This window comes from Vibrio sp. S17_S38 (assembly GCF_014694375.1).
Lineage (GTDB): Bacteria > Pseudomonadota > Gammaproteobacteria > Enterobacterales > Vibrionaceae > Vibrio.
The window spans coordinates 57,672-115,342 of record NZ_JAAUWW010000012.1; the positions used below are offsets into that span (position 1 = coordinate 57,672).

The window sequence follows — 57,671 nt, forward strand, 5'->3', positions numbered from 1 at the left end:
CAAGTGTAGTTTACCCGTTGCTGAAATTCGAAGGCGGTTACAGGTTTCACAAAAGCCTTTCTCATACGGCATGATGAGACCTATTTCACCAAGGTAATCAGGATGAACAAATACTTGCGCAGGACCGTCATTGGCTTCTTTAATTTTTAGTAACCAACCATTCGCAATCAAGTGATTACGGATACTAACACCAGATTGATGTTGCTCTTTAAACAAGGTATCCATCTCACCGGTTTGCATCAATTCTATGAAACGTAATTGAATCGGCCTTGTTTTAATCCAATGAAGAAAACTCGGTAATGACTGGCCATTAAGTTGTTTAAGCAAAACCACATTAACCTTGACTTGCTGGTAACCGATTTCAAATGCTCGTTCAATACCATTCATCACATCATGGAATTTGTTTTCACCCGTAATTTGATGGAATAACTTAGGATCAAGACTATCGACACTCACATTAATATGAGTAAGACCAGCATCTTTCCATGCGTCAACTTGCTTTGCCATACGATAACCATTAGTGGTTGTCGCGACTTTATCAATGCCTTGAGTTTGAGCAACACTGCCAATAATATCGGTAAAATCTTTGCGTAGGCTCGGCTCACCACCAGTTAAACGGACTTTTGTAGTCCCACAATCAGCAAACGCTTTAACAACACGTTTGATCTCAGATTGATTTAAAAAAGATGAATTTTTACGGCCAGTTGGATGATACCCATCCGGTAAGCAATAGGTACATTTGAAATTACAGACGTCAGTAATCGACAGACGCAAGTAATAAAACTTACGCTGAAAATTATCGACAAATTCCGCAGAACCTGAAGTCGGAGAGTCCCAAAAACCCTCCTTTTCTTGAGGAGTATATAGATTCACTAATTGGGTCACGAAACACCTTTCCAAATACGGGAGGAATGCTCATTTCTAAACAAACCCTGGTGACAATTATTGTCACTGGCTTTAAAAACCTATCCAGCTTTCATTATTCGGATGACGTTAACGACATTGATCAAATAAAGAATGAACTTAGTGATTAAAGCTCGGAGTTATGACATAACAATCGAAGCTTCATTACTGAATAATCGATTGGTAAGAATATTAATAAAGTCTACGCAAGAAACGTGATTTTTTCCATACCCATTTCAGGCTAAGACCGTTATATTTAGTAATCCAAATCAAAGAAACGCGAATAAATAGTAAGTTCATACTTAAAGCTGTTGAGATAAGTGGACATAGTCAACAAATCTGCGGCTTCAAGTAAGATAAGTATAATTTACGTTATTGTTTTAATTAGGTACTACTTCACATAAGAACTTTTCTATGACTATTCATAAAAAAAACAAAGTTGTCGCTATTGGTGGTGGGCATGGCTTAGGCCGAATACTAGCCGCCTTAAAAGATTTTGGGGCCAACGCTACGGGTATTGTTGCCACAACCGATAATGGCGGCTCAACTGGTCGCATCCGACAATGCCAAGGCGGAATAGCTTGGGGCGATACACGTAACTGCATTAATCAGTTAATCACAGAGCCGACAACAAGCTCAATGATGTTTGAATATCGCTTTCGTGGAGCGGGAGAACTCAATGGGCATAATTTAGGCAACCTGATGCTAACAGCCCTAGATAACCTGTCTATTCGACCTCTTGAAGCGATTAATTTGATCCGAGACATGTTGCAAGTTGAAGTTAATATCGTACCAATGTCGGAACACCCAGCCGATCTCACTGCTCTTTCAATCTCAGGTAAATGGGTTCGAGGTGAAACTAACGTCGATGATATGTCGGAACCTTTGCAACGATTGTATGTAGAGCCTGAAGTCCCTGCGACAGATGAGGGCATTCAGGCAATCCAAGAAGCCGATTGCATTATTCTTGGCCCTGGAAGTTTTCTAACTAGTATAATGCCTCCATTATTACTGCCAGAATTAGGCAAAGCGATTGCTGAACGAACCCAAGCCAAAGTGGTCTTTATCGATAATCTCGATAATGAATATGGGCCTGCGGGTATGATGACTCTCGAAAAAAGACTCCAATGGTGTCAAAGAGCTTGCGGTGGACGAAAGGTGGATATTCTACTAGGTGAAAACTTTAGCGATGAACTCAAAGCGAATTATCAATGTATTGAAGTGAATTTAGCATCACCAAATCACGAATGGCGGCACGATCGTAAGAAATTACAGCAGGAAATTGAGAAAATCATTTTGCAATAAACGAACTTCCGGACACAGTATAAACATCGTGACTCACATCCATGTGAACACGATGTTTACGGTCATTAACTATTAGCAATGAACTGAGCTCTTAATTTTTCAATATCATCACGTTTATGTGCTGCTTGTTCAAACTCTAAGTTCTGAGCATGCTGGTACATTTCATTTTCAAGCTTGCTAATTTGCTTCTCTAATTGTTGCGGTGACAAGGCTTTATATTCAGCGGCTTGTTCCGCCACTTTCGACAATGAAATAACGTTACTGGCTTTTTTGCCTTTACGCGTCCCTACATGACTTAGCTCCATAATATCTTGGATGCTTTTCTTCAACGCTTGGGGAGTTGCACCAATCGATTCATTGTAATCATGCTGTTTCGCACGGCGGCGCTCCGTTTCATCAATCGCTTTCTTCATTGATTTAGTAATAGAATCACCATACAAAATCGCCTTACCTTGTAAATTACGGGCAGCGCGGCCAATGGTTTGGATCAAAGATCGCTCTGAGCGTAAAAAGCCTTCTTTATCTGCATCCAAAATGGCGACTAAAGATACTTCTGGCATATCTAAGCCTTCTCGCAACAAGTTAATACCGACGAGAACATCAAACTCCCCGAGACGCAGATCTCGGATAATCTCCACTCGCTCAACAGTATCAATATCAGAATGAAGATAACGTACTTTGACATCATGTTCGGTCAAGTATTCAGTTAAGTCTTCCGCCATACGTTTGGTCAATGTCGTCACTAGAACACGCTCATTTACCGACACACGTTTGTGAATTTCCGATAATAAATCATCCACTTGAGTTGCAACGGGGCGAACTTCAATTTCAGGATCGAGTAATCCGGTTGGACGAACTACTTGTTCAGCCACATCACCATCTGACTTATCTAATTCATATTGGCTTGGTGTGGCTGACACATAAATGGTTTGCGGCGCTAGTGCTTCAAATTCTTCAAAGCGCAGTGGACGATTATCTAATGCGGAAGGTAGGCGAAAGCCAAATTCGACTAATGTTTCCTTGCGCGAACGGTCTCCTTTATACATCGCGCCAATTTGTGGCACGGTGACGTGAGATTCATCGATGATCAATAAACCATCTTTTGGCAGGTAATCAAATAAGGTTGGAGGCGGCTCCCCCTCTTTACGTCCACTTAAATAACGTGAATAGTTTTCAATACCAGAGCAAAAACCAATTTCATTCATCATTTCAATATCAAACTGGGTGCGCTGAGTGATGCGCTGATCTTCCACCAACTTATTATTTTCTCGTAAATACTTTTGGCGATCGACTAACTCAATTTTAATCTCTTCTATCGCTTCTAAAATTTTCTCACGTGGCGTGACATAGTGCGTTTTCGGATAAATAGTCGCACGCGCCATATCTCGTTGTTTAATCGCGCCGGTAAGTGGGTCAAAAATACTAATGCATTCCACTTCTTCATCAAACATTTCAATACGTACTGCATCATTCTCTGAATCTGCTGGAAATACATCCACCACCTCACCACGTACACGAAAGTTACCACGCTCAAATATCATATCATTGCGAGTATATTGCAATTCAGCTAACCGACGGATGATATCTCTCTGATCGAGCATGTCTCCACGACGAATATGTAGCATCATTTTTAAGTAAGAATCCGGATCACCCAAGCCATAAATTGCGGATACAGAAGCGACAATGATGGCGTCTTTACGCTCTATTAAAGATTTGGTAGCCGATAACCTCATTTGTTCAATATGCGCGTTAACAGAAGAATCTTTTTCAATAAAAGTATCAGTAGTTGGCACGTAAGCCTCAGGCTGATAATAATCATAATAAGAGACAAAATATTCCACTGCATTGTGTGGGAAGAACGCTTTCATCTCACCATACAATTGAGCGGCTAATGTTTTATTCGGCGCTAATATAATCGTCGGTCTTTGTGCGTTGGCAATAACATTCGCCAGCGTAAAGGTTTTTCCAGAACCTGTTACACCTAATAAAGTTTGATGAGCTAGGCCTGAATCCAAACCTTCGGTTAACTGTTCAATTGCAGCAGGTTGATCACCAGCTGGTTGGTAAGCGGATTCTAGTTGATATAATTTACTCATAATGATCTCAATATGCTCAATAACCGTCTAGCAAAAAGTCTGGATGTCTACTTTAGCCAAACATAACTGGCTTGTGAATCATCTATTCTAAAAACACGCAATAATCTACTTAAAATTAGCAGAAAAACAGTGTACTTAGCTCTAGCGAAATACATTCCATTCTGATAATATTCTCGTCCCTCGCGATTCACCCTCGTTCAATTCTGCAATTTTTCATCCACTGGTTTTCCCCAAAAAAGAGCATTTAACGCACTTTTATTAACATCTTAATTTTTGAACATTTATTATCAACAGATCCAACCCATTAAAGATAAATTAAATTACCTATATATAACAGTGGTTTAATTTAAAATCACAAACAAAAATACCTCAATACAGCATTGTTCAATTATTTACCCAGAAATCATTCACACACTTATCCACAAATTTAGTGGATAAGTACAGCCAGCCCTTGCCCAGCAATTGATGCCAAAAAGTAAAGCGAAAAAACATAAAATAAATAACTTTTTTAGCTCCTTACAGATTGACACCAAAATCTGCTATCTATAGAATCCTCCCCGTTAAATAATTCCCTGTTAGCTCAGTTGGTAGAACGGCGGACTGTTAATCCGTATGTCGCAAGTTCAAGTCTTGCACAGGGAGCCAAATCTTAGAAAAAGGCCGCATAAATTTGTTTATGCGGCCTTTTTCGTGTTTAAGCTTTATACAATTTTGATAAAATACCTATTTTCTCTGCATAAATAACTTTAAAACCCTAAATACCTATTTTCAGTAGGTTGTTATTCGTGTCACAAATGACGATAATATCGGGATCACTTTCAACCTAATTGAGACGACATGACCGATTACCTTCTCTTGCTTGTTGGCACCGTCTTGGTCAACAATTTTGTACTCGTCAAATTTCTAGGTATCTGCCCATTTATGGGAGTATCCAAAAAACTCGAAACCGCTATCGGAATGGGGCTCGCGACAACATTTGTACTAACTCTTGCTTCGGTATGCTCTTATTTAGTTCAGTCCTATATTCTCCGTCCATTAGGCATTGAATACTTACAGACGATGAGCTTTATCTTGGTTATCGCCTTTGTAGTGCAGTTTACTGAAATGGTGGTACATAAAACCAGCCCAACACTTTATCGTTTATTAGGTATTTTCTTACCCTTAATCACTACTAACTGCGCCGTGTTAGGTGTCGCCTTATTAAATATCAATGAAAATCATAATTTTATCGAATCAATCATTTATGGTTTTGGCGCTGCGGTGGGTTTCTCACTTGTTTTGATATTATTTGCCTCAATGCGTGAACGAATTGCCGCAGCAGATGTTCCACTTCCATTTAAAGGAGCCTCAATTGCGATGATCACTGCAGGTTTAATGTCACTTGCCTTTATGGGCTTTACAGGCTTGGTGAAGTAATTAATGAGTACCATTGTTATAGCTATAGCCGCCATTGCTGCTTTGGCCGCTATTTTTGGCGTTATTTTAGGCTTTGCTTCTATTCGTTTTAAAGTAGAAGCCGATCCCATTGTCGATCAAATAGATAGTATCTTGCCTCAAACTCAATGCGGGCAATGCGGTTATCCTGGTTGCCGTCCATATGCTGAAGCGATTGCTAATGGCGATGCAATAACAAAGTGCCCTCCAGGTGGCCAAGCCGGAATTGAAAAACTAGCTAATTTAATGGGTGTGGATGTTCCATCTGAAGCTGGTGAAGTGGAGGAAGCCGTCAAAACAGTCGCATTTATCCATGAAGATATGTGTATTGGTTGCACTAAATGCATTCAAGCTTGCCCTGTTGATGCCATTGTTGGCGGCACTAAAGCCATGCACACTGTCATTAAAAGTGAATGTACTGGCTGTGATCTTTGTGTTGCGCCCTGCCCAACTGATTGTATTGAAATGATCCCAGTGGAAACCACGCCTGAAACTTGGAAGTGGAATTTAAATAGCATTCCCCTTATTACCGATTTAACACCTAATTCTGGTCAGAAAAATACCCAAGCACCTGATTCTGTTAACGCCAAATCAGAAACCGTGAATTGAAGGAAGTAGAATGTCGTCTTTAATTGAACAAATTCGTCACGGTCATATCTGGGATTTCCCCGGGGGCATCCACCCACCAGAAAATAAAGAACAATCTTCACATTCACCAATGTTCTATCCTGAGCTTGCGGACGAATTCGTTCTGCCACTCAAGCAACATATTGGCCGACCTGGTGATATCTGCGTCAATATTGGTGACCATGTGTTACGTGGTCAGCAACTTACTCAAGCCAACCTTGCTTTTATGGTACCTGTTCATGCACCAACCTCAGGTACGGTAATCGCAATAGAAAAGCGCATTATTGCTCATCCATCTGGTCTCTCTGATCTCTGTATTATCATAAAACCGGATGGTCTTGATGCTTGGATTGAAAAGAAAGCCATCCCCGATTATCAAAAAATTGATTCTGAAGTCTTGATCGAGAAAATTCGTCAATCGGGCATATCGGGTATGGGAGGAGCCGGTTTTCCAACAGCAAGGAAATTGCATACAGGCTTAGCCAAAACAAAAATATTAATTATCAATGCCGCCGAATGTGAACCCTACATCACGGCAGATGATCGCTTAATGCAAGACTTTGCTGATGAAATTATTCAAGGCGTTCAAGTCATTCAACATATTTTAAAGCCAGAAGTCACTATTATTGGCATTGAAGATAATAAAAAAGAAGCTATTGCAGCACTTGAACTGGCCGCCAAAGATGTCGATTTGGTGATCAGAGTGATCCCGACCAAATACCCATCTGGCGGCGCAAAGCAGTTAATTAAAGTATTGACCGGTCGTGAAGTCCCAAGCAAAGCACACTCAGCAGCCGTGGGTGTTCTGATGCAAAATGTAGGGACAGCCTTTGCCATAAAACGGGCTATCGTCGATGGTGAACCATTAATAGAACGAGTGGTAACTTTAACCGGAGATTCATTTGCTCAAAAAGGTAATGTATTTGCGCGTTTAGGTACGCCTATATCTTCTTTATTAGAGCAATTTGGTTATCAAGCAGAAAAGCGCCACCCTCGCTTAATTATGGGTGGTTCACTCATGGGCTTTACTCTGCCAAGTTCAAACGTTCCTATTACTAAAATCACAAACTGTATTTTAGCGCCAAAGCGTAAAGAATTGGCTCCACCATCACAAGAAATGGCTTGTATACGCTGTACCGCTTGCGCTGAAGTCTGCCCTGCATCATTGCTACCACAGCAATTGCAATGGTACGCCAAAGATCAAGACTATGAAAAATGTGAAGAATATCATTTATCTGATTGCATAGAATGTGGTGCTTGCGCCTACGTTTGCCCGAGTGATATTCCCTTGGTGCAGTATTATCGCCAAGCAAAATCTGAAATTTGGACTCGTAATCAAGAGGCCAAAGAAGCTGAACGCGCTAAACAACGCTTTGAAGAAAGGCAGCAACGTCTAGACCGAGATAAACAAGAACGTGAAAACCGGTTTAAACAAGCGGCAGATAAACGACGTGGAGAAATGAAGCAAACCGGTGGTGATGATGCTATTGCTGCTGCAATTGCCCGAGTAAAAGCGCAAAAATCGGCAGAAACAGCAGATAAAACGCCCGCAAAACCTGCTGTAGCTGCAGCCATTGCACGCGCAAAAGCAAAACAAGCCGAAGCAGTAAAATCAGGAAAAACTGAACCTGATAACAGTGAAATGATGAAACTACGTGAAGAACGAAAACATCAAGCACGAGAGAAAAAAGCTCAGCAACAGGCAGAAGCAGGATCTGAAAATAGAAATACGGTCGTTGAAGATCTAGCAGCACAAACTCCGGAAGCTACTGAGCAAAAACCAACACCTAAAAACGCAGCAGTTGCCGCAGCGGTTGCGCGAGCTAAAGCACGTAAAGCACAGCAAGAAACTGAAAACCAAGATGTTCAAGCGCAAAGCTCGCAAGAATCAATAGAAGAAGCAACACTAACGCCTAAAAACCCTGCAGTCGCCGCTGCCATTGCGCGAGCTAAAGCGCGTAAGGCACAACAAGAAACTGAAAACCAAGATGTTCAAGCGCAAAAATCGCAAAAAATAGCCGAAGACGTAACTCCGACACCTAAAAATCCTGCGGTCGCCGCTGCTATTGCGCGAGCTAAAGCTCGTAAAGTACAGCAAGAAACTGAAAATCAGGATGTTCAAACCCAAAGCTCGCAAGAAATAGCCGAAGACGTAACTCCGACACCTAAAAATCCTGCGGTCGCCGCTGCCATTGCGCGAGCTAAAGCGCGTAAGGCACAGCAAGAAACGGAAAATCAGGATGTTCAAGCCCAAAGCTCGCAAGAAATAGCCGAAGACGTAACTCCGACACCTAAAAATCCTGCGGTCGCCGCTGCTATTGCGCGAGCTAAAGCTCGTAAAGTACAGCAAGAAGCTGGAACCCAAAAATCTAATGCTGAAGAAATCGAACAGAAAAATAAGAACAATGAAGAATCTAGTAAAGATACTGACTTATCTCTTGATGATCTGTTTGATATACCGGTATTTATTGATAAAAATAATCAGGAGAAGAAGTAATGTCTTTCTTTATTGCTAGCTCCCCTCACGTTCATATAAAACGTAAAACATCCAATATCATGATGTGGGTTGCCATCTGTCTATTACCAGGGATTGCTGCTCAAACCTATTTCTTTGGTTATGGGGTATTAATTCAGGTGATATTTGCGATTATATTGGCGTGGGCATTTGAATCCACAACTATGATATTACGCAAACGATCTCCTTTTGCATCTTTAAAAGATAACAGCGCAATGGTAACCGGAATGCTATTAGCAGTCTCCATTCCACCGCTATCGCCTTGGTGGCTAATGGCGATTGGATTATTTTTTGCCATTGTCGTTAGCAAGCACCTTTACGGCGGAATTGGACAAAATTTATTTAATCCCGCAATGGCTGCTTATGTGGTATTGCTCATTTCATTTCCAATACAAATGACCAGTTGGGTTGCACCGGAAGTATTGAGCCACTTACATTTGCATTTTGATGATTGCTTAAAGCTTATTTTCACTGGCTATAATGGCGATGGGCTATCGTTGCTACAAGTTCGCACAGGTATTGATGGCGTAACGATGGCAACGCCTTTAGATGCGTTTAAAACATCCATGCGTGCAGGCCACACAGCGAGTGAAATTATGCAGCAAGCACCTTATTCTGGTTTACTCGGTATTGGGTGGCAGTGGGTTAATATCGCATTCTTATTGGGTGGACTAATGTTACTCAAAATGCGCATCATACAGTGGCAAATACCGACAGCAGTATTGACAAGTTTATTAGCCATAAGCATATTCACTAGTCTATTTGCACCAGAAACAACGGCAAGTCCAATACTGCAACTATTTTCTGGTGCCACCATGCTGTGTGCATTTTTCATCGCAACGGATCCTATTACCGCTTCAACGACCACCAAAGGTCGCTTGTTCTACGGTGCTTTTATTGGTTTAGTGATCTTTTTAATTCGCTCTTGGGGTGGTTTTCCTGATGGTGTGGCTTTTGCAATATTACTCGCAAATATGGCCGTCCCGCTGATCGATTATTATACTAAGCCACGCACTTACGGGCATGAGAGGTAAAAACTATGCTTAATGCCATGAAAAAAAATGGAGCGATCCTTGCTGTTTTTGCTATTGCCACTACTGCGTTAGTGGCTGTAACCAATTGGGTAACAGCTGATACTATCAAGCAACAGCAACAGATGCAGTTACAGCAAACACTCAGCCAAGTTGTGCCGCAAGCGATGCATGACAATTTACTCTTTTCATCTTGTATGTTACTACCTTCACAAACCACGGTTACCTCAAAGTCTTTACCTGCTTATCTAGCAACAAAAGAAGGAAAACCAACGGCTATTGCGATCGAAACCTACGCGCCTGATGGCTATAATGGTGCTATTAAGATCATCGTTGGAATCGATATCAATGGCGTAGTCATTAGCACTCGAGTACTGGAACATAAAGAAACTCCAGGGCTTGGAGATAAAATTGAAGTGCGTAAAGGCAATTGGATTTTTAGCTTTGATCATAAAACGATCACCTCTGACAACCAATCAGAATGGGCGGTTCGTAAAGATGGCGGTCAATTTGATCAATTTACTGGTGCAACAATTACACCAAGAGCAGTAGTAAAAGCAGTTAAAAATACCGTGATTTATTTTAAAGAAAACAAAAGCACAATTCTAAACCAACCTTTAAATTGTGGGGATTAAGATGTCTGAGATCAATACAGAGATAACAGAAGATACCACTACCGAACCTTCAACTTCAGAACTATCTGTTTCAGAACAAAAACAACTCATGAAGAATGGTCTATGGGATAATAATGCGGCATTAGTACAGTTGCTTGGTTTATGTCCATTACTCGCCGTATCTTCCACGGTTACCAATGCTCTGGGTTTAGGGCTAGCAACTATGTTCGTTCTAATTTGTACTAATACCATTGTCTCTTTAGTAAGAAATCACGTACCAAAAGATGTCCGAATCCCCATCTTTGTGATGATCATTGCAGCCGTCGTGACATGTGTGCAGTTATTAATGAGCGCTTATGCCTATGGGTTATACCTTTCGCTCGGCATCTTTATTCCATTAATCGTAACTAACTGTGTGATCATCGGCCGCGCTGAAGCGTATGCCTCAAAAAACAGCCCCAAAAATGCCGCATTAGATGGTTTTTGGATGGGTCTCGGCATGCTGGCTGTGCTGACTTTATTAGGAGCATTACGAGAAATTATCGGTAAGGGCACATTATTTGACGGTGCCGATCTACTTCTTGGTCATTGGGCTTTAGCATTACGAATAGAACTTTTCCATACCGACAACAGCTTCTTATTAGCACTACTTCCACCAGGGGCATTTATTGGTGTTGGATTTTTAATTGCGTTAAAACAAGTGATTGATAAAAATATTGCCCTGCGTCAGCCGAAAGTGGAAAAACCAACGATTGCTCGCGCCCGCGTCACTAAAGTTTGATAGGTCATTAATGAATAATGAAAAACGTAGGATCATACTTGAGCGGTTACGAGAAGATAATCCAACCCCTCAAACTGAACTAAATTGGTCATCACCTTTTGAGTTATTAATTGCAGTATTATTATCCGCTCAAGCAACTGATGTTAGCGTCAACAAAGCAACGGATAAACTCTACCCTATCGCCAATACGCCTGAAACAATTTTGGCACTGGGGGTGGATGGATTAAAGCAATACATCAAAACGATTGGTTTGTTTAACTCCAAAGCTGAAAACACCATTAAAACCTGTAAAATGTTAATTGATTTACATGACAGCCAAGTACCTGAAGACCGAGCAGCATTAGAGGCACTACCTGGTGTGGGTCGAAAAACAGCGAATGTAGTTCTTAATACTGCATTTGGCTGGCCGACAATAGCAGTCGATACTCATATTTACCGTGTATCAAATCGAACGAAACTTGCGATGGGAAAAACCGTTGATGATGTTGAACAAAAGCTACTCAAAGTTATTCCAAAAGAATTTAAGCTTGATGTTCATCACTGGTTAATTTTACATGGCCGTTATACTTGCGTAGCCCGTAAACCAAGATGCGGAAGTTGTATTATCGAAGATCTGTGTGAGTTTTCAGACAAAACTGAATACTAATAACAACAAAAACCATATCAATTCCAAAACTATAATGGAGCATACAATGTCGAATGGAAGAGTACTACACACCATGGTTCGCGTGGGTGACTTAGATAAATCAATCGAGTTCTATACTAATGTTTTAGGAATGAACTTATTACGTAAAAATGAAAATGCAGAGTACAAATATACTTTAGCTTTTGTAGGTTATGGTGATGAGTCTCAAGGCGCGGTAATCGAACTGACTTATAACTGGGATACCTCTGAGTATGATCTGGGAACTGGTTACGGGCACATCGCTTTAGGGTTTGATGATATTTATGCTACTTGCGACTCGATTAAAGCAGCCGGTGGTTTAGTTACTCGTGAGCCTGGCCCGGTAAAAGGAGGCACGACTCATATTGCTTTTGTTAAAGATCCCGATGGCTACATGATTGAGCTTATCCAACGTAGCCAGATGTCAGAAGGCCTACAAGGTTAACCTTCCGCTATATCACTTTTCAGTTAAAGAGCTTTTCGAAGCTCTTTTTTTATAATTACCTTATATCTTTTATTTTTTACAGACACCTAAGTTAGTAAACCGAAAAATGGGTGAAGTTCACTTTCTAATCTGTAATAATATGTGGCTAAATTCACGGATCAGAAAACCAATGACTGACAAAAATGAAGCTTTGACACTAAAAAATCGCTTTCGTGGTTATTTCCCGGTTGTTATCGATGTTGAAACAGCAGGGTTTAATTCACAAACTGATGCGCTTTTAGAAATTTGTGCTGTCACCTTAGCCATGGATGAGAATGGGGATCTTTATCCCGCGTCAACAATACAGTTTAACGTTACACCTTTTGAAGGCGCAAATCTTGAAAAGGAAGCGTTAGAATTTACTGGCATTCGAGATCCTTATAGCCCATTACGTGGTGCTGTAAGCGAAGCCGAAGCAATCAAAGAAATATTCAAATTAGTACGTAAAGAGCAAAAAGCAGCAAATTGTAGCCGTGCCATTATGGTCGCTCACAATGCCACTTTTGATCTGAACTTTGTTATGGCTGCGGCCGAGCGTAGCAAGCTAAAACGTATTCCATTTCACCCTTTTGCTACTTTTGATACCGCAGCATTAAGTGGTTTAGCGTATGGACAAACCGTCCTTGCTAAAGCATGTATTGCCGCAGGAATGGAATTTAATAATAAAGAGGCTCATTCTGCGCTCTATGATACTCAAGTTACCGCAGAGCTTTTTTGCAAAATAGTCAATAAATGGAAAGCTTTAGGTGGCTGGCCACTTGAAGTCACTGAATAATTTAAATTTAAACTAGAGAACTCTAATGAATCCTGTTGTTATTTCCGTCTGCTTAATGCTGATACTCTCACTATTTCGCGTTAATGTTGTAATAGCACTTACCTTAAGTGCCATTACGGGGGGCTTGCTTGCCCACCTTTCTCTTGATCAAACTATTTCGGCTTTTCAAGCTGGACTTGGTGATGGTGCAGAAATTGCATTAAGCTATGCTTTACTCGGTGCTTTTGCCGTTGCTTTAGCACAAACTGGTATTACTGATTTATTATCGAATGCTGTCATTAAACGTGTTCATGGTGAAACAAATCATAAAGCATCCTCTATTTTAAAATACGCAATCCTTTCAAGCTTACTGATTTTAGCTATTTTTTCACAAAACGTTATTCCTGTTCATATCGCTTTCATCCCAATTATTGTACCGCCTCTACTCTCTGCACTAAATAAAATGAACATTGATCGTCGAATGGTTGCTTGTGTGCTTACCTTCGGCCTAGTTACGCCTTATATGACTCTACCAATTGGCTTCGGCGGCATCTTTTTAAATGATATTTTATTACCAGCATTAGTTAATAATGGACTAACTACCGCGACAGCCAGCCAAATACCAACCGCAATGCTTATTCCGGCTTGTGGTATGATTTTTGGCTTATTAGTCAGTGTATTTATTACCTACCGCAAACCTCGTCAATACCAAGAAGTAGCCGCACCGCTAGAAGCACAACAACAAAATGGCATTGATAAAAAAGCCGTTATTATTGCCGTATTTAGTATCGTTGCAACGCTATCAGCTCAGCTTTACTCAGGCTCTATGATCGTAGGTGCTTTAGTCGGTTTCATTATTCTATCTTTTGGTAAACCTTTTCAGACAAGCCAAGATAGTTTTACTCGTGGCGTACAAATGATGGCAATGATTGGCTTTATTATGATCTCAGCCAATGGTTTTGCCAGTGTAATGAAAGCGACTGGCGGCGTTGAAACTTTAGTTCTGTTTTTACAAACCAGCATGAGTGGGCATCAAGGCATTGCAGCGTTAGCTATGTTAATAGTGGGCTTGCTAATTACAATGGGTATTGGTTCTTCTTTTTCAACCATTCCTATTATCGCCACTATTTATGTACCGCTTGCACTATCATTTGGCTTCTCACCAGCGGCAACGATTGCTCTAGTCGGCACAGCTGCTGCATTAGGCGACGCAGGTTCACCTGCATCGGACTCAACCTTAGGACCAACATCTGGTTTAAATGCAGATGGTCAGCATGATCATATCAAGGACTCTGTTATTCCAACGTTCATCCATTACAATTTACCATTAATTGTATTTGGCTGGATCGCCGCTATGGTTCTGTAAATCACAAAAAACTATATCGATTCAAACCTAAAAAATACCGCACTTTATAAATTTTAGAGTGCGGTATTTTTGTGTAAATTCGATTTTTATAATCGTTGATACCATCAAACTTAGTATTGCCACTAAATATATTTCTTAATTTCTAGTAGACTAGATTTAATCGAGTCATAGAAAATAGGTATCGAATAATAGCGACGATTAGACTCCAACACTAAGCTAGGAAATGAATGCGCTCCTAACGTTTGACAAAAAGACAATTGGCGCTGGAATTCAATTTCAACTCTTTGACTAGATAAATCTTTCTGAAATACGTCTAACTTTAAACCCAACTCTTGTGCGAGTAATACATGAGTCTTAGTCAGATGGGGTTCCATTGCTCTTAAGTAATAGGCTTCCTGAATAGCACTAACCATCGCTTTGCCTTGATCCTGGAACTGTGCAGCGATTACGGCCCTACAAGCTGAATATGTGGTTCGAACTGGCTGACATTGTGTCCAAAAATCATAATTGAAGGTTGTACCTAGCTGAGCTTCAATCCTACGCCACGTTTGCTCAAGCATATTTTTCATTTCAGTTGGCATAGGTGTTACGCTATCTGGCGCTAAGCCACCTAAAATATATTCAACCTTGATATTATCAGGAAGCAATTCTTGTAGTTGCTGCCAAGCTGGCTTAAACCCCCAACACCAACTGCACATTGGGTCGTGCACATAATATAATGTAGTTGCCATATTCAATCTCTTAATCCAAATTACTCAGTCCAAAAAAAAGAGCCCTCAGGCTCTTTATAATATTAAAAACTTACAAGCTATTCTTCACTTACAGGCGCACGGGATGCTGCATCTTTCACTAAAGTTTGCAGTTCACCCTTCTGGAACATTTCAATGATAATGTCACAGCCACCCACTAGCTCACCTTCAACCCAAAGTTGTGGGAAGGTAGGCCATTGTGCATAGCTTGGCAATTCTGCACGAATATCAGGGTTTTGAAGAATATCTACATAAGCAAACTTCTCTCCGCAAGACATTAGAGCTTGAGACGCTTGAGATGAAAAGCCACAGCTTGGTAGCTTCGGCGAGCCTTTCATGTACAGCAAAATTGTATTTTCAGAAATTTGTTGTTTAATTTTATCGATAGTTTCCATTGCTTCCTCACTACATCGATTTAGAGTTGTACCAGCATTCTACTTGTATCTTAATCAGAATAAAAATCTATTATTTATAAGGGTATTTTGATACTCCAATTTCCGGCGAATGTCTTTACAATTTTTATCATTTCACATCATGTTTTTTTAACACAACTCTTTTAATAAAGTAAAAAGTTGCTAAACTGGTTAGAGTTTAACAAATGGCTTAAAAAATAATAATTGAAAGCCGCTTATATCAATACTTGTCGTAATAAATAACAAGAATATATAAGCGTATAGCCTCTTTCTTATATATACATGGAGATTTAAGCAATGGCATTTGAATTACCAGCATTACCTTTCGCAAAAGATGCACTAGAACCTCATATTTCAGCAGAAACTTTAGATTTTCACCATGGTAAGCACCATAACACTTATGTTGTAAAGCTAAATGGTTTAATTCCTGGTACTGAGTTTGAAGGTAAATCACTAGAAGAAATTATCAAAACTTCAACTGGTGGTGTTTTCAATAACGCAGCACAAATCTGGAACCACACGTTTTACTGGAACTGCCTAGCTCCAAATGCAGGTGGAAAACCAGCAGGTGCAGTTGCTGAAGCAATCAAACAAGCTTTTGGTTCTTTCGAAGAATTCAAAACTAAGTTTACAGATTCTGCAATCAACAACTTTGGTTCTTCTTGGACTTGGTTAGTGAAAAAAGCAGACGGTTCTCTAGAAATCGTAAATACTTCTAACGCTGCCACGCCACTGACGGAAGAAGGTGTTACACCACTTCTAACAGTTGATCTATGGGAACATGCTTACTACATCGATTTCCGCAATGTTCGCCCTGATTACATGGCTGCATTCTGGGCATTAGTAAACTGGGACTTCGTAGAAGAAAACCTAATCAAATAATACTTAATACGCCACTCTGGCGTCATAAGTAAATATTAATAAAAGGTCAGTTATTACTGACCTTTTTTAATACTTGCTAATTATCACCCATAATATCAATAAAACTTATCCCATTTATTACTTAGAAATTCATTAGTTACACTATTTCAGTTCAAAAACACCACTTCGGTCACAAGATTTTTCTGCATTTATCTACCATGATTAAAAGCTGCCTATTAAATGTAGGAGGGATTTTTCTCCCTTAAAAACTAATAACTGTTTAATACGTTAGCCAACCTCCCTCCCACCAAAATTTGATACCAATGAGGTGTTTAATGAATATTTATAATTCAGTTGTTGTCATTACGTCAGCAGGCTCTCATCTAGGTCAAACGTTAGCACAGCATTTTATTTCTCTACATGCCAACGTGATCTTAGTCGACAATAATGAAGTCGCACTCAATCGCACTCTGCAACAATGCCAACCAACATCATCTATTGTTCTATCTTACACTTTAGATGACCATAGCTTCGAAAGTGTTCAACCATTATTTTCGTCTATTGATAAACATTTCGATAATGGGATAGATGTTTTGATTAACATATACCCTTCCTTACCATCTCCATCCTTAATGGCTGAAACCAATTTTGAACTATATAGCGGGCAGATCTCCACTCTCGCAAGTAGTATGCTATGTTTTAGTAAATTAGCAGCTAAACAGATGCTACATAACAATAAGAAAGGTGTGATTGTTAATTTATCCTCTTCCGAATCAGAGCAAGCATCTGATCATAATTCAGCATCTCTCATCTCGAATTTCACTCAAAGTTGGTCAAAAGAATTATTACCTTTCAATATTAGAGTTGGTGGAATATTGCCACTATCAACTCATAGCAACGATCATAACTGGGCTCGCAACCGAGATGAATTAATTCGTAATGCCGAATATATTGTAGAAAATGATTCGTTCAATGGCCGAGTTCTGGATTGTCACTAAACTTATTATGAGTTTATATTCGTTCATACATATTAAATAGCCGATGAAAAAAAGCCTCATCAATCGATGAGGCTTGCTAATTTCAATCATTATCAAATTAATTGTAATGTATTATTTTTTCTTAGCTGTTTTTTTCGCTGGTTCTTCCGTTTTTTTAATAACGGTTGTACCTTCGTAAGTTTCACCTTCGATGTATGCTTTACCGTAATAAGCAGCAAGCAACACTTCTTTGAGCTCAGTAATTAATGGGTAACGTGGGTTAGCACCAGTACATTGGTCATCAAACGCGTCTACTGCTAATGCATCTAATTTCGCTAAGAAATCGGCCTCTGGAACACCGGCGGCTTGAATTGACATTGGAATATCAAGTTCTTTCTTAACATCATCCAACCAAGTTAATAAACGTTCAATTTTCTGCGCCGTACGGTCACCAACTTGACTTAGACCAAGATGATCCGCAATTTCAGCATAACGACTGCGTGATTTAGGACGATCGTATTGAGAAAATGCAGCTTGCTTTGTTGGGTTATCATTGGCATTAAAGCGAATAACGTTAGAAATCATTAATGCGTTTGCAAGGCCGTGTGGAATATGGAACTCAGCACCAATTTTGTGCGCAATAGAGTGGCATACACCAAGGAATGCGTTTGCAAATGACATGCCTGCAATCGTTGCAGCGCTATGCACTTTTTCGCGGGCTATTGGGTCATTAGCACCATTTTTGTAACTTGATGGTAAATACTCTTTAAGCATTTTAAGCGCTTGGAGCGCATGCCCATCAGAGAACTCATTCGCAAGAACAGAAACATACGCTTCTAATGCATGAGTTATCGCATCGTAACCACCAAAAGCAGTTAATGACTTAGGCATATTCATCACTAAATTAGCATCTACAATTGCCATGTTAGGAGTAAGTTCATAATCTGCCAACGGGTATTTTGCACCTGTTTTATCATCAGTAACAACCGCAAATGGCGTCACTTCAGAGCCTGTACCCGATGTCGTTGTGATACAAACTAGGCTAGCTTTTTCACCCATTTTAGGGAATTTGTAGATACGCTTACGAATATCCATGAAGCGCATTGCAAGTTCTTGGAAATCAGTTTCTGGATGCTCGTACAGTACCCACATGATTTTAGCTGCATCCATTGGTGAGCCACCACCTAGTGCCAAGATAACATCAGGTTGAAAACTATTCATTGCTGCTGCACCTTTTTCTACAACAGAAAGCGTTGGATCCGCCTCTACATCATAGAAAGTATACACTTCAATGCCTTGTGCTTTTAAAAGATTGACAACCTCATCAGCGTAGCCGTTATTAAATAAGAAACGGTCTGTAACTAAAAACGCACGTTTTTTATCAGCCAAATCAGTCAACGCGATTGGAAGGCTACCACGACGGAAATAAATGGATTCTGGAAGTTTATGCCATAACATATTCTCTGCTCGCTTAGCTACCGTTTTCTTATTAATAAGGTGCTTAGGACCCACGTTTTCTGAGATCGAGTTACCACCCCAAGAGCCACAACCTAACGTCAATGACGGTGCAATATTGAAGTTATACAAATCACCAATACCACCATGAGTGGTTGGAATATTAATCAAAATACGAGCCGTCTTCATCTTGTCGCCAAAATAGCGAATACGGTCAGAATTAGTATCTTGATTAGTATAAAGACCAGATGTGTGCCCAATGCCACCAATTTCAACCATTGTAATTGCTTGTTCTACTGCATTTTCAAAAGAAGGTGCTCGGAACATACCTAACGTAGGAGACAGTTTCTCATGCGCAAATTCGTCATCGTAGCTAACTACGCCGCCTTCACCGATAAGGATTTTTGTATTTGCCGGCACAGTAACGCCTGCCATTTCTGCAATTTTAGTTGCAGGTTGGCCTACGATATCCGCATTCAAATTACCGTTAATCAATAAAATCTTACGAACTTTATCTGCTTCTGTTTTAGATAAAACATAACCACAGTGAGCAGCAAAACGCTCTTTCACTTCATCATAAACTTCATCCATAACGATAATGGCTTGTTCAGAGGCACACACCACACCGTTATCGAATGTTTTAGACATAAGAATAGAAGCAACTGCACGTTTAATATCGGCAGTTTCATCAATAACGACAGGAACATTACCCGCACCAACACCGATAGCTGGTTTACCAGAAGAATATGCAGCTTTGACCATGCCTGGACCGCCAGTTGCAAGGATTAGGTTTATGCCTTCATGTTTCATTAGTGCATTTGATAATTCAACCGATGGCTGGTCAATCCAACCAATAATATCTTTCGGTGCACCCGCTGCAATGGCCGCATCTAACACTATTTTAGCAGCATCGTTAGTTGAGTTTTTTGCACGTGGATGGGGTGAGAATATAATTGCATTACGCGTTTTTAAAGAAATTAAAGACTTAAAAATCGCAGTTGAAGTAGGGTTAGTTGTTGGAACGATACCACAGATGATACCCACCGGCTCAGCGATAGTCATTGTGCCGTATTCATCATTAACTTCTAAGACGCCACAGGTTTTTTCGTCTTTATATTTGTTATAGATAAACTCTGAAGCAAAGTGGTTTTTGATTACTTTATCTTCAATGATACCCATACCTGATTCTGCTACCGCTTGTTGCGCCAGAGGAATACGAGCTTGGTTAGCTGCGAGAGAAGCTGCACGGAAGATCTTGTCTACTTGCTCTTGAGAGAAGGTAGCAAATTCTTTTTGCGCCGCTTGAACACGTGCGACTAGTGCATCAAGTTCAGCTAAATTAGTTACAGGCATAATGAATCTCCTAAGATTTAAAAATTAAAAACTATTTAGTAAGACTACTCACAGTACAACTTGGAAACAGTGCGGTAGTGGATTGGAAACTCTTAGTAAATTGCTTTCAAAACTGAGTATAAGCCTTCATCCAATTAAAATATTGACTTAGATCAGTTATTGAATTTAATTTACCCCCAAAGAAGTATAGAAGAGAAAATGACCAACGTAAGATATTGATTTTAAACAATATAAATTTATTTTACAGCGTGAAAAATATTAACTTTCTAATTGCATCGACAAACCCACATCACAAAAAAAATGTAAAAATATTTCTGAAATAAAAAACCAAAATTACGAAAGTTCCGTACTACAAACAGTATGCATATGCACACAGAATAGATAACACTTTAGTAACAATTATTTTTAGAAGTCCTTTACTTTTATGACATAATTTTTGACACCGACATTAAAGGTAATACAAGATAAGAAAAATGCTATTTAACCCTCGAATTAGCGAAGCATTTCCCTTACATTATGCAACTCTTCAGCGGTGTGTAAATTGGATACTTGAGTTATCCAACACACCTAATTTTGTACCCTTTTATACTATGTGAGATAACGCTCATGGGCTCAATCGAGTTAGCAATATATTTTCAATTCTTCTTCGGTTTAGTCGCTGCCGTCAATCCTATTGGAATTATGCCAGTGTTTGTTTCTTTATCCGGGCATATGACATCCGAAGAGAAGAAAAAAACGGCAACTACCGCCAACTTTGCTGTCGCGGTTATTCTGGTTGTTTCGCTTCTATGCGGGCAAGTTTTGCTTAACATGTTCAGTATTTCTCTAGACTCTTTTCGAGTTGCCGGTGGTATGCTGTTGATGAGCATCGCATTTTCAATGATGAGTGGTAAATTAGGAGCGGATAAACAAAACAAGCAAGAACAAACCGAATATATCAGTCGTGAACAAATTGGTGTTGTACCATTAGCAATGCCTTTAATGGCAGGTCCAGGTGCGATTAGTTCAACGATTGTATATGGAGCGCGCTACCCAACTATGGTAGATATTTTTGGCATCATTATTACTATTATCATTTTTTGTTTTTGCTCTTGGTTACTATTTAGATCCGCGCCACTTATCGTCCGTTTTTTGGGGCAAACTGGGATCAACGTAATTACACGTATTATGGGATTAATCTTAGCTTCATTAGGTGTCGAATTTATGGCGAATGGATTACGTAGTTTATTCCCAGGTCTAATGTAAATAGGATCTGTTCATACAGTCTGAAAGGTAAAGCTAATATGAAGGACAGCAATCTAAAACATCAGTTGTATATCATAATATTTGGTACACATACTCCAGCAGGCCGACGTTTTGATATTTTCCTTATCATTGCCATTATTACCTCTCTCTTTGTTTTAATGCTCGACTCGATGGCCGCAGTCGAAGCTAAATGGCAACAAGAACTCACTTATTTAGAATATGCTTTCACTGCGCTATTCACTATCGAATACCTATTACGCCTATATTGTTCACCTAAGCCTTCTGCTTATGCCAGAAGCTTTTATGGCATCATAGATTTGATCGCAATAATTCCAACCTATTTGGTCTTCTTTTTTCCGTCTGCGAGTTTTATTGGCATTATACGTTTATTACGGGTGATGCGAATTTTCCGAATTCTAAAGCTAGTACGCTTTCTACAAGATTCAAATATTCTGATGCGCAGCTTGATCATGGCTAAGCGAAAGATTTTTATTTTCTTTAGTGCCGTGGCAGTTCTCGTCACCATCTTTGGTGCGCTGATGTTTGTCATCGAAGGCCCACAAAATGGCTTTACAAGCATTCCACAAAGTATTTATTGGGCGATTGTCACTATAACAACCGTTGGCTATGGAGATTTTGTTCCTAAAACACCACTTGGCCAAGCAATAGCATCTGTCACCATGTTACTTGGTTATTGCATTCTTGCTGTTCCTACTGGCATCATTACCGCGGAATTAAATCAGGAAATGAATGCACACCGAAATTTAGTGCTATGTCCTAACTGTACTCGCAGTGGACATGAATCTGATGCATTATTCTGCAAACATTGTGGTGGAGAGCTTGCTGACCCAGACAATCGTGTGGTTCCCGTTAAACGTAGATAATTACCATTGCACACAAAATAAAAAATGCCTATGTTTTAACCACATAGGCATTTTTTCATCATCAGTATTTTTAACGCTGTAAAAAATTACTGCATTATTTTTCCGCTAAGATAATGCGTAATGTACGACGAAGTGGTTCTGCTGCACCCCAAAGTAATTGATCACCGACAGTAAAGGCATTAAGGAATGTATCTCCCATTTCCATCTTACGCAAACGACCAACAGGAACAGAAAGAGTACCCGTCACTTGCGCTGGAGAAAGTTGTTGAGCGGTGACATCGCGCTCATTTGGGATTACTTTGACCCAATCATTATGAGTTGCAATGATTTCTTCAATTTCATCCATCGGAACATTTTGCTTCAACTTAATAGTCAATGCTTGAGAGTGACAACGCATCGCACCAATACGAACACAAGTACCATCAATAGGAACTGAATTCGCACCTTGAAGCCCTAGAATTTTATTGGTTTCAACCGTTGCTTTCCACTCTTCTTTACTTTGACCATTTTCACGTTTTACATCAATCCATGGGATTAATGAGCCCGCAAGAGGAGCACCAAATTCACTGGTTGGGTAAGCACTAGAACGAATCGTTTCTGCGACTTTACGATCAATGTCTAAAATAGAACTTGCAGGATCGGCCATTTCAGCACTTACTGACTGATTTATTACGCCCATTTGTGCAATAAGTTCACGCATATTCTTAGCACCGGCACCAGAAGCGGCTTGGTAAGTCATGGCGCTCATCCATTCAACCATGCCTTTTTCGTATAAGCCACCTAAGCCCATTAGCATTAAGCTAACTGTACAGTTGCCACCAACAAAAGTATTGGTTCCCGCATGGAGGCCATGCTGAATTTGCGTTAAGTTAACCGGATCTAAAGTAATAATTGCGTCATCTTTCATACGTAAAGTCGATGCGGCATCGATCCAATACCCTTTCCAACCGGCTTGACGTAGTGCAGGATACACTTTTTCTGTATAACTCCCGCCTTGACAAGTGATAATCGCATCTAACTGCTTTAAGCTTTCAAGATCAAAAGCATCTTGTAGCACACCAGCATCTTTCCCAAGGTTGGGAGCAGGAATACCAACTTGTGACGTGGTATAGAATACAGGTTCGATGAGGTCAAAATCCTTTTCTTCCACCATACGCTGCATTAATACCGAGCCAACCATGCCACGCCAACCAACTAAACCAACTCTCATCATTTTCATCCTCTCCATGATATTTTTATATATTTTAAAATTAAGTGACCCTTACTATCTCATTGCTAACCACAATCTTCAAACATCAATTTTACCGATTTTAAGTCTCCCACATATTACATGGCTATTGTAATTAGCATGAGTTAATAGCCGATTTATGAATGTCTCACCAACTGATCTTTCAAATTTGGTGGAATACCTTTGATCGTTAGAGTATCGGTTTCTGGATCGTAAAAAATTCTTTCCCCTAATAACATAGAGTCAAAATTAATTGAAAGGCCGCCACCAGCACCAACATATTTGGCAAGTTTGCGAATAGTAGAACGATCAACAGGAAAACTATCTTCTAATTCATAGCCTTGCTTTTGAGTGAAATCTTGGAAATTATCATCATTTCCAGAACCAGAAAGCTCTCCTGACAATTCACGAATAGTGACTTCATCACCAGATTTTAACTGATCATTACAATAATCATGAACCTGTTTACGGTAGGCTACGGTTTCTTCTTTATTTAATTGAGAGTCTGCGCAATAGTCATCTACAGCTTGCATCAGCACCAAATTTTGCTTTTTCGTGTCTAATCCAATTTCTGCTTGCAAAAAATCCAAGAAAAAATCAGCCACTTTACGCCCCACCCGACCTTTGATATAAGTCAGGTAGCGGTTAGACTCAGGATCCGTTTCATAACAAGAAAGATCAATACGAACCGCAATATCCATCTTATTAATATCAAGATAATCCGTACCTGAAATATCCAGATCATCATCAACTTTTAAGCTTTGATTCGAGGGCAATAAAGCAATGAAGAGATATTCCGTGGCAAGTGACTGATATTGCGCCATGACCAAGACGCCTTCATCGGCAAACGGATACTTAGACAACTCCGTTTTTAAACGCTCAGCGGATTGAGAAGAAAAATCATAAAAATTCAAATCACCTTGGCGAAATTGTTTCATCCAATATTGAAATTCACTTTCTTCTTTGTAAATACCAAAGCCTTTACTTGCTTTCGCATTAAAGGTCCGATGCAATTCAGCGACAAGTTGTTCTGAAACTGCATCATTAGATAAAGCCGTATGGCGTAAGTTAACAACCAATTCATCTTGGTCATTTTTTGTCAATTTATGCAGTATTACGTTGGAAATATTTAAGCTCATGATAAATTAGTTTCAAGTTGATGTTTCAGTTGTGAGGTAGACTAGGTTATCATAAGCCGCTTTTACTATCATTAACCGAATCTAGGAACAAAATAGACACTTATGCCTATTAATTCAAAATACAGCGATCAAAAAATCGAACAAATCTTGGCAGAAATTGCTGCCGTTTTAAAAAAACATGAAGCAAGCTCAGATCTTAGTTTGATGATTGCTGGTAACATTGTGACAAATATTTTAAATTCCGATGTACCTCGTGCACAGCGTAAACTCATTGCAGACAAATTTTCTCAAGCTCTTTTATCATCACTCGATGCATAAAATGCCTTTTAACGTTAAATTGAGTTAGAACGATATTTCAATGGTTGATAGCAGAAATACATACGGGGAGCGCGTCTCTCGCCTAGTCAGTTGGGGACATTGGTTCTCTTTCTGTAATATTATTATTGCCATGTTGATTGGTAGCCGTTTCATTACACAATCACCATGGCCTGATACTTTATTAGGACAAGCGTACCTTATCATTTCATGGTTTGGCCATTTTGCCTTCTTGGTATTTGGGCTCTATATTTTAATCTTGTTTCCACTGACTTTTGTCATCCCTTCACGCAAATTATTACGTCTAATTAGTGTGATATTCGCAACAATATGCATGACCATATTACTGCTAGATACTCAAGCATACGAAAAATTGCATTTACATTTAAATCCTGCCGTATGGGAGTTATTACTAAGTAAAGATAACACTGCATTTAACGCTCAGTGGCAGTATCTCTTTTCTGCTGTTCCAATACTATTTTTAATTCAAATTGTCATTTCAGAGTGGATTTGGAAGAAACAACGCACGTTATCTCGTAAAAAAATTGGCAAACCCGTTACAATTTTATTTTTCTTGTGCTTTTTGAGCAGCCATCTGATTTATATTTGGGCTGATGCCTTTTTCTATAGCCCAATAACAAGCCAACGGGCTAATTTCCCACTTTCATATCCTATGACAGCGAAATCATTTATGGAGAAGCATGGGCTATTAGACAAAGAGGAATATTTACAACGCCTTGAAGAGCGTGGAAGCCCTAATGATGTAGTCAATTATCCACTCGAGCCAATCAAGTTTAGCGGTCCGGGGAAAAACTATAATATCTTAATGGTTATGGTCGATAATCTTCGCAGTGATATGCTTGCTAAAGAAATCATGCCAACTACTTTTGATTTTGCCCAAAACAACCAAAATTTCATTAACCACTTCAGTGCTAGCAATAATGACTATGGTGTATTTAGTTTATTTTATGGATTGCCTAGCAATTATGCTTCAAGCATCAAAGCACAAGATACTAAGCCTTTATTTCTTACTACGTTATCAAAACGTAACTATCAAATGGCGGCATTCAGTGATAATCGACTTGAAGAATCTCAACTTTATGATGAGATTTTCCAAAAATTAGATATCAAAAAGAATAACCAACCAGAAAACGACGTTAAAGACAATGTTGTTAATGATTGGAAACATTGGTTAGAAAGCACCTCAAACTCACCTTGGTTTAGCTACATTGAACTATCTGATGTTGAAAACTTTGAGGATAATACTGGCCATGTAAAGCCATTTTCATCTAATTCTCAAGAGACTTTAAAATTATTAAAAAGTAGTTATCAGTCTGCTGTTTTTTCTGCTGATCAATCAATTAATGAAATTTTGACCACTTTAAGAACAAACGGATTATTGGATAACACTATTGTGATAATTACGTCCGACCATGGGATGGAATTTAACGATAACAACAATAATACTTGGGGTTCAAACAGCAACTTTAGTCGCTATCAATTACAAGTTCCAATGGTGATACATTGGCCAGGAAAAGAACCAACCGTTTATACGAAAAAAACTAGCCACTTAGATCTATCTGCGACACTGATGCAAAGTGTTCTGGAAACGTCATCTAATCCTTATGACTTTGGAAGTGGTGAAAATTTATTTGCTCAATCGGATCGCCCTTGGATCTTAGCCGGCGATAATAATAATATTGCATTAATTACCAATACAAGTACGACTGTTGTGGACCAATTTGGTAATTATAAAGTCTACAACCCAGACTACCAAAGAGATAAAAAGGCAAAACCTAAACTATCGGTTATGTTGCAAGGATTATCAGAACTAAAACGTTTCTATCATCAAAATGATTAAACACAAATCTGTTCGTATATAACTTGAACAGATTATCTATGATGAATTAGTTACGCCATAAATTTATGATAATTATAATAAATAAAATGTTTACAAAAACTTAAGAGCGCTATAATATTTCGCGCGTAACTTGGATGGATGGCAGAGTGGTCGAATGCACCGGTCTTGAAAACCGGCAACCGTTAATAGCGGTTCTAGGGTTCAAATCCCTATCCCTCCACCAATTCAAAAAAGCCCGCTAATTATTTAGCGGGCTTTTTGTTATCTTATGGGTGGCAAATCAACTTCCACATCTTCCAATTTTAATTATTGGTACCAACTATCAACATGTTGTTTTGATCCCAGTACTCGACTGCCCGTTGGTAAGCTATTTCTTGATCATGTGTTTCTGCAAACAATATCGCCGCCATGCTTGAAATGACACTATTTGCCATTTGAATTTTGACATCCCCCTCAAGCTCTCCACTTAATAACGATGCTTTAGGTAAAGAAACCTCCGTTAATAATCGTTCAGTCCAATAAAAGGATTCAACCCCTTTTTCCGAGCTTAGCCAAACCGTTTGGCTTACTTTCGGGTTATATTCTGACTCACCATTTTGACCTTTAAAAGAAATAACAGATAAGCTTTTGCTGTCAATATCTTGATCTACTTCAGCGTGCAACTGCTGGAAGCCGGGATGAAAACTACCTCTCACCCCCAAACGGGCTCCACCAGGGTTTAATGCTCTTACAACGGTATTAATTGGCGTTCTCAATCCATAACGACTTTTCCAACCGATCATAGTTTGAGCAATCGATGCAAAATTAGAGAGAGGTAAATAAGCAATATTATACTCTTCCATCAATTTTTTAGCATGATCGGGACTTTGAGCCAAGGGAATAGCAAGTTGTTCAAGGTAGTCTTCGATATGTACTCGCCCACTCGCCACATCTTTATAGCCATGCAGCAGAACTTTATAACCATTATTCGATAATATTTTAGCCGCCAACCCATGCCACGGCTGATCGCTGCCATTATCACTAACACGCTTACCGGCGTAGCAAGGCCAATCTATATCCGCACCTAAATTTGGCACTCGAGATTGAAATGCTTTAACAAAGCCTGCAATTTCTGCATTCGTCTCATTTTGCACACGAATAAGCATCATTAGCATCGCCATTTGGTCATCACCAATAGCATCTAAATGTTGATTTTCTTGGCCTGATAAATAAGCATCCATCACAGCAAATGCCTGCTCTTCTGATAAAGGCTTGCGACCACGCTCCCCACGCCCCACTGTACGGATACACTCTAAAATAATACTCATTTTTTTATTACCATCCTTGCGCTCTGCCGTTATCTAATCGCTATAAGCCGTATTATTATGATAATGCCAATCCCATAATGAAAAACCACCACTAACTATCACAAATGTGAAAATAATGGTGGTTCAAATATTTTAATGCTTAATATTTAGACTGCATTAATTTAAAAGCACGATGTAAACGACTAAAATAAGCAGAAACTAAATACTCAATGATCCATCTGTAAAGAAAGTTGGCATAATGAAAACTCCCATACACTTGGATATGGCAGTGTTGGTAAGAGTTGCTCATGCTGTAACTCATTAAGATTTATTTGAGACAATTCCGCCCACTCAGACGAAAATGTTCCTACTACTTGAAGCAAACGATCTTTTAAAAAATGTTGTACTGTCATAACGAACTCCTTTAAAAAACCCAACGCATCCTATTGCGTGGTTTGCAGCGGAAATAACCCATTCCAATAACTGCATAATTAAAGATGCTACTTTCATGCCAATATATCATTACTTATTAAATCAATCTCATACGTGTAACGTGATCGAGATCTCGCTAATACCTGCACTCTAACGTAACAACAACGCCCAAAAAAGAGCATAAAATAAAGATTATTTTTTAGTCTTCGTATATTTTTTATTGCTATTCCCTTTACGACGAAAAGCAGGTTTATCCACTTTAGGTAATGAACGTAAAGAGTCTGGTATTCCGGATGTTTTAATTTGTCGCATTAACCCATCAATTTTTTGTTCTAACTCATTCATAAACGGTCGATATGGTTGTTGCTTCTCAGCCATAGCTTGTAACTGATGCTCCCAGTGCGCTGTCATATCAGGGTAGGTCGAGTCGACAGGAAGTGCATGGATCAAACCTCTTCCTGCGGGGCTACTTAGAATACTTTTCCCTTGTCTAAGTAATAATTGCCGCTTAAATAAGGTATCTAATATTCCCGCTCGGGTGGCTTCCGTTCCTAGTCCATCAGTATCGCGTAATATTTTTTTCAATTCTTTATCTGCAACAAAACGAGCAATACCGGTCATGGCTTTTAAAATTGTCGCTTCAGTAAAATGTTGCGGAGGCTCTGTTTTCCGATCTTTTATTTCACCCTCACGGCAAATTAACGTCTGTCCATTTTGTAATGCTGGAACAGGATCATTTTCATCTGAATCTTGCCGTTGAGCCGAGGATTTATTATCACCAAATAAGGCTTTCCAACCTTCCATAATCAGTACTCTCCCTTTCGCTACAAAGCAACCACCAGCAATATCGAATTCAAGTTTAGATTCCGCATACACCGCGGAAGGGTAAAATTGCATTACATATTGCCGAGCAATCATCTGATAGATTTTTTCTTCTTGTCCCGAAAGAGCTCGGCTAGAAGATTGTTTGGGTGTTGGAATAATGGCATGGTGGGCATCAACTTTACTGTCATTCCACGCTTTGGATTTCAAAGAAAAGTCCGCGTTTTCAACTGCCAATTTTAATTCATGCGCATTGTAGGAAATAGCCTGACATACCAAATTTGCTTGTAACAAATGCTCTTTGGGTAAATAGCGGCTATCAGAGCGAGGATAGGTAATAAGTTTATGTTTTTCATATAAAGATTGGCAGATATTCAAAACATCTTGCGCACTCATTTGAAAACGACGCGCGGCATCAATTTGCAAAGCGGAAAGAGAATAAGGTAGCGGCGGTGCTTGTTTAGTTTGTTTTTGCTCCGAATCTACCACTTTTGCCAATTGGCCTTTAATTCTATTGGCGACATTTTCAACCAACTTACGCGAGAGCACTCGACCCTCTTCATCTTGCCAAGGTTGTATCGCTTCACTTGGCTTCCAACGTGCTCGAATATCAAATTGATGCTGTTCATCTTGATAAGGGATAAGCGCATATAATGTGAAATAATTTTTCGAAATAAAATTTTCAATTTCTTCATCACGGCGCACCACTAACCCAAGGACTGGCGTTTGTACTCGCCCAACCGACAAGACCCCTTGATAACCCGCTTTTTGCCCAAGTAAGGTGTAAGCTCGTGACATATTCATGCCATACAACCAATCTGCACGTGAACGAGCTAAAGCGGACACCGATAAAGGAATGAAATCCTGATTAGAACGCATCTGAGATAACGCTCGCTTAACAGCGGGTAGGTTTAAATCATTAATTAACAAACGTTGCGTAGCTTGTTTTTGAATCTTTGTCGCTTTGAGGTAATCAATCACTTCATCAACGAGAAGCTGGCCTTCGCGATCAGGATCTCCAGCATTAATAAGATCTGGCTTTTGTTTGAATAATTGACGAATAACTGAAAGTTGCTTACTAGCAGCAGAGCGCGGGCGTAATTTCCATTGTTCAGGAATGATCGGTAAATCGGCTATATTCCATTTTTTATAACGCTCATCATAAAAATCTGGTTCGACTTGCTCTAGAAGATGACCAATACACCAAGTAACGATATCGCCATTACCACAACGAATATAACCTTGCTCATTTTTTTGAGGCTTAGGTAAAGCTGCCGCAATCGCGCGCCCTAAACTGGGTTTTTCTGCAATAAATAAACGCACAAGCAAGCTCTAACAATAATTAAAATAAAAGAGCCACATTATCGAACGTGGCTCTTAAAAATCAAGGAAAACTGTTTATTTATACAGTTTTAATTATAAATATTCGATAAAATCGCCTAACGCGCGTTCTGGGGTTTTCATCGGCTCACAACCTGGCGTGCCTAAATACAAAAAACCAACAATTTGATCATCGCCCTTTAAACCGAAAGCTTGATGGACAGAAGAATCAAACATCCACTCACCTGAACGCCAAAAGCCTTGGAAACCTTGTGCAACGGCAGCCATTTGCATTGCTTGCGCTGCGCATCCTGCAGATAGATATTGTTCTAATGCCGGAACTTTCGGATGCTGAGTCACTTTAGCAATAACAGTGATTACCATTGGTGCTCGAAATGGTGCTTTTTTCAGTTTATCTATAACCGCTTGTTCGCTGTTATTTTCCAACGCTGCTGACACTAAAATAGTAGATAATTTACGTAATCCTTCACCTTGAGCGATCACAAAACGCCACGGTGTTAAATTGCCGTGATCAGGCGCCCTTAAACCTGCTTTAATAATATTTTCAAGTACTCTTCCTTCAGGAGCAGGTTCGGTTAAATTCGCCATCGAACGGCGTTGAAGTAATAAATCTAATGCTTGCATAACGTCCCTACCTTTATTTACGGTAAATATACAGATGAATACAAAAAAGGAATGAGAATCATAATCAAATCTTATTCATTTGGCTATGGCCCTCATTCCAATTTTAGCGCTATGCTGCCCTTAGTTTAAACCCAGTGAATGTAACACTAAATACTCATAGCCACTTCAGTGCCTTGGCGGATCGCTCTAACAGCATCAAGCTCACCTGCAACATCTGCACCACCAATAATATGTAACTTATCACCAAGCTGTTGCCATTGTGCTTCAAACGGACGTACTGACTCTTGACCCGCACAAATAATAATATTATCGGCTTTAATCAACTCATCTTTCTCGTCTCGTTTGATATGAAGCCCATCAGCCGTGATTTTCTGGTAATTCACACCACCACATAGATTCACACCACGCTTTTGTAAGGTTGCACGATGGATCCAACCCGTTGTTTTCCCTGGCCCCTTGCCAACTGAGCCAGGTCTACGTTGAAATAGCCATACTTGCTTATCGGTTATTGTTTCCGGCATTGGTTGCAAGCCACCTGCGTGAGACATTTCTTGATCAATCCCCCAATCTTCTAACCAATCTGAAAGTGTATGCGTTTTAGGTTCAGTGATCATACTCGCGACATCAACACCAATGCCACCAGCACCAATAATTGCTATATTGTTACCTAATGCTACTTTATCTCGAATAAGCGTTTGGTAATCGATCACTTTATCTGCCGTATCAATGCCTTCTAAGGTTAATTTTCTAGGCGTCACGCCTGTTGCCATTACTACTTCATCGTAGTCTTGAATAAGCTCAAAAGTGGCTTGAGTATCCAACACTAAATTCACTCCTGTTTGCTCGATACGATTAGCGAAATAACGGATAGTTTCTCTAAATTCCTCTTTGCCCGGTATTTGCATCGCCAGTCTAAACTGCCCGCCAATTCGATCGCTTTTTTCTATTAAATCGACTTGATGACCACGTTCTGCAGCAATAGTGGCGCAGGCTAATCCGGCAGGACCGGCACCAATCACCGCCACACGTTTTTTCTTAGGTGTGGTCGTTATTATCATTTGAGTTTCATTGCATGCACGAGGGTTAACTAAACACGATGCTTGCTTACCTTTAAACACGTTATCTAAACACGCTTGATTGCAACCAATGCATGTATTGATAAGTTTAGATTGCTCAGCCGCGGCTTTATTAACAAAGTCGGCATCGGCTAATAATGGACGCGCCATCGACACCATATCCGCATGACCTTGCGATAAAATATCTTCTGCAATTTCTGGCGTGTTAATCCGGTTACAGGTAATGACCGGAATAGACAGCTGTGGTTTTATCTTCTCAGTCACCCAGCTAAATGCCCCTCGTGGCACTTGAGTTGCAATAGTGGGAATTCGTGCTTCGTGCCATCCAATCCCTGTATTTATTAACGTTACTCCTGCTTGCTCTAACCCTTTTGCAAGCTCAACGACTTCATCAAAGGTACTGCCTTGTTCAACGAGATCGAGCATAGATAAACGGAAGATAATAATAAATTCCTTACCCACTTTTTGACGAATCGCTTTCACAATCTCGAGAGGCAACCGAATGCGGTTTTGATAACTTCCACCCCATTTATCGTGACGAGTATTAGTTCGTTGACAAATAAATTGATTGATCAAATACCCTTCCGAACCCATGACTTCTACACCATCATAACCAGCCGATTGCGCCAACTTAGCGCTATTAGCAAAATCTTTAATCGTGCTAAGGATCTGTCTCTCACACATCTTGAATGGAGTAAATTTAGAAATCGGGGCTCGTGTCGCACTGGCACTTTGAGAAAGAGGATGCATCGCATAACGACCTGCATGCAGAATTTGCAATGCGATTTTACTGCCATGTTTATGAACGGCTTCAGTCACCACTTTATGCTTTTTCGCATGAGATGATGAACTAAATTGAGAGCTGAACGGATGCAAACGCCCACGAAAATTGGGCGCAAACCCTCCCGTAACGATAAGCCCCACACCACCTTTAGCACGTTCTTCATAAAATGCGGCTAGTTTGGTTAATTCGCCTCGTTGCTCTTCTAAACCGGTATGCATCGATCCCATTAAAACTCGGTTACGAAGCTCAGTAAATCCAAGATCCAATGGCGCTAACAAATGTGGATACATATTCTCACCTGCATTGCTTTTATTTTTATTTGGTCTGACCAGTCTATCGCTGGCAATACAAAAAACCAAACAAGCGTTTACATTTTTGCAACCTAGCTCAACTTACATTCAAAAATAAAAGCCAAACTAATTATTAATCTAATAAGAAGATAAAACGAATGCGCATACAAGGGAAAATTATAGTAAGCTTTTGTCGCTAAGCACATTTTTAGAATGAACGAGACGAGTTGAAGCCACGGCTGCCAAAGCAATAACTTCAAACAGAAAGATATTTTTAGTCATTTTGAGTTTAATTGGATACAAATATGAAGAAACTGTTTTGCTTTATTGGTGCAATTTTTAAAGGAATTTGGAAATTCATTTCTTTTTTACGCACAGCGTTACTCAACCTCCTTTTTATTGCTATTTTGGTTGGCGTTTACTTCGCCTTTACTTCGCAACAAGATGATTCATCAAGCGACAAACAAGACACTGATAAAAAATCAGCGTTGGTGCTAAATCTATCTGGGCCTATTGTTGAGCAACGCACTTCTGTTAGCTCATTTGATTCTATTTCCGGCAGTTTACTAGACCAAGATGTGCCAAAAGAAAATGTTCTCTTTGACCTAGTGAAAACGATTCGATATGCGGCAACCGATGACTCAATTTTAGGCTTAGTGTTAAATCTAAAAGAGATGCCAGAGACGAGCTTAACTAAACTCAGGTACGTAGCGAAAGCCATTGAAGAATTTAAGCAAAGCGGAAAACCAGTTTATGCCTACGGTGATTTCTATAACCAAAGCCAATATTATCTTGCCAGTTACGCCAATAAGATCATGCTTTCTCCTGATGGAGCGGTTTTGTTAAAAGGCTACAGTGCCTACACTTTGTATTATAAAGATTTACTCGAAAAACTGGATATTACAACTCATGTATTCCGTGTCGGAACGTATAAATCGGCTGTAGAGCCATTCATCCGTAACGATATGTCCCCTGCAGCAAAAGAATCAGCAACGGCGTGGCTAACTCAAATTTGGGGCGCGTATGTCGATGATGTTGCCCATAATCGTAAAATCAAAAGCAGCACCCTTAATCCAAATATGGATGATTTTTTAGCTCAGTTGAAATCGGTTAAAGGCGACTTTGCTGCCCTTTCCTTAAAATTAGGCTTAGTGGATCAATTAACCACCCGTCAGCAAGCTAATGAGTATCTACGCCAAGCGTTTGGTGGAGATAAAAAATCCGGCTATAACGGTATTAGTTATTACCAATATTTATCCAAGGTTAAAACTCCTGTAACAGCGAGCCACGATAAAATTGCTGTTGTCGTTGCCAGTGGTGCAATTTTAGATGGTGATCAGCCTCAAGGCCGTGTGGGAGGTGATTCTACCGCAACACTACTTCGCCAAGCTCGACTAGATGAGAACATTAAAGCTGTCATTTTACGCGTTGATAGCCCTGGAGGCAGCGCCTATGCATCGGAAGTTATTCGTAATGAAATAGAAGCCTTGAAGCAATCAGGTAAACCTGTAGTGGTGTCTATGTCTAGTTTGGCAGCTTCTGGTGGTTATTGGATTTCAATGAGTGCAGATAAAATCATTGCCCAGCCAACAACCCTCACTGGTTCAATTGGCATCTTTGGCGTAATTACTACCTTTGAAAAAGGCTTAAACAAAATCGGTGTGCATGCCGATGGAATAGGAACTAGTCCATTCTCTGGCGCTGGATTAACCAATGGTTTATCTGAAGGCGCAGCGCAAGCGATGCAAATGGGAATTGAACATGGTTATCATCGCTTCATTACTTTAGTGGGTGAAAATCGAGGTATGGCAACAAGTGCAGTAGACAAAATTGCGCAAGGCCGAGTCTGGACAGGCCAAGATGCCATGAAACGCGGTCTTGTTGATAAAATGGGTGACTTTGATGACGCAATTCAAGCAGCAGCTGAATTAGCGAAAATCACGGACTATCAACTCTATTGGGTTGAAAAGCCATTAAGCCCTACTCAACAGATCATGAGAGACATACTTCAATCTAGCGATATTTCTATCAACAGCAAAATTGAGGCTATGATTCCTGCCTCATTACAACCTGCTGCAAAACAAATCAGTGCCAGTACTGAGCTGCTCAATAACTTAAATGATCCGCAAGGCTATTATACATTTTGTTTAACCTGCCAAGCTCAATAACATATAACTAACTAGTAATAAAAAGGACGCCAATCAGCGTCCTTTTTATTATCTATGCCCAGCACTAAATACTGACTAAATCAGCGAGAAAGATCATCGACTACACCTTTCATATCTCGAATCAAAGCGGTTGCTTGGGTTTCACGCTTTTGCACTAATAATAGAAATAATAAATCCCCAATAGTGTGTTGCGCGGTACGAGAAGAAATAGAAGAACTACGCAGATCCCCTTCTTCTGCGATTGTGGTTAACACACAATCGGCCATATCATGCAATAAACTATGGCGTAATGAGGTGATCGCAACGATATAAGCCCCTTTCTTTTTAGCCGTTTCAGCTGCAAATAAGATATCTTTTCGCTGCCCCGAATAAGAAAAAGCTAGAAATACATCTTGAGGTTGCAAAGTATTCGCGATGGTTATTTGGACATGGCTATCAAACTCATTCAAGGTTGGAATACCAATTTTCATCAATTTATAACTGAGATCTTTGGCAACCAGAGCCGAACCACCAATCCCTGCAATATGTACTTTCCCTGCTAAATCAAGCCACTCCACAACTTTCTTAAACTCATCTATGTTGATGCTATTTGTCGTCTGTAAAATGGCTGCCGATTTTTCTTCTGCTAGTTTTTGAGCCACATCCTGCAAACTGTCTTTGGCTGAAATTTGATTATGCAACGTTGTCGAACCTTGAACAATGGCATGCTCTCGGCCTATTTCTTCACTCATCTTCACTTTAAATTCAGTAAACCCTTTGCAGCCTAATTTTTGCGTGAATTTAACGATGCTCGATTGGCTAACTTGGCATTCATCCGCTAATTGTTGAGACGATAACGAAATCACATTAAATGGGTCGGATAAAAGGTGATGTGCGATTTTCTGCTCATTAATAGAAAATCGAGTCAGGTTATAGCGTAATTGCGTTAATAACGGCATGACAAATCTCGCATAAATATCTGGGCATTGATTGCTACCCGTAAATCAAGTTGCCTTCTATTCTATTCGTGTTATTCCTGAATTGGAATAATTTATTATGAGACATCGATCACTACATTGGAATAATTTATTCATTATTCTATTCCGAACCGATATTAGCAGAGAAACATTATGAAAATCGACTTAACTCAACTTGTCACCGAAAGCCGTAACCCTGTCAGCGCAAACATTGATGCACTTAGTACTTTAGAAATGCTAACAGTGATCAACAATGAAGATAAGAAAGTCCCTCTAGCCGTCGAAAAAGCACTGCCTGATATTGCAAAAACGGTCGATCTTATTGCACATGCGTTTAATCATGGCGGTCGCCTTATTTACATCGGAGCTGGGACATCTGGTCGCCTTGGTATTTTAGATGCCAGTGAATGTCCCCCAACTTACGGTTCAGACCCATCAAAAGTGGTTGGCCTTATTGCTGGTGGCAAAACAGCTATTTTAAAAGCTGTCGAGAATGCTGAAGATAATCGTGAACTTGGCGCACAAGATTTAAAAGGCATTAACTTTGGTGAAAATGACGTCTTAGTTGGCATCGCCGCTAGCGGACGTACACCTTATGTTTTAGGCGCGATGGAATATGCTCGCAGCCAAGGTGGCGCGGTTATTTCGGTAAGTTGTAACCCAGTGAGCCCAATGACTCAAGCAGCAGATATTGCCATTACTCCAATTGTTGGTGCAGAAATCGTGACAGGCTCCTCTCGCATGAAAGCGGGCACAGCTCAAAAACTTGTCTTAAATATGTTAACCACTGGCGCCATGATTAAAACAGGCAAAGTCTATGGAAACTTGATGGTTGATGTTGAGGCTACCAATGCAAAATTAGTTGAGCGTCAAAAAAATATCGTGATCGCGGCAACAGAGTGCGACCGTGATACAGCAGAAGCTGCGCTACAACAATGCAACGGCCACTGTAAAACAGCCATTGTCATGATCCTCACACAATCGGATGCTCAGCAAGCGACACGATTATTGGCCAAATCAAATGGCTTTACTCGTCATGCAATCCAAGATAACGCATAAATTAAGTAATGATACACATCACTTAAGCTGGATATCTCATCAAATTTATAGGTACAAACATGGCTAAAATCACCCAACCTATGATTGATTCAATAATTGAATTGGTCGGTGGTAAATCAAACATAGCGCTTGCAGGTAACTGCATGACACGTTTACGTTTAACGCTAAAAAATAACAATTTAGTTCAAGTCGATGACTTAAAACGTGTTGGCGGAGTCATGGGACTGGTCGAAAGTGACGAACAATTGCAAATAGTTCTGGGGCCAGGAAAAGCGCAAACGGCCGCAGAAATGATGAATATCAGTTTATCGCAAGAAAGTGACGGTGCTTCTTCTCACCAAAGTCACCAAGAAAATAATCCAGATTTAAAAGACATTGCCTCTGATCAGAAGAAACAAATGAAGGCAAAGCAAACCAGTGGCATCCAACGCTTTCTCAGTAAGTTTGCTACCATTTTTACGCCTCTTATTCCTGGGTTTATTGCCGCTGGTATGCTCCTTGGTATCGCCACCGTTTTAGAACAGGTTTACCTAACCGGACAAACCAATCCAAATCTGTTTCTAGTCGATCTTGTTGGGTATTTTAAGGTCTTTGGCAAAGGGTTATTTAGTTTCTTAAGTATTTTAATTGGCTATAACGCCCAAAAAGCCTTTGGTGGTTCAGGCGTCAATGGGGCAATCATCGCCTCATTATTTGTACTAGGTTATAACCCAGACGCCACTTCTGGTATTTATTCAGGAATGACGGATTTCTTCGGCCACACCATTGATCCTCGAGGCAACATTATTGGCGTGTTAATAGCTTCAATTTTAGGTGCATCGGTTGAACGTTTTATCCGAAGATATATGCCTGATGATCTTGATATGATTCTAACGTCTAGCTTGACGCTATTATTTATGGGTGCGGTCACTTTCATTGTCATCATGCCTTTAGGCGGCTATTTATTCCAAGGTATGTCATGGTTGTTCTTAAACCTTAACGGCAACCCTGTTGGTTCTGCCATTTTAGCGGGTTTGTTCTTAATCTCTGTGATGTTTGGTATCCACCAAGGCTTTGTACCCGTTTATTTTGCATTGATGGAGACTCAAGGCTTTAACTCATTATTTCCAATTCTAGCGATGGCTGGTGGTGGTCAAGTTGGTGCTGCAGCTGCACTTTATGTCAAAGCGAAGAAGGATTCTTTACTGCGAGTTCAAGTTAAAGGTTCTATTATCCCGGGTATTTTAGGTATTGGTGAGCCATTAATTTACGGCGTAACGCTACCTCGAGTTAAACCATTTGTGACGGCTTGTATTGGCGGCGCTGCGGGTGGTTTCTTTATCGGATTAGTTTCTTATTTAGGTTTGCCTGTGGGTTTAAATACTGTATTTGGTCCATCCGGAATTGTGTCATTACCACTCATGACGTCAGATAGTGGTATATTCCCAGCTATGATGGTTTATGGGGCTGGTCTATTGATAAGTTATGGTGTTGGCTTCATCGTGACTTATTTCTTTGGCACTAAAAATGTTGATTTAAGTTAATACGTAGGACTTCGAAACTACCAAATACTCGAAGTAATTGAAGTTGCAGAAACGAAGCCCCATGAGCTTAGCTAGTCTATGTAATTGGGGTGAGTGAACGTAGCCAACTATTGTTTGTAAAGAACAAAACTGCAGCTTCAAGTAAGGCGAGTATAAGAACTGAAAACTATAATTCGATCGGATATAAACCGACATAGCTTTTTTATATTAAAGATAGTTCTTTAATTCGAAAAAGTCCCCCCGAACTTGCTTGCCATAGCTTCCCCTGCCACTTTGTGATGTTGCAGGGGAATTTTCTTTTCTATATGACAACCCCTTCATTTCAAAGGACTGTAACTTCAAGTAAGAAGGTATATACTTGCCGTCTGTTCCTATCCACACTATATCGCTAAAGTTTCCAGCTTCGCGATGGCAAGAGTTTTAACTATGACAAGAAAACATATTTACGTGGCCTACACTGGCGGCACAATTGGCATGAAACGATCATCACATGGCTATATTCCTGCCGATGGTTTTATGACTCAACAGCTTGAAGCTATGCCTGAATTCCACCGTGAAGAAATGCCTTTATTCACAGTGCATGAATATTCGCCTTTGATGGATTCATCGGATATGACGCCAAATGATTGGCAACATATCGCTGATGATATTTATGCTAACTACGATAAATATGACGGTTTTGTGATTCTGCATGGCACGGATACCATGGCGTATACCGCATCAGCATTATCGTTTATGTTCGAAAACTTAGGCAAACCAGTCATTGTTACCGGCTCTCAAATTCCGCTGGCTGAATTACGATCTGACGGCCAAGCAAACCTTTTAAATGCACTACACATTGCTGCAAATTACCCCATCAATGAAGTTACGTTATTTTTTAATAACCAACTGATGAGAGGCAATCGCAGTACTAAATCTCGCGCCGATGGATTTAGTGCATTTAGCTCACCAAACTTACCGGTATTGCTTGAGGCTGGGATTAGCATACAAGTCAGTAATCCAGAGCTAATCAATAAAAAACCAAATGGTGAATTCAAAGTTCACACTATTACGCCCCAACCTATTGGCGTGATCACCATGTATCCTGGTATCTCTCATGAAGTTATTCGAAATACGCTTCGACAACCAGTAAATGCGATGATTTTGCTTACTTTTGGCGTTGGTAACGCACCACAAAATAAAGACATGCTAGCGCATTTAAAAGAAGCATCTGAACGTGGTGTAATTGTGATGAATCTAACCCAATGTCTAGCTGGAAAAGTGAATATGGATGGTTATGCGACCGGCGTTTCTTTAGCTGAAGCTGGTGTGATCAGCGGTTACGATATGACGCACGAAGCGGCATTAGCTAAATTACACTATCTACTAAGTAAGAACTTAAGCTACGAAGAAATTAAAGTACAGATGAAACAAGTATTGCGTGGAGAAATGAGTTTATAAAGACACAATCAGTATGCTAATTCTTATCTTTTATTAAAAATTAGTCCGCGACTTGAAAAGATAAAGCGATAATCACATTCATCGCTTTATCTTTTATTTCCGGAATTTTAATGCGTCACTTTTACTCGAACAATATCTTCTTGACCTTCAGAAAATTGCTTTTTCAATTCGGCTTTTGATTTAAATGTCACTTCACCACCAGCAGCCACACTCATATGTTGAGGGTCATGGTTATTTTTTGATTGGTATAACATCACCGCTTGCATACAAGAATCACGTAGCTCTTTAGAAATCGGGGTACCATCTAACCAACGGCCAGTTTCAATCGCATAATTAAGTCTGTCATATACTTCAGGTGTCATCGCATTTAATAGCTGCTCAACATTCATATCTAAATCCTTATTGATTAAAACTCAAAGAGACGGAGTTGACGCAAAACCGTTGACCAGTTGTATCAATCGGCCCATCTTGAAAGACGTGGCCAAGATGACTCTCACAATTAGCGCACCGAATTTCGATACGATGCATCCCATGGCTAGTATCTTTCAAGTACTTAACCGCATCTTTATTAATAGCCGCATCAAAACTTGGCCAGCCACAACCAGAGTCAAACTTATCTTCTGATCGAAATAAATCGGCCTGACAACAAGTACATTGATAAATACCTGTCTCTTTATTGTGTAGCAATGTTCCTGAATATGGGGCTTCGGTTCCACCTTCACGACATACTCGATATTGTTCATCGCTAAGTTCTGCCTGCCATTCTTGATTTGTTTTTTCCATAAATATCCTTTCAGCAATCCGCAACATCTCGCTCATATAGAAATTAGAGCCAGATATACCTATAAAAATGTTAACCAAAATAAAAATGCTAATAACCCAAGTCTATCATCGAATCTATTAAACAAAAACTTGCTCTCTCACAACAATGTGGCACATATTTTCTGTCTAACGGATATGGTGACTTGAGTCACATTGATGTATGATTTGTATCAACACCATGAATATGTACAGACTTGTAATAAAGCCTTGAGCTTTAGTAAATAAAAGAATGGAGGTAATTTGGTCGATTTATGCGAAGTTAGAAAGAAAGTAACTCTTTTTTTTGACTTTAAACAAGTTAAGGCCGATTATTCCTTGCAGGAAAGAACTGGGTTCTGTAATTTTACTACCAGTTATCTTTAATCTGAAATTTAAGTTGTGGAGCAACTACTAATGACTATCAAAGTTGGTATTAACGGTTTTGGCCGTATTGGACGTTTCGTTTTCCGTGCATCTGTTGAGCGTGACAACATCGAAGTTGTAGGCATCAATGACCTAATCGACGTTGAGTACATGGCATACATGCTTAAGTACGATTCAACTCACGGTCGTTTCAACGGCACTGTTGAAGTTAAAGACGGTAACCTAGTAGTAAACGGCAAAACTGTTCGTGTAACTGCTGAGCGTAATCCTGAAGATCTAAAATGGGATGCTATCAACGTTGACGTTGTAGCTGAAGCAACTGGTCTTTTCTTAACTGACGAAACAGCTCGTAAACACATCACAGCTGGTGCTAAGAAAGTTGTACTAACTGGTCCATCTAAAGACGCAACTCCAATGTTCGTTATGGGTGTGAACCACGCAACTTACGCTGGTCAAGATATCGTATCTAACGCTTCTTGTACTACTAACTGCCTAGCACCAATCGCTAAAGTTCTTAACGACAAGTTCGGTATCGAATCTGGTCTTATGACTACAGTTCACGCAACTACAGCAACTCAAAAAACTGTAGATGGCCCTTCTGCAAAAGACTGGCGTGGTGGTCGTGGTGCTTCTCAAAACATCATCCCATCTTCAACTGGCGCAGCTAAAGCAGTAGGTGTTGTACTTCCTGAAGTAAACGGCAAACTAACTGGTATGGCTTTCCGCGTACCAACTGCTAACGTTTCTGTTGTTGACTTAACTGTTAACCTTAAAAACGGTGCATCTTACGCAACTATCTGTGCTGCTATGAAAGAAGCATCAGAAGGCGAGCTTAAAGGTATCCTTGGTTACACTGAAGATGCTGTTGTTTCTCAAGATTTCATCGGCGAAACTCAAACTTCAGTATTTGATGCTGCTGCTGGTATCGCACTTAACGACAACTTCGTTAAAGTTGTATCTTGGTACGACAACGAAATCGGCTATTCAAACAAAGTTCTAGACCTAATCGCTCACATTTCTAAGTAAGCATTAGCATAGACTTTCTTTGAAAGATCTTCTTTTGAAGACAAGCTAGTGAAAGGCGACCCTTGTGTCGCCTTTTTTAGTTTTTAACTGACTCGGTATATCGATATTCGTTTCTCGAACAGCAAACATCTTTGAGAAATAAACTCGAATAATGAGCCACACGTTACGAGGAATATTTCTATGAATTTAACCGAACTCCCTGTCATCAATGCCCTATCCAATTGTGTCACTATCGTACAAAAAGAAGGCATCAAAATTATTCATGTTCAACATGATAAAGCCGAAGCTGCTATCTCGCTTTTCGGTGGTCACGTCCTGTCTTTTAAACCAACGAACCAGCCTGATCTTATTTGGATGAGTAACAGCGCTATTTTTGACGGCAAGACACCATTACGTGGTGGTATTCCAGTTTGTTGGCCTTGGTTTGGTCGAGTCTCTAATCCTGGTCATGGATTTGCACGTTCAAGCGAATGGAGACTAATAGAGCATAAAGAGAATGAGCACGGTGTTATCGTTAGCCTTGGTCTTCTACCAAACGAAAATACGCTAGAAGTTTGGCCGTATCAATTTGATCTGGTACTTAACGTAGAAGTTTCTGACACTCTGAAAGTAACTCTGGTTTCTACCAATACTGATGACAAAGCATGGAATTTTTCTGGTGCACTTCACAGCTATTTCAATATCGCGGATATTAATCAAACCAAGATTACTGGTATGGGTGAGCATTACACCGATAGTTTACAAAATGGTAAAGCTTGCTTAGGCGGAACCGCATTAAGTTTCAAAGCCGGTGTTGACCGTGTTTACACTCAGCCTGAAGCCTGTATCAACATTTCCGACCCTCAAAATAAACGAGAAATTACCGTAAAAAATCAAGGTGAAAACTCAGCCGTTATTTGGAATCCATGGGAACTGGCAATTAGCATGGCTGATATGAATGATGATGGATACCAAACCATGGTATGCGTAGAATCGACGATTCATGCGACTCATCTTGAAGAAGGTAATATTCTTCAACCAGGTGAAAGCCATGAGCTGGTCACTGAGATTGGACTCAAAGTATAAAGCGAAAAGTAAGATCCGAGTGATAAGATTAGAGAGCCGAAAGATTTAAAAAGCAACATCTGAAAAATGAATAGGTCACTTCCCTTGCTTTAGATGATCTACTTTTCGGCTCTCACAGCAAAGCACACTCACTACGGCTTACTATCTGTTATAAATATTCCTTTAAAAACCACTAAAACTCACTAGAATACCCTTTCACTCAAAAACGACGATATCAATAGCTATGTCTTACCAATGTCCACTTTGCCACCATACTCTTATCGCTCGTACTGGCGGTTTTCAATGCGACAATAACCACCAGTTTGATAACGCCAAAGAAGGCTATGTCAATTTGATGCCTGTGCAACATAAACGCTCAAAGCAACCGGGTGACAATGTTGATATGATGCAAGCTCGCCGTCGTTTCCTAGCATCAGATAGTTACCATCCGATGCGTGAAGCAATGACTCAACTTTGCTTAAAACATACTAGAAATACATCTTTCCAAGTATTGGACATTGGTTGTGGCGAAGGTTATTACACCGCTTATTTAGCTGAACAAATCACATCAGAATCAGATCAAGCGACATGCTATGGTTTGGATATATCAAAAGTCGCTATTCGATATGCAGCCAAACGTTATAGTACCCAAAATATGCAATTTTGTGTCGCCTCTAGCCATCGCCTTCCTTTCGCAGATAATAGTCTTGATGCTGTAGTTAAGATTTATGCCCCATGTCAGGCACAAGAGCTTGAAAGAGTATTAACATCTTCAGGTGTGGTTATTACCGTCACGCCCGCTGCACGTCATTTGTATCAACTTAGAGAACTTGTTTATCTTGAAGTACGCTTACACGATGAAGTGGCAGAAATCATAGAAGGATTTGAATTAATCGAAGAATCTAAATTAAGCTATGAAATGATATTAAACGGTGAACAAGCGGATGACTTACTACAAATGACTCCTTTTGCATGGAAAGCCAATGAAGCCTTACGGGCTCAATTAAAAACCGCTACACAATTTAATTGCGAAGCGGATTTTATGTTACGAGTATACCAAAAAGCAACCGCTTAACTACTCTATTGCTTTAAGCAACGGTCAGCCAAAATTGAATTAGTATTATGCTGATATTTTTCAACAATTTTGGCTTTATCGCATTCAAACTTTGTCACTGGATATCGCTTATCCCAAGCGGTAAAAAGTTGTCTCTGCTGTTTACTAATCTTAAAACTTGGATACGTCGTATCAAAATAAAGATAAGTACGAGCAATCAAACCACGAGCATGCTCCGGTGGTTGCGCTTTACGATTGTCGACATGAAAATCACACGAACCAAAATCACTTTTTGTGCCTGATAACATTTGGAAATTATAGTTCGAACGATAAGCATTAACTGAGCCTACTGCAGCATATAAATTGTAGCCATCGGCTTGCATCAAACGAAAATCTTTACTCGCTTTGGTGGCACATTTACGACCTTTAAACGGCTTTCCTTTTGATACACATTGCGCATCGCCTTCTCGCCATTCTTTAAAACTACGACCAAAATTTTCCGCAGGAACAATGTGTTCAAACTCAATCCGTTGAGATCGCTTTACATACAAAGAATCATCAAAACTTGATGGAAGTTGAGTCTGCTTTTTGGCATTAAAGGGAATATCACAATAGACCGTACGACGAACAGTATTTTGATTATAGACTTCACTCATCAATAAGCGCTTAGCTTTAGAAAATGAATCAATACTAGTATTAGGAGAAGCAAAAGCCATCGCAGGAAATGTGAGCGCGACAACGGAAAGCAATAATTTCATATTTAGATCCTTATTTCCCTCCTATTGTAATGACTTTTTAATGCTTTACTAATACTTATAAAATCAAAACCATCAATTGATAATAATTATCATTCATTGCCATTAACTGAAATATTGGATAAGCTCTGATCTCGATTTAGACATCTACCACAGAGCAAGGAAATACCATCGTGGGTAAAATAAAATCATCTAAATGCATATTAGGATTATTAAGTTTGAGCTTACTTGTTGGTTGCTCTGCTGCTCCTCAATCTTCATCAGATAATCAATCATCTGCGGCTGAAACATCTCAAATAAGCAGCTTTTATGACTTCCAGTTATATTCAAAAACTGGACAAGTAATTAGTCTCAATTCTTTTGCAGAGCAGGCTCAAAAGGCAGATGTTATTTTAGTTGGCGAATGGCACACTCATTCGGGAGTACATCGATTTCAAACTCAATTATTGCAAACTTTAATAAAACAACCCCGTGATGTGGCGTTATCAATGGAGCAATTTAGTCGCGATAAACAAGCGGTAGTGGATGAATATGTGCGTGGAGAAATTGGCGAGCAAGCACTTATCAATAATGGTAATGCTTGGCCAAATTATGAAAGTGATTATCGACCTTTAGTTGAATTAGCCAAATCTAATCACATTGATATCATTGCGTCTAATGCACCTAAAGTAATGGTGCAATGTATAGCAAAACAAGGTTTAAGCTATTTAGACAATCAGACTCAAGACCGACGTGCGCTGGTCGCAAAAAACATTTCAACGGCTGACACTCCATATAAACAAAAATTCATGTCATCCATGCATCATGGCAACGCTGATCAAAATGAAAAGCAATATGCTGCGCAAGCAACTTGGGATGAAACAATGGCTGAAAGTATCGTCGATTACTTGGCTCAATATCCAACGAAACAAGTTATGCATATTGCTGGCATGTTTCATACAGAAGGAGGGCTCGGAACTGCTGCAGCAATTCTACGTCTTAATCCTAAATTGAAAATTCTAGTCATTACTCCAAGTGATAAAATGGTGCCCGACTCACCAGACTATCAATTGCAGGTTCTTGCCCCACCCACCCGATTTGTCAAAGCAGATAATCGCATGGCAGCATACAAAACCCTTGGAAAACGCAGTAACAACCTTGATTGTAGAGCGAACCAGCCTACTAAATGACCCAATAAAAATGCCGTTAACTTGATATAAGCTAACGGCAACAAATTGGCTACATATTTTAATTATATGGTTTTTTATTAATTCTGATTAGCTCTCCGACAAGAACAAACCCTTTATAAACCTTGATTCTACTTACTTGCGGTTAGGGTGATTCAAAATGTGCGATTCCCAATCTATTACATCAATTTCATATACCACTTTATTACGCACACTTTCACCCGCAGCGTGCATGGCAGATTTTGATCCTGTGATTAATGGATGCCATTCAGGAAGTGGTTTATTTTCAGCTAATAAGCGGTATGAACACGTTTCTGGTAGCCAATTAAACTCATCAATTTTATCGCGCGTTAATTTCAGGCACTCTTCACCAGATTCAAAACGATTAGGATAATCTTTACAACCACAGGTCTTACTATTCAACCAACTACAAGCAACATTGGTGTAATACACTTCATCGCTGTCTTCATCCATCAACTTATGCAAACAACATTTACCACAACCATCACACAGAGATTCCCACTCTTGCTCGGTCATTTGTTGTAGGGTTTTACTTTGCCAGAATGGAGTTGTCATGCTAGTTGCCTGTAAACTAAGGATTCAAGTATGTAACCTGATCCAAGATATTCTTAAATAATAGAGAGGCTGCGTTTTATACGCTCATTTGTTGTAAACATCAAGTTAGGCTAGGTTAACTTGCCCTCTTTTGCTACTATCTGCGCCCAGTTTTATTGATTCAGGTATAAGAAAATGGATTGTCGCTTAGGCTGTGGAGCCTGTTGTATCGCTCCTAGCATATCATCCTCTATTCCCGGAATGCCTAAGGGTAAACCGGCGGGTGTACGCTGTGTTCAATTAAATGACGATAACTTATGTCAGCTATTTGGACAACCTGAACGCCCTGCTGTTTGCCATCAATTTAAAGCGGATAAAGAAATTTGCGGCAATGATTCTATACAAGCAATTCAAATCATTACTGAATTAGAGCTCCTGACATAATATTAACGTAACGGCCACTACAGCTTTAATCTGCCTAATAACGAATGCGATAATGTAGTTCCATCGACCAACTCAAGCTCTCCGCCCATAGGGACACCATGTGCAATTCGACTCGCATTTACTTCGTGAGCCTTGCAAAGCTGCGCAATATAATGAGCGGTCGCTTCACCTTCTACTGTTGGGTTCGTGGCTAAGATCACTTCAGTGATATCACCTTGAGCAAGTCGATAATCGAGTAAATCTAATCCAATATCGCTTGGCCCAATCCCATCAAGTGGCGACAAGTGCCCCATTAAGACGAAATATCGCCCGGAAAACTGCCCTGTTGCTTCAATAGCGGCAATATCTGCTGGCGTTTCGACTACGCACATTTGGCCATTTACTTGGCGCTTAGGATTAGTGCATATATGACAAGTATCTTGCTCCGTGAAGGTTCTGCACTGTGAGCAATGACCAATTTCTGTCATCGCTTGAGATAAGGCTTCAGCCAGTTGCAAGCCGCCTTTACGATTACGTTGCAGTAAGTGAAAAGCCATACGTTGAGCAGATTTTGGGCCGACTCCCGGTAAGCAACGAAGAGCTTCCATTAATTGTTCCAGCATACTACTTGTGCGCATTGGCTCTCTCTACATATGAACTAAAGTTGATCATTCTATACTGTCTCACTTGAAGTAGCACCGTTGCTTCTTATAAGCAAAAATGTACGACTAACGGCCGCTTCAATTATTGTGGGTATAATCTAAATTAAAAAAGCAAAGCGCTAGTGGCTTTGCTTTTTTATAACAAAATGAACCTATAACTTAAAATGAATCTATCGCTTAAAATGGCATTTTCATACCAGGTGGCAATTGCATCCCACCAGTTACGCCAGCCATTTTTTCTTTTTGTGTTTCTTCAATACGGCGCGCTGCATCATTAAAAGCGGCTGCAATCAGATCTTCAAGCATATCTTTATCATCTTCCATCAAGCTTGGGTCGATCTCAACACGACGAACACTGTGGCTACCTGTAATGGTTACTTTTACAAGCCCTGCACCAGATTCACCAACGATTTCCATATTGGCAATTTCTTCTTGAAGCTTTTGCATACGCTCTTGCATTTGCTGAGCTTGCTTCATCATGTTGCCCATTCCACCTTTACCAAACATAGTCATCTCTCGTTTATAATGTTGAATATAGAAATATAGTTGGGTCAAAAATAACGTATTTCAACCCAATAGAATAAGTTTCTTGCTCGTACTGACCCAACCGATTACCGATCACACAGGGCGAACGCTACTCGTTTCCAATTGTGCACCAAAACGTTTTTGTAAAAACTGCACATTAGGATCGTCTTGCAAGCTGGTGAAAGCCTGTTGCAGTTTGTCTTGATACAAACTTTCTCTTAATTCTAAAGGTGTAACACCCTTTTCATCGATAATAACTTTGAGTTCACAAGCTTGTTGAAAATGCTGTGAGAGAGCATCTGCCAACTCTTCTTGAGCACGCTCTGTATTTAAGTGAGCTTGTTCCGAACGTAAATATAACGTGATTTGATTATCTTGTTTGGCGAAGACAGAGTTTAATGCAAGCTGTTCAACCATTTTAGCTGTCGTCAACTGTTGAATAACCGCCGTCCATGCATCTTTTTTGACTGATTCATCAAGCAATTTTTGAACCATCTCCGGTGTCTTCTCATGTTCTAATGCTTGCTTAATTTGAGTCGGTGTTAGCTCTGTATTATCCGCATGATTAGTAACTATTTGCGTTGATTTCCATTGATATGGCTCATTATTATCATCTGATACAGGCTCGCCCGCACCAGACATTGGAGTCCCATTTGAAGAAATTGGCGACCCCTGCACCGCTTGAGCCGCTGCCGCAGTATGTTTACTGGCAATACGTTCAAGAACGGAAGATGATGTTACATTCGCAGGTGCCGCATTAGTCTTTTTTACATCGGTAGAACCTGAATCCTTAGAAACGGAATTATCACGTTTACTGCGTAATTGATGACGTAAGCCTGTCAATGATGCCGGTTTATTTTCAGTTTCTGGTGGTGATGATGGAGCTGTATTAACGGGCCGTTCAGATGGCACCGTTTGAGCAAACGGTTGCCCAGTTCGAACGTTCTCTGGTGAAATTTGCGCAGATATTGATTGATCAGACACTGCTTGATTTAGTGCTGGCTGCGGCGCTTTATAATGATGTTCTTGAGGCGAAGCTGCTGCCTGAGGGGCAAACTTCCGAGTCGACGGCTGAGCAGTGCTTGTTGCTGTCGGCACTCTAGTTGCTGCAGGCACTGACATTGGTTTACTTTCCATCACCGGCAAAGTCATGCTCTGAGACTGAGGCAAAGTAATAGGGTTTCCACTCACGGTTGGTGCTGGTCGAAATGCCAACATGCGCAATACCAACATTTCAGCGGCCATTTTTTCTGTAGGCGCTAATGGTAGATCAGCACGTCCTTTTAATGCCATCTGGTAATACAGCTGCACATCTTGCGGGCTCAACGATTGGCTTAACAGCTCAACCCGTTCTGCATCTGGTTGTTCTTTATTTAAAGTCGCTGGCAGCGCTTGATACATAGCAATACGATGCAGTTGAACGCTTAATTCTTTAAGTAATCCGTCCCATGCAATACCATTAACGGCAAGCTGCTCTAAACAATCCATAGCGACTTGTGGTTGTTTACTGCTAATCGCTTCCAGTAAATAAATCGCTTGCTCCGTATCAAGAGTGCCTAGCATATTGGCAACCGTTTGGCTGTCAATGTGCCCATTACCTAACGCGATCGCTTGATCGGACAAACTCAACGCATCGCGCATACTGCCATCAGCAGCGTGAGATATTAAACTCAATGCTCGAGGTTCCGAGGTGATTTTTTCTTCACCAAGCACATAGTCAAGTTGTTGGTGGATTTGATCTGAATTAATAGGTTTTAGATGAAACTGTAAGCAACGCGATAAAATCGTAACGGGTAATTTTTGAGGATCCGTCGTCGCCAATAAGAACTTCACATATTCTGGCGGCTCTTCTAGCGTTTTCAGTAAAGCATTGAAGCTATGACGAGAAAGCATGTGCACTTCATCAATCAAATACACTTTGAAGCGACCACGAGCCGGTTTGTATTGAACGTTATCCAACAACTCACGCGTGTCTTCGACCTTAGTACGAGAGGCCGCATCGATTTCAAGTAAATCAACATGACGACCTTGGTCAATTTCCACACAGCAAGCACACACACCACAAGGATTATCGGTAATACCAGTTTCGCAATTAAGCCCTTTAGCAAATAAGCGACCAATAGAAGTCTTCCCCACTCCCCTTGTGCCACTAAATAAGTAAGCATGATGGAGCCGATTTTGCTTTAAGGCATTTTCTAATGCGGTAATCACATGATCTTGGCCTACCACATGCTCAAATTTTGCAGGCCGCCATTTCCGTGCTAATGCTAAATAACTCATTAATATTTCCGGTTCATTATGCTTGATGATGTAAATTCATTGGTGGTTAACATTCAACGTGATCGATACGATTAATGTCCTGCAAACTCACAAATACTATAAACATTTAAGCCCAAGGATTTAAGCTTCGTTTCACCACCAATTTCTGGAAGATTAATCACAAAAGCAGCGTGCTCAACTTCACCACCTAATCGACGAATAAGCTTAACTGTCGCTTCAATTGTGCCACCCGTGGCAAGTAAATCGTCCACTACTAACACTTTATCTCCAGCATGAATTGCATCAGTATGAATTTCTAGCACATCGGTGCCATATTCTAATTCATATGATTGAGAAACCGTTTCACGAGGAAGTTTACCCGGCTTACGCACAGGAACAAAACCTAAGCCTAATTCCAAAGCAAGAGGGGCGCCAAATAAAAATCCACGGGCTTCTGTACCGACCACTTTAGTAAAACCCATTGACTGATATTTTTCGACTAACAATTGAATTGTTGCTTTATAAGCCTTCGGGTCTTCCATTAGGCTAGTAACATCACGAAAGAGAATCCCTTTTTTAGGGTAGTCTGGAATGGTTTTAATGCTATTTTGGATTAATGCCAAAGTATCGGTAGTCATATTGAAGTTCTTATTGGTTGAAGACTTGGTGGCAGATTTTATCATTTCACCTACAGACAGTAATCATTTATTAAGAATTTTCTTTTGCTTTTATCTCATTAACTTTTATTACATCGGATAACGGGTCGTAGACAGGCAATCGAGAAAAGCAGAAAAATAAAACGCAGAAGCCTACAACTAAACCTACTTTCATCCACCAATACGGCATCATGATAAAAGAAAAGCAAAAGCTGATAGCCAATAAAATATAACCGCGTTTTTTGACTTTAGGGGCGACAGCGCCACGCTGCTGCCAATTATTAATGATAGGGCCAAGTTGAGGGTGATTATGAATCCACGCATGAAACTTCTTGTTACTGCGCATAAAACAGGCACTAGCAAGTAATAAAAAAGGCGTAGTTGGTAGCAAAGGCAGAAAAACGCCTAAAATACCCAAAAGTAAAGCTAAGCCACCAACAGTATTAAGCAGAATTTTACGAATTATAGTAAATATCCTTTTAGATGTTGATTGGCTTAAATTTACCAATCACTTACGAGTTGAATATCTGTATCCAAGCCAGTGTCGCAGGTAAAGTTGGTAAAAGTAAAGTGACGATCAGACCAAGCACATAAAAAACATTGAATGGTTCTTTGAAGTCCGTTTCAGACATAGTGGTTTCTCCTATAAAAAGAGCCACACTATATGAAAATATCCATTAGACAAAAACAGAAGAAAAGTATGGTTATTTCAGTTTTGTGCTTAAACGCATGTTAAATTTTTAATCGTCAATTTAAAACTACGAAACCCTAGCTCACTTAAGACTAAATCGCCTCCTTTCTTCATGAAGAGATCACTGGTAACAAAATTTTTCACACACCCTTTGCCTAGCTCAATCCCGCTCTCAATCGCTTGATTGCTTGCTTCTGCCATCCAGTTACTTTTCAAGCCAGCAGGTAAAATTGATAAACTTCCATCAACCATATCCGCAATACCAAACAATGCATTTATGGGACCAGCACAATCCGTACAACTGATCCCCTTTTCTAATTGATCTGCAAGATCTTTTAGATCGGAATGGCTATGTTTTCGGCTGCGAATAAAATCATTAAATAAAGCGCGCACTAACAATGCCGTTCCTACTCCATTATCTTCACTAGAAGAAGAATCTACCAAATAAAAGGCAAATCGACCTTCCATCAACCAAGAATAATCAAATACTAATGGCATTGCTTCGGAAGGTTGCAAAATATGATAGCTACACCGCCAACGCCCTTGCTGAGTATCGCGTTGTGGTTGCAATGCATGTAGCAGATCACGAGCAGTTACTTCATGTTCTTTGAGGTGGTTTAAATGCCAGTACAATTCTCTCTCTTCTGGCATCTCACCTGACTCGTCAATATTGAACCACTGGCTCGAAAAGTCACGAGAGAAAGATGAATTTAATTTAGATTCTTCCAAGCTAGTATTAATTGCGGAAGCAAAATGTTGTAACTGCGTAATGGGTTTCGTTAAAAAGTCTTTGATCCCAAAACGTAAAACTCTCGCGACATCGCTCATATCTTCAGTGGCAGAAACTACAATTATAGGCAACATAGGAAATTGCCAACTCACCTCTTCAACCAGTTCGATACCGCTCATGATTGGCATATTTAGGTCACAAACAATTAAATCAGGAACATGATTTCGCAATAATTTAAGTGCTTCTAGCCCATTTTTAGTTTCTAACACTTCGTAATGTTGCGATACTAAAAATGCAGAAATCATACTTCTAAAAATAGGGTCATCATCCACTAACATAATCGATGACATTTGGCTGTTTAGAACCAAATCCATCTTTTGCATTTCAACGACACATTTATGCATATTAGGAGAACCTCTTGATGATTTACTACTTCTATTCATGCATCCTCCCACTTGGTCAGAGCATTATTGATATATTTCACCGCAATATAATAATCTTTCTTCACGCTGTTTTAATTACTGAGATGACATGGCAACACTTAACTAACTGTTTTTAAATTAAAATAATTCATACTGATAGAGAAACTATACATTAACCCTATATAAAGTAGTAATTAATCTAAATATCTTCAACTGAAAACCTTGAACTTGAGCGCTAGGTAATGTTTTATAAGCATGCAATAAATTGATATTAAACAACTCAAAAATGCAATCTTCAGTTACACTAATGCCAACGTGGTATTCTATAAGTGTCCAATAATATGAAACTTGATGATTTAAATTTATTTCGCCTAGTCGTTGATAATGGTAGCTATACCGCGACATCACGCAAAACCGCCATTCCTGTCGCCACCATCACACGACGTATACAAGCTTTAGAAGAAGGATTGAACTTACGCCTTCTTAACCGTAATGCTCGTAAACTATCGCTCACAGAAGCTGGACAACGATTCTATGATGAATGTTCACCTCTACTGAAAAGTTTAGCTCAAACTACAGAAAGTATTTCAGATGAATGCCGTGGAGCATCAGGTAAACTGAGAATTTCAGCTCCAATGAATACTGCTAAACGGATGATAATGCCTATGCTCAATGAATTTATGGCGCAATATCCAGATATTCGAATTGAGTTATCAATGACTAACCATGCGGATCAGCTAGATCCAACTGAATGGGATGTTATTTTCCGTGTCGGTCCACAACGTGATTCAAGTTTAATTGCACGAAAAATTAATCAGGTGAAAGATGTTTTAGTTGCAAGTCCTAAATATTTAGCGGATTGCGGAGAATTAAATCATGCTGAAGATCTTCGACACCACGCTTTATTAAAGGGTCTACCTTTAGTCAAATGGCAACTGAGCAACTCTCGTGGTGAATCAGTAACCATTAATGAAAAAGGTCGCTTAGAGGCCAGTGAATTGAACGTTGTCCGCAAAGCGTGTTCGTTCGGGCTTGGGATCAGTTTAATGCCAGATGTGATGATTGAAGCTTATTTGCATGAAGGACGCTTAGTGCGAGTGCTTGATGATTGGAGTGCAAATGCTCGAGATATATACATGCTATACAATCATAAAAACCACCAACCTGAAAAAGTGCGCTTACTGATCGATTTTATCGCCCGCCACGAAGTGCTTTAATCCCATGATTAAAAATTGAGCCTATTACTGCTTTTTATGACTTAGGCTCAATTTTCTGCAATGTCCACGTAGCTTGAACTTTAGTAATTCTAAGGTAACCATTTTGTTGGCATAAAAAAACCAGAATCAATCAGACTCTGGTTCTTTATAAGTTAGGCTTCTATTGTAACGATAGTTCGAGACTAAGCACCTTCGTTATGCATTTCCAAATTAGCTAAATCAACTTGTTCACGCTCTAATTTGGCATCATCATTACGCATTGTATCAATCAGATCGAGATAAGCTTGATCAATATCTCCTGTAACATATTGTCCGCTAAATACCGATGTCTCAAATGTTGTTATTGATGGATTTCCCACTCCTACAGCAATGATCAAATCATCAAGATCCTGAAACATAAGTGCATCTGCACCAATCATTTTACTGATTTCTTCAGGGTCTCGACCATGGGCAATCAATTCGTTAGCACTTGGCATATCAATCCCATAAACATTAGGGAAGCGAACCTCTGGTGCGGCAGAAACCATATAGACTTTTTTAGCGCCTGAATCACGAGCCATTTCGATGATTTGCTCAGACGTTGTACCACGTACAATTGAATCATCGACCAACAATACATTCTTCCCCTTAAACTCAGAACGGATAGCATTGAGCTTACGATGAACGGATTTTTTACGCTGTTGTTGCCCTGGCATAATAAAAGTACGGCCAACATAGCGGTTCTTCACAAAACCTTGGCGATACGGCTTATCAATCAATTGAGCAATTTCTAGCGCAATATCGCAAGAGGTTTCAGGAATAGGAATAACAACATCAATATCTAAATCGTCCCATTCACGCTTGATTTTTTCACCCAGCTTTTTACCCATTTCAAGACGAGCACTGTAGACCGAAATTTTATCAATAAATGAATCCGGACGTGCAAAATACACAAATTCAAAAATACATGGGTTCAACTTTGGATTTTCAGAGCATTGCTCAGTATAAAGCTCACCATTAAAAGTCGCATAAATCGCTTCACCTGGAGCAACATCGCGCACAAAATCAAAGCCAACGGCATCCAAAGCAACCGATTCTGAAGCGACCATATATTCGGTACGTTCACCCACAACCCGCTTACCTAAGCACAACGGACGGATACCATTAGGGTCACGAAAAGCGACCATTCCATGTCCAATAATCATGGCGGAAACAGCATAAGCGCCTTTCACAATTTTATGTACTTTTTTGATAGCACTAAAAACATCAACAGGAGTCAGTGGATAGCTTTCAGATAAATCGATTTCTTGAGCTAAAATGTTCAATAACACTTCTGAGTCAGATGTGGTATTAACGTGACGGCGGCCTTGTTCAAATAGCCACTCACGAATTTCATTAGCGTTGGTTAAATTACCATTGTGAGCAAGGGTAATACCATAAGGAGAATTCACATAAAATGGTTGAGCTTCTGAAGCACTAGAACTACCCGCTGTTGGGTAACGAACATGCCCCACGCCAACCGTTCCTTGTAAGCGTTGCATATGCTTTGCTTCGAACACATCTTTGACGAGCCCGTTGGCTTTACGCAGACGAAAACGATTGCTATCTATGGTAATAATACCTGCAGCATCTTGGCCACGGTGCTGTAATACCGTTAAAGCATCATAAATCGATTGATTGACAGGCGTTACACCTACGATTCCAACAATACCACACATGTCTTAACCCTCGGTTGGCAAACAACTGACGCCCCTATAAGGGAGGCGCGCCAGATAAAAAGCTTGAAGTTTGTTTTATATGATCGAAAAACGGCGCAATAATCACTTTAAATTGTGGAATCAATTGCGAGTTTCTCCACCAATCTGAACTTGGAAATGTGGTAAATGCATCCATAAAGAACAACACAACGGCAACGATCAAAACACCGCGTAATGCACCAAACACCACACCAACAACGCGATCTGTACCCGATAAACCAGTTTTCTTAACTAGCTGACCAATAACATAATTAACCACGGCCCCTACAACTAATGTTGCAATAAATAAAACCGCTAATGCAGCTCCATTTCGAACCATCTCATTGTCAATATTGGTAAAATACTCTGCTAATTTAAGATAATAGTGAGTCGCAATAAAAAATGCGCCACACCAAATAATCAGAGATAAAGCTTCTTTGACAAAACCACGCACTAAGCTGATCAAAGCAGAGAAGCCGATCACCCCTAAAATAATAAAATCTATCCAGATCATAAAATCTACATCTTAAGTTGGCGCGCATTTTAACAGAAAAATGCGCTACGCAAACGTTTTCTTATGGATTAAGTGGCTTAAATGTCTGTAACTGACCTTTTAAGCCTGTAATTTTTTGTAACTCAGCAACTTGTTTATCTAATTTATCCTTTGAAACATCAGGACCAACTATCACACGAAAAATACCGCCATCAGGCTTAAGATGCGCTTGGTAACC

The 57,671-nt window shown here is 39.9% G+C and carries 53 protein-coding genes, 2 tRNA genes and 1 riboswitch (2 of these 56 cut by a window edge); of the genes, 29 read left to right on the forward strand and 26 right to left on the reverse strand.

Annotated features, from left to right (window positions below):
* A protein-coding gene (moaA, locus tag HC725_RS10760) for a GTP 3',8-cyclase MoaA (RefSeq protein WP_190331819.1) crosses the window boundary here: on the reverse strand, positions 1–885 show its 5' portion. The gene continues 171 nt to the left of window position 1, outside the view; only the first 885 of its 1,056 coding nucleotides appear in the window; its start codon is at positions 883–885; the stop codon falls past the left edge of the window.
* Positions 874–1,055, reverse strand: a riboswitch (molybdenum cofactor riboswitch). Its footprint overlaps the gene before it by 12 nt.
* Positions 1,056–1,317: 262 nt before the next feature.
* Between moaA and HC725_RS10765 the strand changes: the two genes are divergently transcribed.
* Positions 1,318–2,208, forward strand: coding sequence for a YvcK family protein (locus HC725_RS10765; RefSeq protein ID WP_190331820.1), 891 nt, complete (start codon positions 1,318–1,320; stop codon positions 2,206–2,208).
* A 65-nt stretch (positions 2,209–2,273) separates the two neighbouring features.
* On the opposite strand, the gene uvrB is transcribed toward HC725_RS10765, so the two are convergent.
* Positions 2,274–4,304, reverse strand: coding sequence for an excinuclease ABC subunit UvrB (gene uvrB / locus HC725_RS10770; protein WP_190331821.1), 2,031 nt, complete (start codon positions 4,302–4,304; stop codon positions 2,274–2,276).
* Between the two features lie 569 nt (positions 4,305–4,873).
* On the opposite strand from uvrB, the gene HC725_RS10775 reads away from it, so the two are divergent.
* The 11 genes from HC725_RS10775 (at position 4,874) to HC725_RS10825 (ending at position 14,574) form a co-directional block, all read left to right on the forward strand.
* A tRNA-Asn gene (locus tag HC725_RS10775) sits at positions 4,874–4,949 on the forward strand.
* Between the two features lie 192 nt (positions 4,950–5,141).
* A complete protein-coding gene (gene rsxA / locus HC725_RS10780) occupies positions 5,142–5,720 on the forward strand; it encodes an electron transport complex subunit RsxA (RefSeq protein ID WP_190331822.1) in 579 nt (192 codons plus the stop codon).
* Positions 5,721–5,723: 3 nt separating this feature from the next.
* Positions 5,724–6,347: an electron transport complex subunit RsxB gene (gene rsxB / locus HC725_RS10785; protein ID WP_190331823.1), complete on the forward strand. Its 624-nt coding sequence runs from the start codon at positions 5,724–5,726 to the stop codon at positions 6,345–6,347.
* 10 nt (positions 6,348–6,357) lie between these two features.
* Positions 6,358–8,862 carry an electron transport complex subunit RsxC gene (gene rsxC / locus HC725_RS10790; RefSeq protein WP_190331824.1) on the forward strand — a complete coding sequence of 835 codons (2,505 nt, stop codon included), beginning with the start codon at positions 6,358–6,360 and terminating at the stop codon, positions 8,860–8,862.
* A complete protein-coding gene (gene rsxD, locus HC725_RS10795) occupies positions 8,862–9,914 on the forward strand; it encodes an electron transport complex subunit RsxD (RefSeq protein WP_190331825.1) in 1,053 nt (350 codons plus the stop codon). The genes rsxC and rsxD overlap by 1 nt, the downstream gene beginning before the upstream one ends.
* Before the next feature lie 5 nt (positions 9,915–9,919).
* Positions 9,920–10,546: an electron transport complex subunit RsxG gene (gene rsxG, locus HC725_RS10800; protein ID WP_190331826.1), complete on the forward strand. Its 627-nt coding sequence runs from the start codon at positions 9,920–9,922 to the stop codon at positions 10,544–10,546.
* 1 nt (position 10,547) lies between these two features.
* On the forward strand, positions 10,548–11,306 hold the full coding sequence (locus HC725_RS10805; protein WP_190331827.1) for an electron transport complex subunit E: 759 nt from the start codon (positions 10,548–10,550) through the stop codon (positions 11,304–11,306).
* Between the two features lie 10 nt (positions 11,307–11,316).
* Positions 11,317–11,952, forward strand: coding sequence for an endonuclease III (nth, locus tag HC725_RS10810; protein WP_190331828.1), 636 nt, complete (start codon positions 11,317–11,319; stop codon positions 11,950–11,952).
* 46 nt (positions 11,953–11,998) lie between these two features.
* A complete protein-coding gene (gene gloA, locus HC725_RS10815; protein WP_238928485.1) occupies positions 11,999–12,415 on the forward strand; it encodes a lactoylglutathione lyase in 417 nt (138 codons plus the stop codon).
* A 169-nt stretch (positions 12,416–12,584) separates the two neighbouring features.
* Entirely contained in the window at positions 12,585–13,229 is a 645-nt protein-coding gene (rnt, locus tag HC725_RS10820; RefSeq protein ID WP_190331830.1) for a ribonuclease T, read from the forward strand.
* Positions 13,230–13,254: 25 nt separating this feature from the next.
* Positions 13,255–14,574, forward strand: coding sequence for a Na+/H+ antiporter family protein (locus tag HC725_RS10825; RefSeq protein ID WP_190331831.1), 1,320 nt, complete (start codon positions 13,255–13,257; stop codon positions 14,572–14,574).
* A 122-nt stretch (positions 14,575–14,696) separates the two neighbouring features.
* Here the strand turns inward: HC725_RS10825 and HC725_RS10830 are convergent, their stop codons facing one another.
* Positions 14,697–15,305: a DsbA family protein gene (locus tag HC725_RS10830; protein ID WP_190331832.1), complete on the reverse strand. Its 609-nt coding sequence runs from the start codon at positions 15,303–15,305 to the stop codon at positions 14,697–14,699.
* Positions 15,306–15,382: 77 nt separating this feature from the next.
* The gene (locus HC725_RS10835; protein WP_190331833.1) at positions 15,383–15,718 is read right to left on the reverse strand and encodes a Grx4 family monothiol glutaredoxin; all 336 of its coding nucleotides are present in this window, start codon (positions 15,716–15,718) and stop codon (positions 15,383–15,385) included.
* Positions 15,719–16,033: 315 nt separating this feature from the next.
* On the opposite strand from HC725_RS10835, the gene sodB reads away from it, so the two are divergent.
* On the forward strand, positions 16,034–16,618 hold the full coding sequence (gene sodB, locus HC725_RS10840) for a superoxide dismutase [Fe] (RefSeq protein WP_190331834.1): 585 nt from the start codon (positions 16,034–16,036) through the stop codon (positions 16,616–16,618).
* Between the two features lie 314 nt (positions 16,619–16,932).
* Positions 16,933–17,595: an SDR family oxidoreductase gene (locus HC725_RS10845; RefSeq protein WP_190331835.1), complete on the forward strand. Its 663-nt coding sequence runs from the start codon at positions 16,933–16,935 to the stop codon at positions 17,593–17,595.
* A 111-nt stretch (positions 17,596–17,706) separates the two neighbouring features.
* Here HC725_RS10845 and adhE read toward each other — a convergent pair whose 3' ends face one another.
* Positions 17,707–20,382, reverse strand: coding sequence for a bifunctional acetaldehyde-CoA/alcohol dehydrogenase (adhE, locus tag HC725_RS10850; protein WP_190331836.1), 2,676 nt, complete (start codon positions 20,380–20,382; stop codon positions 17,707–17,709).
* 606 nt (positions 20,383–20,988) lie between these two features.
* On the opposite strand from adhE, the gene HC725_RS10855 reads away from it, so the two are divergent.
* Positions 20,989–21,627: a YchE family NAAT transporter gene (locus HC725_RS10855; protein ID WP_190331837.1), complete on the forward strand. Its 639-nt coding sequence runs from the start codon at positions 20,989–20,991 to the stop codon at positions 21,625–21,627.
* Positions 21,628–21,665: 38 nt separating this feature from the next.
* Positions 21,666–22,511 (forward strand): ion transporter, encoded by an 846-nt coding sequence (locus HC725_RS10860; RefSeq protein ID WP_190331838.1) that lies wholly within the window; start codon positions 21,666–21,668, stop codon positions 22,509–22,511.
* Positions 22,512–22,605: 94 nt separating this feature from the next.
* On the opposite strand, the gene asd is transcribed toward HC725_RS10860, so the two are convergent.
* Both asd and yejK read right to left on the reverse strand, forming a co-directional pair.
* The gene (gene asd / locus HC725_RS10865) at positions 22,606–23,721 is read right to left on the reverse strand and encodes an aspartate-semialdehyde dehydrogenase (protein WP_190331872.1); all 1,116 of its coding nucleotides are present in this window, start codon (positions 23,719–23,721) and stop codon (positions 22,606–22,608) included.
* Between the two features lie 155 nt (positions 23,722–23,876).
* Positions 23,877–24,878, reverse strand: coding sequence for a nucleoid-associated protein YejK (gene yejK, locus HC725_RS10870; RefSeq protein WP_190331839.1), 1,002 nt, complete (start codon positions 24,876–24,878; stop codon positions 23,877–23,879).
* A gap of 102 nt (positions 24,879–24,980) precedes the next feature.
* On the opposite strand from yejK, the gene HC725_RS10875 reads away from it, so the two are divergent.
* The 3 genes from HC725_RS10875 (at position 24,981) to HC725_RS10885 (ending at position 27,277) form a co-directional block, all read left to right on the forward strand.
* A complete protein-coding gene (locus HC725_RS10875) occupies positions 24,981–25,196 on the forward strand; it encodes a YejL family protein (protein ID WP_190331840.1) in 216 nt (71 codons plus the stop codon).
* 40 nt (positions 25,197–25,236) lie between these two features.
* Positions 25,237–27,054: a DUF3413 domain-containing protein gene (locus HC725_RS10880; protein WP_190331841.1), complete on the forward strand. Its 1,818-nt coding sequence runs from the start codon at positions 25,237–25,239 to the stop codon at positions 27,052–27,054.
* 132 nt (positions 27,055–27,186) lie between these two features.
* A tRNA-Ser gene (locus HC725_RS10885) sits at positions 27,187–27,277 on the forward strand.
* Between the two features lie 79 nt (positions 27,278–27,356).
* On the opposite strand, the gene HC725_RS10890 is transcribed toward HC725_RS10885, so the two are convergent.
* From HC725_RS10890 to HC725_RS10910, 5 genes are all read right to left on the reverse strand, one after another.
* The gene (locus tag HC725_RS10890) at positions 27,357–28,361 is read right to left on the reverse strand and encodes a glycosyl transferase family protein (protein ID WP_190331842.1); all 1,005 of its coding nucleotides are present in this window, start codon (positions 28,359–28,361) and stop codon (positions 27,357–27,359) included.
* A gap of 206 nt (positions 28,362–28,567) precedes the next feature.
* Entirely contained in the window at positions 28,568–28,753 is a 186-nt protein-coding gene (locus HC725_RS10895; protein WP_190331843.1) for a hypothetical protein, read from the reverse strand.
* 211 nt (positions 28,754–28,964) lie between these two features.
* Positions 28,965–30,917: a DNA topoisomerase III gene (locus HC725_RS10900; protein WP_446751363.1), complete on the reverse strand. Its 1,953-nt coding sequence runs from the start codon at positions 30,915–30,917 to the stop codon at positions 28,965–28,967.
* A 93-nt stretch (positions 30,918–31,010) separates the two neighbouring features.
* Positions 31,011–31,559: an NAD(P)H nitroreductase gene (locus tag HC725_RS10905; protein WP_190331845.1), complete on the reverse strand. Its 549-nt coding sequence runs from the start codon at positions 31,557–31,559 to the stop codon at positions 31,011–31,013.
* Between the two features lie 146 nt (positions 31,560–31,705).
* Positions 31,706–33,709 (reverse strand): NADPH-dependent 2,4-dienoyl-CoA reductase, encoded by a 2,004-nt coding sequence (locus tag HC725_RS10910; protein ID WP_190331846.1) that lies wholly within the window; start codon positions 33,707–33,709, stop codon positions 31,706–31,708.
* Between the two features lie 305 nt (positions 33,710–34,014).
* On the opposite strand from HC725_RS10910, the gene sppA reads away from it, so the two are divergent.
* Positions 34,015–35,877, forward strand: a complete 1,863-nt coding sequence (gene sppA, locus HC725_RS10915) for a signal peptide peptidase SppA (protein ID WP_190331847.1) — start codon at positions 34,015–34,017, stop codon at positions 35,875–35,877.
* A gap of 80 nt (positions 35,878–35,957) precedes the next feature.
* Here sppA and HC725_RS10920 read toward each other — a convergent pair whose 3' ends face one another.
* On the reverse strand, positions 35,958–36,815 hold the full coding sequence (locus HC725_RS10920) for a MurR/RpiR family transcriptional regulator (RefSeq protein ID WP_190331848.1): 858 nt from the start codon (positions 36,813–36,815) through the stop codon (positions 35,958–35,960).
* A 171-nt stretch (positions 36,816–36,986) separates the two neighbouring features.
* Here HC725_RS10920 and murQ point away from each other — a divergent pair, with 171 nt between their 5' ends.
* From murQ to ansA, 3 genes are all read left to right on the forward strand, one after another.
* Positions 36,987–37,892 (forward strand): N-acetylmuramic acid 6-phosphate etherase, encoded by a 906-nt coding sequence (gene murQ, locus HC725_RS10925; RefSeq protein ID WP_190331849.1) that lies wholly within the window; start codon positions 36,987–36,989, stop codon positions 37,890–37,892.
* Positions 37,893–37,951: 59 nt separating this feature from the next.
* Complete coding sequence (gene murP, locus HC725_RS10930) at positions 37,952–39,415, forward strand: PTS N-acetylmuramic acid transporter subunit IIBC (RefSeq protein WP_190331850.1); 1,464 nt, start codon at positions 37,952–37,954, stop codon at positions 39,413–39,415.
* 426 nt (positions 39,416–39,841) lie between these two features.
* Positions 39,842–40,855 carry an asparaginase gene (gene ansA / locus HC725_RS10935; RefSeq protein ID WP_190331851.1) on the forward strand — a complete coding sequence of 338 codons (1,014 nt, stop codon included), beginning with the start codon at positions 39,842–39,844 and terminating at the stop codon, positions 40,853–40,855.
* Between the two features lie 107 nt (positions 40,856–40,962).
* Here ansA and HC725_RS10940 read toward each other — a convergent pair whose 3' ends face one another.
* Positions 40,963–41,244, reverse strand: a complete 282-nt coding sequence (locus HC725_RS10940; RefSeq protein ID WP_190331852.1) for a YeaC family protein — start codon at positions 41,242–41,244, stop codon at positions 40,963–40,965.
* 10 nt (positions 41,245–41,254) lie between these two features.
* Positions 41,255–41,638: a peptide-methionine (R)-S-oxide reductase MsrB gene (msrB, locus tag HC725_RS10945; protein ID WP_446751364.1), complete on the reverse strand. Its 384-nt coding sequence runs from the start codon at positions 41,636–41,638 to the stop codon at positions 41,255–41,257.
* A gap of 432 nt (positions 41,639–42,070) precedes the next feature.
* Between msrB and gap the strand changes: the two genes are divergently transcribed.
* From gap to rlmA, 3 genes are all read left to right on the forward strand, one after another.
* Positions 42,071–43,066 (forward strand): type I glyceraldehyde-3-phosphate dehydrogenase, encoded by a 996-nt coding sequence (gene gap, locus HC725_RS10950; protein WP_190331853.1) that lies wholly within the window; start codon positions 42,071–42,073, stop codon positions 43,064–43,066.
* Between the two features lie 180 nt (positions 43,067–43,246).
* Complete coding sequence (locus HC725_RS10955) at positions 43,247–44,131, forward strand: D-hexose-6-phosphate mutarotase (protein ID WP_190331854.1); 885 nt, start codon at positions 43,247–43,249, stop codon at positions 44,129–44,131.
* Positions 44,132–44,354: 223 nt separating this feature from the next.
* The gene (gene rlmA, locus HC725_RS10960) at positions 44,355–45,185 is read left to right on the forward strand and encodes a 23S rRNA (guanine(745)-N(1))-methyltransferase (RefSeq protein WP_190331855.1); all 831 of its coding nucleotides are present in this window, start codon (positions 44,355–44,357) and stop codon (positions 45,183–45,185) included.
* Between the two features lie 5 nt (positions 45,186–45,190).
* Here rlmA and HC725_RS10965 read toward each other — a convergent pair whose 3' ends face one another.
* The gene (locus tag HC725_RS10965; protein WP_190331856.1) at positions 45,191–45,922 is read right to left on the reverse strand and encodes an endonuclease; all 732 of its coding nucleotides are present in this window, start codon (positions 45,920–45,922) and stop codon (positions 45,191–45,193) included.
* 179 nt (positions 45,923–46,101) lie between these two features.
* Here HC725_RS10965 and HC725_RS10970 point away from each other — a divergent pair, with 179 nt between their 5' ends.
* Entirely contained in the window at positions 46,102–47,088 is a 987-nt protein-coding gene (locus tag HC725_RS10970) for a ChaN family lipoprotein (RefSeq protein ID WP_342365948.1), read from the forward strand.
* Between the two features lie 132 nt (positions 47,089–47,220).
* Here the strand turns inward: HC725_RS10970 and HC725_RS10975 are convergent, their stop codons facing one another.
* A complete protein-coding gene (locus HC725_RS10975; RefSeq protein WP_190331857.1) occupies positions 47,221–47,661 on the reverse strand; it encodes a YcgN family cysteine cluster protein in 441 nt (146 codons plus the stop codon).
* Between the two features lie 174 nt (positions 47,662–47,835).
* On the opposite strand from HC725_RS10975, the gene HC725_RS10980 reads away from it, so the two are divergent.
* Entirely contained in the window at positions 47,836–48,084 is a 249-nt protein-coding gene (locus HC725_RS10980; RefSeq protein ID WP_190331858.1) for a YkgJ family cysteine cluster protein, read from the forward strand.
* Between the two features lie 17 nt (positions 48,085–48,101).
* Here the strand turns inward: HC725_RS10980 and recR are convergent, their stop codons facing one another.
* The 6 genes from recR to HC725_RS11010 form a co-directional block, all read right to left on the reverse strand.
* Entirely contained in the window at positions 48,102–48,701 is a 600-nt protein-coding gene (gene recR, locus HC725_RS10985; protein ID WP_190331859.1) for a recombination mediator RecR, read from the reverse strand.
* Positions 48,702–48,902: 201 nt separating this feature from the next.
* Positions 48,903–49,232 (reverse strand): YbaB/EbfC family nucleoid-associated protein, encoded by a 330-nt coding sequence (locus HC725_RS10990; protein ID WP_190331860.1) that lies wholly within the window; start codon positions 49,230–49,232, stop codon positions 48,903–48,905.
* Between the two features lie 111 nt (positions 49,233–49,343).
* A complete protein-coding gene (gene dnaX, locus HC725_RS10995) occupies positions 49,344–51,530 on the reverse strand; it encodes a DNA polymerase III subunit gamma/tau (RefSeq protein ID WP_190331861.1) in 2,187 nt (728 codons plus the stop codon).
* A gap of 71 nt (positions 51,531–51,601) precedes the next feature.
* Positions 51,602–52,147 carry an adenine phosphoribosyltransferase gene (gene apt / locus HC725_RS11000; RefSeq protein ID WP_190331862.1) on the reverse strand — a complete coding sequence of 182 codons (546 nt, stop codon included), beginning with the start codon at positions 52,145–52,147 and terminating at the stop codon, positions 51,602–51,604.
* Positions 52,148–52,217: 70 nt separating this feature from the next.
* On the reverse strand, positions 52,218–52,640 hold the full coding sequence (locus HC725_RS11005; protein ID WP_190331875.1) for a DUF454 family protein: 423 nt from the start codon (positions 52,638–52,640) through the stop codon (positions 52,218–52,220).
* Between the two features lie 246 nt (positions 52,641–52,886).
* Positions 52,887–54,029, reverse strand: coding sequence for a response regulator (locus HC725_RS11010; RefSeq protein WP_238928486.1), 1,143 nt, complete (start codon positions 54,027–54,029; stop codon positions 52,887–52,889).
* Between the two features lie 320 nt (positions 54,030–54,349).
* Between HC725_RS11010 and HC725_RS11015 the strand changes: the two genes are divergently transcribed.
* The gene (locus tag HC725_RS11015) at positions 54,350–55,225 is read left to right on the forward strand and encodes a LysR family transcriptional regulator (RefSeq protein WP_190331863.1); all 876 of its coding nucleotides are present in this window, start codon (positions 54,350–54,352) and stop codon (positions 55,223–55,225) included.
* A gap of 182 nt (positions 55,226–55,407) precedes the next feature.
* Here HC725_RS11015 and purF read toward each other — a convergent pair whose 3' ends face one another.
* The 3 genes from purF to HC725_RS11030 all read right to left on the reverse strand — a co-directional run.
* Positions 55,408–56,922, reverse strand: a complete 1,515-nt coding sequence (gene purF / locus HC725_RS11020; protein ID WP_190331864.1) for an amidophosphoribosyltransferase — start codon at positions 56,920–56,922, stop codon at positions 55,408–55,410.
* Between the two features lie 34 nt (positions 56,923–56,956).
* Positions 56,957–57,454, reverse strand: coding sequence for a CvpA family protein (locus HC725_RS11025; protein ID WP_190331865.1), 498 nt, complete (start codon positions 57,452–57,454; stop codon positions 56,957–56,959).
* 61 nt (positions 57,455–57,515) lie between these two features.
* Positions 57,516–57,671 carry the 3' end of an SPOR domain-containing protein gene (locus HC725_RS11030; protein WP_190331866.1) on the reverse strand. Its footprint extends 459 nt past the window's final position, so the window shows 156 of its 615 coding nt (coding positions 460–615); its start codon lies beyond the right edge, outside the window; the stop codon is at positions 57,516–57,518.

What these genes read in the sequence shown, in the direction of transcription:
- HC725_RS10765 (WP_190331820.1), top strand. Translation starts at nt 1,318, where the DNA reads ATGACTATTCATAAAAAAAACAAAGTTGTCGCTATTGGTGGTGGGCAT.
- uvrB (WP_190331821.1), bottom strand. Translation starts at nt 4,304, where the DNA reads ATGAGTAAATTATATCAACTAGAATCCGCTTACCAACCAGCTGGTGAT.
- rsxA (WP_190331822.1), top strand. Translation starts at nt 5,142, where the DNA reads ATGACCGATTACCTTCTCTTGCTTGTTGGCACCGTCTTGGTCAACAAT.
- rsxB (WP_190331823.1), top strand. Translation starts at nt 5,724, where the DNA reads ATGAGTACCATTGTTATAGCTATAGCCGCCATTGCTGCTTTGGCCGCT.
- rsxC (WP_190331824.1), top strand. Translation starts at nt 6,358, where the DNA reads ATGTCGTCTTTAATTGAACAAATTCGTCACGGTCATATCTGGGATTTC.
- rsxD (WP_190331825.1), top strand. Translation starts at nt 8,862, where the DNA reads ATGTCTTTCTTTATTGCTAGCTCCCCTCACGTTCATATAAAACGTAAA.
- rsxG (WP_190331826.1), top strand. Translation starts at nt 9,920, where the DNA reads ATGCTTAATGCCATGAAAAAAAATGGAGCGATCCTTGCTGTTTTTGCT.
- HC725_RS10805 (WP_190331827.1), top strand. Translation starts at nt 10,548, where the DNA reads ATGTCTGAGATCAATACAGAGATAACAGAAGATACCACTACCGAACCT.
- nth (WP_190331828.1), top strand. Translation starts at nt 11,317, where the DNA reads ATGAATAATGAAAAACGTAGGATCATACTTGAGCGGTTACGAGAAGAT.
- gloA (WP_238928485.1), top strand. Translation starts at nt 11,999, where the DNA reads ATGTCGAATGGAAGAGTACTACACACCATGGTTCGCGTGGGTGACTTA.
- rnt (WP_190331830.1), top strand. Translation starts at nt 12,585, where the DNA reads ATGACTGACAAAAATGAAGCTTTGACACTAAAAAATCGCTTTCGTGGT.
- HC725_RS10825 (WP_190331831.1), top strand. Translation starts at nt 13,255, where the DNA reads ATGAATCCTGTTGTTATTTCCGTCTGCTTAATGCTGATACTCTCACTA.
- HC725_RS10830 (WP_190331832.1), bottom strand. Translation starts at nt 15,305, where the DNA reads ATGGCAACTACATTATATTATGTGCACGACCCAATGTGCAGTTGGTGT.
- HC725_RS10835 (WP_190331833.1), bottom strand. Translation starts at nt 15,718, where the DNA reads ATGGAAACTATCGATAAAATTAAACAACAAATTTCTGAAAATACAATT.
- sodB (WP_190331834.1), top strand. Translation starts at nt 16,034, where the DNA reads ATGGCATTTGAATTACCAGCATTACCTTTCGCAAAAGATGCACTAGAA.
- HC725_RS10845 (WP_190331835.1), top strand. Translation starts at nt 16,933, where the DNA reads ATGAATATTTATAATTCAGTTGTTGTCATTACGTCAGCAGGCTCTCAT.
- adhE (WP_190331836.1), bottom strand. Translation starts at nt 20,382, where the DNA reads ATGCCTGTAACTAATTTAGCTGAACTTGATGCACTAGTCGCACGTGTT.
- HC725_RS10855 (WP_190331837.1), top strand. Translation starts at nt 20,989, where the DNA reads ATGGGCTCAATCGAGTTAGCAATATATTTTCAATTCTTCTTCGGTTTA.
- HC725_RS10860 (WP_190331838.1), top strand. Translation starts at nt 21,666, where the DNA reads ATGAAGGACAGCAATCTAAAACATCAGTTGTATATCATAATATTTGGT.
- asd (WP_190331872.1), bottom strand. Translation starts at nt 23,721, where the DNA reads ATGAGAGTTGGTTTAGTTGGTTGGCGTGGCATGGTTGGCTCGGTATTA.
- yejK (WP_190331839.1), bottom strand. Translation starts at nt 24,878, where the DNA reads ATGAGCTTAAATATTTCCAACGTAATACTGCATAAATTGACAAAAAAT.
- HC725_RS10875 (WP_190331840.1), top strand. Translation starts at nt 24,981, where the DNA reads ATGCCTATTAATTCAAAATACAGCGATCAAAAAATCGAACAAATCTTG.
- HC725_RS10880 (WP_190331841.1), top strand. Translation starts at nt 25,237, where the DNA reads ATGGTTGATAGCAGAAATACATACGGGGAGCGCGTCTCTCGCCTAGTC.
- HC725_RS10890 (WP_190331842.1), bottom strand. Translation starts at nt 28,361, where the DNA reads ATGAGTATTATTTTAGAGTGTATCCGTACAGTGGGGCGTGGGGAGCGT.
- HC725_RS10895 (WP_190331843.1), bottom strand. Translation starts at nt 28,753, where the DNA reads ATGACAGTACAACATTTTTTAAAAGATCGTTTGCTTCAAGTAGTAGGA.
- HC725_RS10905 (WP_190331845.1), bottom strand. Translation starts at nt 31,559, where the DNA reads ATGCAAGCATTAGATTTATTACTTCAACGCCGTTCGATGGCGAATTTA.
- HC725_RS10910 (WP_190331846.1), bottom strand. Translation starts at nt 33,709, where the DNA reads ATGTATCCACATTTGTTAGCGCCATTGGATCTTGGATTTACTGAGCTT.
- sppA (WP_190331847.1), top strand. Translation starts at nt 34,015, where the DNA reads ATGAAGAAACTGTTTTGCTTTATTGGTGCAATTTTTAAAGGAATTTGG.
- HC725_RS10920 (WP_190331848.1), bottom strand. Translation starts at nt 36,815, where the DNA reads ATGCCGTTATTAACGCAATTACGCTATAACCTGACTCGATTTTCTATT.
- murQ (WP_190331849.1), top strand. Translation starts at nt 36,987, where the DNA reads ATGAAAATCGACTTAACTCAACTTGTCACCGAAAGCCGTAACCCTGTC.
- murP (WP_190331850.1), top strand. Translation starts at nt 37,952, where the DNA reads ATGGCTAAAATCACCCAACCTATGATTGATTCAATAATTGAATTGGTC.
- ansA (WP_190331851.1), top strand. Translation starts at nt 39,842, where the DNA reads ATGACAAGAAAACATATTTACGTGGCCTACACTGGCGGCACAATTGGC.
- HC725_RS10940 (WP_190331852.1), bottom strand. Translation starts at nt 41,244, where the DNA reads ATGAATGTTGAGCAGCTATTAAATGCGATGACACCTGAAGTATATGAC.
- msrB (WP_446751364.1), bottom strand. Translation starts at nt 41,638, where the DNA reads ATGGAAAAAACAAATCAAGAATGGCAGGCAGAACTTAGCGATGAACAA.
- gap (WP_190331853.1), top strand. Translation starts at nt 42,071, where the DNA reads ATGACTATCAAAGTTGGTATTAACGGTTTTGGCCGTATTGGACGTTTC.
- HC725_RS10955 (WP_190331854.1), top strand. Translation starts at nt 43,247, where the DNA reads ATGAATTTAACCGAACTCCCTGTCATCAATGCCCTATCCAATTGTGTC.
- rlmA (WP_190331855.1), top strand. Translation starts at nt 44,355, where the DNA reads ATGTCTTACCAATGTCCACTTTGCCACCATACTCTTATCGCTCGTACT.
- HC725_RS10965 (WP_190331856.1), bottom strand. Translation starts at nt 45,922, where the DNA reads ATGAAATTATTGCTTTCCGTTGTCGCGCTCACATTTCCTGCGATGGCT.
- HC725_RS10975 (WP_190331857.1), bottom strand. Translation starts at nt 47,661, where the DNA reads ATGACAACTCCATTCTGGCAAAGTAAAACCCTACAACAAATGACCGAG.
- HC725_RS10980 (WP_190331858.1), top strand. Translation starts at nt 47,836, where the DNA reads ATGGATTGTCGCTTAGGCTGTGGAGCCTGTTGTATCGCTCCTAGCATA.
- recR (WP_190331859.1), bottom strand. Translation starts at nt 48,701, where the DNA reads ATGCGCACAAGTAGTATGCTGGAACAATTAATGGAAGCTCTTCGTTGC.
- HC725_RS10990 (WP_190331860.1), bottom strand. Translation starts at nt 49,232, where the DNA reads ATGTTTGGTAAAGGTGGAATGGGCAACATGATGAAGCAAGCTCAGCAA.
- dnaX (WP_190331861.1), bottom strand. Translation starts at nt 51,530, where the DNA reads ATGAGTTATTTAGCATTAGCACGGAAATGGCGGCCTGCAAAATTTGAG.
- apt (WP_190331862.1), bottom strand. Translation starts at nt 52,147, where the DNA reads ATGACTACCGATACTTTGGCATTAATCCAAAATAGCATTAAAACCATT.
- HC725_RS11010 (WP_238928486.1), bottom strand. Translation starts at nt 54,029, where the DNA reads ATGAATAGAAGTAGTAAATCATCAAGAGGTTCTCCTAATATGCATAAA.
- HC725_RS11015 (WP_190331863.1), top strand. Translation starts at nt 54,350, where the DNA reads ATGAAACTTGATGATTTAAATTTATTTCGCCTAGTCGTTGATAATGGT.
- purF (WP_190331864.1), bottom strand. Translation starts at nt 56,922, where the DNA reads ATGTGTGGTATTGTTGGAATCGTAGGTGTAACGCCTGTCAATCAATCG.
- HC725_RS11025 (WP_190331865.1), bottom strand. Translation starts at nt 57,454, where the DNA reads ATGATCTGGATAGATTTTATTATTTTAGGGGTGATCGGCTTCTCTGCT.